This window comes from Gammaproteobacteria bacterium (assembly GCA_029882975.1).
Classification (GTDB): Bacteria; Pseudomonadota; Gammaproteobacteria; order SZUA-152; family SZUA-152; genus JAJDNG01.
This window is the reverse complement of the sequence record JAOUJW010000026.1, coordinates 1-57,671: the sequence shown is the minus strand read 5'-3', so window position 1 is coordinate 57,671 and position 57,671 is coordinate 1. Positions and strand designations below refer to the sequence as shown.

General features: G+C 44.6%; 43 protein-coding genes (1 of these 43 running past the window's edge). 30 read left to right on the top strand and 13 right to left on the bottom strand.

The features are described 5' to 3' along the window. Positions 1-625: the 5' portion of an L-histidine N(alpha)-methyltransferase gene (gene egtD / locus OEY58_16885; protein ID MDH5327135.1), read on the bottom strand. Its footprint begins 347 nt before the window's first position; only the first 625 of its 972 coding nucleotides appear in the window; the start codon lies at positions 623-625; its stop codon lies beyond the left edge, outside the window. Next, on the bottom strand, positions 625-1,923 hold the full coding sequence (gene egtB / locus OEY58_16880) for an ergothioneine biosynthesis protein EgtB (GenBank protein ID MDH5327134.1): 1,299 nt from the start codon (positions 1,921-1,923) through the stop codon (positions 625-627). The genes egtD and egtB overlap by 1 nt, the downstream gene beginning before the upstream one ends. A gap of 462 nt (positions 1,924-2,385) precedes the next feature. Between egtB and OEY58_16875 the strand changes: the two genes are divergently transcribed. From OEY58_16875 to OEY58_16835, 9 genes are all read left to right on the top strand, one after another. After that, positions 2,386-2,748: a hypothetical protein gene (locus OEY58_16875; protein ID MDH5327133.1), complete on the top strand. Its 363-nt coding sequence runs from the start codon at positions 2,386-2,388 to the stop codon at positions 2,746-2,748. 55 nt (positions 2,749-2,803) lie between these two features. Next, entirely contained in the window at positions 2,804-5,368 is a 2,565-nt protein-coding gene (locus tag OEY58_16870) for a PEGA domain-containing protein (protein MDH5327132.1), read from the top strand. A gap of 13 nt (positions 5,369-5,381) precedes the next feature. After that, a complete protein-coding gene (locus OEY58_16865) occupies positions 5,382-6,746 on the top strand; it encodes a hypothetical protein (GenBank protein MDH5327131.1) in 1,365 nt (454 codons plus the stop codon). A gap of 4 nt (positions 6,747-6,750) precedes the next feature. Continuing rightward, the gene (locus OEY58_16860) at positions 6,751-8,232 is read left to right on the top strand and encodes a hypothetical protein (protein MDH5327130.1); all 1,482 of its coding nucleotides are present in this window, start codon (positions 6,751-6,753) and stop codon (positions 8,230-8,232) included. A gap of 101 nt (positions 8,233-8,333) precedes the next feature. After that, positions 8,334-9,941, top strand: a complete 1,608-nt coding sequence (locus tag OEY58_16855) for an ABC transporter substrate-binding protein (protein ID MDH5327129.1) — start codon at positions 8,334-8,336, stop codon at positions 9,939-9,941. A 128-nt stretch (positions 9,942-10,069) separates the two neighbouring features. After that, the gene (locus OEY58_16850) at positions 10,070-11,026 is read left to right on the top strand and encodes an ABC transporter permease (GenBank protein MDH5327128.1); all 957 of its coding nucleotides are present in this window, start codon (positions 10,070-10,072) and stop codon (positions 11,024-11,026) included. After that, a complete protein-coding gene (locus OEY58_16845) occupies positions 11,023-11,916 on the top strand; it encodes an ABC transporter permease (GenBank protein ID MDH5327127.1) in 894 nt (297 codons plus the stop codon). The genes OEY58_16850 and OEY58_16845 overlap by 4 nt, the downstream gene beginning before the upstream one ends. Further along, the gene (locus OEY58_16840; protein ID MDH5327126.1) at positions 11,917-13,020 is read left to right on the top strand and encodes an ABC transporter ATP-binding protein; all 1,104 of its coding nucleotides are present in this window, start codon (positions 11,917-11,919) and stop codon (positions 13,018-13,020) included. 8 nt (positions 13,021-13,028) lie between these two features. Beyond that, a complete protein-coding gene (locus OEY58_16835; protein MDH5327125.1) occupies positions 13,029-14,027 on the top strand; it encodes an ATP-binding cassette domain-containing protein in 999 nt (332 codons plus the stop codon). A 73-nt stretch (positions 14,028-14,100) separates the two neighbouring features. Here OEY58_16835 and OEY58_16830 read toward each other — a convergent pair whose 3' ends face one another. Next, positions 14,101-15,522 carry a DegQ family serine endoprotease gene (locus tag OEY58_16830; protein ID MDH5327124.1) on the bottom strand — a complete coding sequence of 474 codons (1,422 nt, stop codon included), beginning with the start codon at positions 15,520-15,522 and terminating at the stop codon, positions 14,101-14,103. Positions 15,523-15,661: 139 nt separating this feature from the next. On the opposite strand from OEY58_16830, the gene OEY58_16825 reads away from it, so the two are divergent. After that, entirely contained in the window at positions 15,662-17,998 is a 2,337-nt protein-coding gene (locus tag OEY58_16825; protein ID MDH5327123.1) for a mechanosensitive ion channel, read from the top strand. A gap of 1 nt (position 17,999) precedes the next feature. Continuing rightward, complete coding sequence (locus tag OEY58_16820; protein ID MDH5327122.1) at positions 18,000-18,584, top strand: YjaG family protein; 585 nt, start codon at positions 18,000-18,002, stop codon at positions 18,582-18,584. A 79-nt stretch (positions 18,585-18,663) separates the two neighbouring features. Here OEY58_16820 and OEY58_16815 read toward each other — a convergent pair whose 3' ends face one another. Further along, on the bottom strand, positions 18,664-21,837 hold the full coding sequence (locus OEY58_16815; GenBank protein MDH5327121.1) for a response regulator: 3,174 nt from the start codon (positions 21,835-21,837) through the stop codon (positions 18,664-18,666). A 35-nt stretch (positions 21,838-21,872) separates the two neighbouring features. Then, positions 21,873-22,679, bottom strand: a complete 807-nt coding sequence (locus OEY58_16810; protein ID MDH5327120.1) for a phosphate/phosphite/phosphonate ABC transporter substrate-binding protein — start codon at positions 22,677-22,679, stop codon at positions 21,873-21,875. Positions 22,680-22,975: 296 nt separating this feature from the next. Between OEY58_16810 and OEY58_16805 the strand changes: the two genes are divergently transcribed. From OEY58_16805 to OEY58_16795, 3 genes are read left to right on the top strand one after another with little or no spacing between them, the layout of a single operon-like run. After that, a complete protein-coding gene (locus OEY58_16805; protein MDH5327119.1) occupies positions 22,976-23,476 on the top strand; it encodes a BCAM0308 family protein in 501 nt (166 codons plus the stop codon). A 41-nt stretch (positions 23,477-23,517) separates the two neighbouring features. After that, positions 23,518-23,796, top strand: a complete 279-nt coding sequence (locus tag OEY58_16800) for a DUF211 domain-containing protein (protein ID MDH5327118.1) — start codon at positions 23,518-23,520, stop codon at positions 23,794-23,796. An 8-nt stretch (positions 23,797-23,804) separates the two neighbouring features. Then, positions 23,805-24,386: a hypothetical protein gene (locus OEY58_16795; GenBank protein MDH5327117.1), complete on the top strand. Its 582-nt coding sequence runs from the start codon at positions 23,805-23,807 to the stop codon at positions 24,384-24,386. A 101-nt stretch (positions 24,387-24,487) separates the two neighbouring features. Here OEY58_16795 and OEY58_16790 read toward each other — a convergent pair whose 3' ends face one another. After that, positions 24,488-25,009, bottom strand: a complete 522-nt coding sequence (locus OEY58_16790; GenBank protein ID MDH5327116.1) for a hypothetical protein — start codon at positions 25,007-25,009, stop codon at positions 24,488-24,490. Between the two features lie 544 nt (positions 25,010-25,553). Here OEY58_16790 and OEY58_16785 point away from each other — a divergent pair. The 6 genes from OEY58_16785 (at position 25,554) to OEY58_16760 (ending at position 39,449) form a co-directional block, all read left to right on the top strand. After that, entirely contained in the window at positions 25,554-26,882 is a 1,329-nt protein-coding gene (locus OEY58_16785; GenBank protein MDH5327115.1) for a hypothetical protein, read from the top strand. A 360-nt stretch (positions 26,883-27,242) separates the two neighbouring features. Continuing rightward, complete coding sequence (locus tag OEY58_16780; protein ID MDH5327114.1) at positions 27,243-29,975, top strand: DUF5011 domain-containing protein; 2,733 nt, start codon at positions 27,243-27,245, stop codon at positions 29,973-29,975. Positions 29,976-30,021: 46 nt separating this feature from the next. Beyond that, on the top strand, positions 30,022-32,301 hold the full coding sequence (locus tag OEY58_16775) for a hypothetical protein (protein MDH5327113.1): 2,280 nt from the start codon (positions 30,022-30,024) through the stop codon (positions 32,299-32,301). Then, positions 32,298-32,744 carry a hypothetical protein gene (locus tag OEY58_16770; protein ID MDH5327112.1) on the top strand — a complete coding sequence of 149 codons (447 nt, stop codon included), beginning with the start codon at positions 32,298-32,300 and terminating at the stop codon, positions 32,742-32,744. The genes OEY58_16775 and OEY58_16770 overlap by 4 nt, the downstream gene beginning before the upstream one ends. Before the next feature lie 76 nt (positions 32,745-32,820). Then, positions 32,821-34,530, top strand: a complete 1,710-nt coding sequence (locus OEY58_16765; GenBank protein ID MDH5327111.1) for a sigma 54-interacting transcriptional regulator — start codon at positions 32,821-32,823, stop codon at positions 34,528-34,530. A gap of 323 nt (positions 34,531-34,853) precedes the next feature. Continuing rightward, entirely contained in the window at positions 34,854-39,449 is a 4,596-nt protein-coding gene (locus tag OEY58_16760; GenBank protein ID MDH5327110.1) for a choice-of-anchor J domain-containing protein, read from the top strand. Positions 39,450-39,650: 201 nt separating this feature from the next. Here the strand turns inward: OEY58_16760 and OEY58_16755 are convergent, their stop codons facing one another. Together OEY58_16755 and OEY58_16750 are read right to left on the bottom strand one after the other, a co-directional pair. Continuing rightward, on the bottom strand, positions 39,651-40,559 hold the full coding sequence (locus OEY58_16755; protein ID MDH5327109.1) for a nucleotidyltransferase domain-containing protein: 909 nt from the start codon (positions 40,557-40,559) through the stop codon (positions 39,651-39,653). A gap of 5 nt (positions 40,560-40,564) precedes the next feature. Beyond that, positions 40,565-41,332 (bottom strand): nucleotidyltransferase domain-containing protein, encoded by a 768-nt coding sequence (locus tag OEY58_16750; GenBank protein MDH5327108.1) that lies wholly within the window; start codon positions 41,330-41,332, stop codon positions 40,565-40,567. Positions 41,333-41,577: 245 nt separating this feature from the next. Between OEY58_16750 and phnD the strand changes: the two genes are divergently transcribed. The 3 genes from phnD (at position 41,578) to OEY58_16735 (ending at position 45,606) form a co-directional block, all read left to right on the top strand. Further along, positions 41,578-42,417: a phosphate/phosphite/phosphonate ABC transporter substrate-binding protein gene (phnD, locus tag OEY58_16745; GenBank protein ID MDH5327107.1), complete on the top strand. Its 840-nt coding sequence runs from the start codon at positions 41,578-41,580 to the stop codon at positions 42,415-42,417. A gap of 14 nt (positions 42,418-42,431) precedes the next feature. After that, complete coding sequence (locus tag OEY58_16740) at positions 42,432-44,264, top strand: ATP-binding protein (GenBank protein MDH5327106.1); 1,833 nt, start codon at positions 42,432-42,434, stop codon at positions 44,262-44,264. Between the two features lie 604 nt (positions 44,265-44,868). Continuing rightward, positions 44,869-45,606: a molybdopterin-dependent oxidoreductase gene (locus OEY58_16735; protein ID MDH5327105.1), complete on the top strand. Its 738-nt coding sequence runs from the start codon at positions 44,869-44,871 to the stop codon at positions 45,604-45,606. 211 nt (positions 45,607-45,817) lie between these two features. Here OEY58_16735 and OEY58_16730 read toward each other — a convergent pair whose 3' ends face one another. Continuing rightward, on the bottom strand, positions 45,818-46,531 hold the full coding sequence (locus OEY58_16730) for a hypothetical protein (protein MDH5327104.1): 714 nt from the start codon (positions 46,529-46,531) through the stop codon (positions 45,818-45,820). Positions 46,532-46,614: 83 nt separating this feature from the next. Next, the gene (locus OEY58_16725; protein MDH5327103.1) at positions 46,615-46,974 is read right to left on the bottom strand and encodes a hypothetical protein; all 360 of its coding nucleotides are present in this window, start codon (positions 46,972-46,974) and stop codon (positions 46,615-46,617) included. Positions 46,975-47,464: 490 nt separating this feature from the next. Between OEY58_16725 and OEY58_16720 the strand changes: the two genes are divergently transcribed. From OEY58_16720 to OEY58_16690, 7 genes are all read left to right on the top strand, one after another. After that, the gene (locus tag OEY58_16720) at positions 47,465-48,376 is read left to right on the top strand and encodes a hypothetical protein (GenBank protein ID MDH5327102.1); all 912 of its coding nucleotides are present in this window, start codon (positions 47,465-47,467) and stop codon (positions 48,374-48,376) included. Continuing rightward, positions 48,373-48,627 carry a hypothetical protein gene (locus OEY58_16715; GenBank protein MDH5327101.1) on the top strand — a complete coding sequence of 85 codons (255 nt, stop codon included), beginning with the start codon at positions 48,373-48,375 and terminating at the stop codon, positions 48,625-48,627. Before OEY58_16720 ends, OEY58_16715 begins: the two co-directional genes overlap by 4 nt. Further along, the gene (locus tag OEY58_16710; GenBank protein MDH5327100.1) at positions 48,617-50,353 is read left to right on the top strand and encodes a DUF2326 domain-containing protein; all 1,737 of its coding nucleotides are present in this window, start codon (positions 48,617-48,619) and stop codon (positions 50,351-50,353) included. Before OEY58_16715 ends, OEY58_16710 begins: the two co-directional genes overlap by 11 nt. Before the next feature lie 447 nt (positions 50,354-50,800). Next, complete coding sequence (locus OEY58_16705) at positions 50,801-51,430, top strand: ATP phosphoribosyltransferase regulatory subunit (protein ID MDH5327099.1); 630 nt, start codon at positions 50,801-50,803, stop codon at positions 51,428-51,430. Positions 51,431-51,439: 9 nt separating this feature from the next. After that, on the top strand, positions 51,440-51,889 hold the full coding sequence (locus OEY58_16700; GenBank protein ID MDH5327098.1) for an ATP-binding protein: 450 nt from the start codon (positions 51,440-51,442) through the stop codon (positions 51,887-51,889). 13 nt (positions 51,890-51,902) lie between these two features. Next, positions 51,903-52,628 (top strand): guanylyltransferase, encoded by a 726-nt coding sequence (locus tag OEY58_16695; GenBank protein MDH5327097.1) that lies wholly within the window; start codon positions 51,903-51,905, stop codon positions 52,626-52,628. 199 nt (positions 52,629-52,827) lie between these two features. Next, positions 52,828-53,733, top strand: coding sequence for a tetratricopeptide repeat protein (locus OEY58_16690; protein ID MDH5327096.1), 906 nt, complete (start codon positions 52,828-52,830; stop codon positions 53,731-53,733). A gap of 266 nt (positions 53,734-53,999) precedes the next feature. On the opposite strand, the gene OEY58_16685 is transcribed toward OEY58_16690, so the two are convergent. From OEY58_16685 to OEY58_16675, 3 genes are all read right to left on the bottom strand, one after another. Continuing rightward, the gene (locus OEY58_16685) at positions 54,000-55,271 is read right to left on the bottom strand and encodes a S1 family peptidase (GenBank protein ID MDH5327095.1); all 1,272 of its coding nucleotides are present in this window, start codon (positions 55,269-55,271) and stop codon (positions 54,000-54,002) included. A gap of 125 nt (positions 55,272-55,396) precedes the next feature. Next, entirely contained in the window at positions 55,397-55,759 is a 363-nt protein-coding gene (locus OEY58_16680) for a hypothetical protein (GenBank protein ID MDH5327094.1), read from the bottom strand. Between the two features lie 218 nt (positions 55,760-55,977). Further along, positions 55,978-57,072 (bottom strand): hybrid sensor histidine kinase/response regulator, encoded by a 1,095-nt coding sequence (locus OEY58_16675; GenBank protein ID MDH5327093.1) that lies wholly within the window; start codon positions 57,070-57,072, stop codon positions 55,978-55,980. Positions 57,073-57,671: the final 599 nt, after the last annotated feature.

Genomic DNA, 57,671 nt, shown 5'->3' with positions numbered 1-57,671 from the left:
AGGCGGCATTGAGTATGGCGGATTCTTTTTTTAAGTCCACACCAATCAGCAAACCTCCGCCTCGCTCCACCATGTCTGCCATGTTTCCCAGAAATTCAACAGCATCAGCAGGTTCAAAATTCCCTATACTGGAGCCGGGAAAAAAGGCCACTTTAGGCCCGGTTTCATCCACCGCAGGTAATGGAACAGGCTCGGTAAAATCGGCGCACACGGCATGCACCTCCAGCCAGGGAAATTCGCTTGCCAGTTTTCGTGCTTCTTGTTTCAAATAGGATTTTGATATATCAACCGGTAAATAGGCTCTGGGTTGAATGGCATCTAATAGTTGGCGGACTTTTTGGCTGTTGCCACTGCCGGGTTCCACCAGCACACAGCCTGTATCAATACAACCGGTGATTTTTTCCATGTTGTCCTTAATAATACTGTGCTCAGTACGGGTTGGGTAATAATCATTGGTTTTACATATGGCATCAAATAGGTGCGAACCCTTTTCATCATACAAATATTTGGGAGATATTCTTCTTTGCTCCGGGTTCGACAAACCCTGTAACACTTCCTGGCGGATGTTTACCGCCGGCGGGTGTAAATCATGAAAGACAATGTCCTGTAAAATAGGGGTGTGCATTATGCTATATCCTCGGCTAGTCGAAATCCGCAAAACTGCCAACGCTCGTGTGGGTAAAAAAAGTTTCGATATGTGGCACGCAGGTGATCTGCCGGGGTGGCGCAGGAGCCACCCCGCAGAACGATTTGGTTACTCATAAACTTACCGTTGTATTCGCCCAAGGGGCCAAATGCTTGTTTATAACCAGGGTAGGCGCAATAGGGGCTTTGAGTCCATTCCCATACATCGCCATACAATTTAGCCATAGTATGTGTTTCATAGAGCGCATTGGGTTGTAAATAGCCGGTGTCGCGAAAATTTCCTGCTATTGGGTATTGCCTGGCAACGTACTCCCATTCGGCTTCCGTCGGTAAGCGTTTCCCGGCCCAACGAGCATAAGCAAGCGCTTCATAGGCGCTGACGTGACACACAGGGGCATGCCAATCGATGGGCTTCATGCCGGCCAAGGTCATATACCACCATTCACCGTCACGCTGTTCCCAATATAATGGAGACTGCCAACTGTTATGATGTAGAGTTTTCCATGCATCAGAAAGCCAGTATTCGGCATTGTGATAAGCACCGTCTTCCATAAAGGCCAAATACTCTGCGTTTGTTACGGGTCTTGAAGCTAATTTAAAACTATTGAGGAATACGGTGTGTCTGGGGTATTCATTGTCGTAGGCAAACTCTTCGTATGCAGTCCCGGCCTTGGCTTTTGCTCCCATGTTTGTCAGACCGCCACTTACTTCCAGCCATTGAAACTTGGGGCTTTCAGCGCAAACACCGGGTAACTCGGTATATACCGGTCTTAGCGGGTTATAGGAAAAAGCATGTTTAATATCGGTGAGTAAAAGCTCCTGATGTTGCTGCTCATGGTGCAGGCCCACGATAATGCGCCGAGTAATTTCTGCCATGTCCGGATGCGATGGGTTAGTGAGCAAAGTCTCAACGTGTCTATCAACATATTCGCGATAGGTAAATATTTGTTTGACGGTTGGTCTGGATAATTGTCCTCGCTCCGCGCGCGGGTGATAGTGACCAATACTGTCATAGTAGGAGTTAAACAGATCTGAATAGAGCGGATGGTATTCTCGGTATGCTTGAAAAAATGGTTTCAAGATCAGGGTTTCGAAAAACCAGGCAGTATGCGCTAAATGCCATTTGGGTGGACTGACTTCAGGGCAGGTTTGTATTCCATAGTCTTCTATTTCCAGGGGCTCACATAATTGAACGGTCTGTGAGCGGATTTTGCAATATTGTTGCAATAATTCCTGAGCCGTTTCCCTGTTCCTGCTGCGAACTTCCATGACTGTCATGAGTTTATAGTTTTATTGAATGTAAGGGAACTTCCGCTTAACTCTGTGAATTATACCTGTCGCCATATCCACACCGAAATTAATCAAAGGTTCTGTAAAAAAATCAGCATTATCTTAACGTATTACCGTTAAGGTTTAAAGTGAGCGGAGATTTTCTTTGTTTCATGTAATGACATTGCTTGGCTTGTGAGCTGTTTTACTATTTGGTACAAAAATTGATGTTACTGGATGTGCCAAAAAGTGACACAGTTCCTTAATTTAAAAGAATTCTTGAACCGCTAAAGGCTGTAATCGGCACAGCCGATATAGCTCCATACAACAGCTTAGCAAGCACATTTAGCTTCAAGTTTCAGCAATTTAGTTACGCGAATTCTACGAGGATTATCCATGGGCTTTTCTACGCGAGTAATTACGATTTTTTGTGTTTTTCTTTTATCCGCATGTGGTACGGGAATTAGCGGAATGGTTCGTTTGGTGGATTACAACAACCAGGAAGTACCTAACGCGAACGCCGAAGGTATTGTCGTCAATATGATTAACACCTCGCTTCCCATTGAGGAAGCGTCATACTCGGTCAGAACCGGGAAAAGTGGGAAATTCGAGTCTGAAGATGGAAAAATAAAACCCGGCTTATACAAGATAGAAGCAGGAAAAACCGGTTACATCACTGAAACCATGACGGTTCAAGTGGATGGATCCAGTGAGGTGGTATTGGATCTGAAAAAAATTCCGTCAAAATCTCGTCGATCTCATCGTTCATCACGTAGCGATCATGACAAAATCGTCAATCCCGGGGAAGTCAATATCCAGCCACCGTCCATGTAAGGACGCAAAAACCAAGTCTCGATGATCGGGAGTATTTGTCTTAATGGAGGGGCAAATGGGCCAATTTAAATATATTTTTGCAACCGCATTTCTTTTGTTGTTGGTTGTCGGTTGTTCCGAATCACCTGTGGACATTCAGTTACAGGTCAATGCTGAATTCAATGGAGCCGCAGTCAGCGGTGCTATCGTTAATGTTGATGGTGTTGCCGTCGGTCAGACTGACGCGAACGGTTCTCTGAATACCGCTATCGCCAAACTGAATCAGCAGGTCGTAAAAGTATCGGTCGTTAAGGATGCAGACGGTATTAAAACCAACGTTTGGGACGGTGAATTCAAGGTTGAAAAGAAAGAGAATGAAGAAAAACTGAGCCAGGTGCTGGATGTCAGGTTACAGAATTATGTAACGGTGGTGGTGGCTGCTAAAGACATTCCCCTGAGTGAAGTCGTTGTAAAGAACGGCAACGAAACCATTGGAACCACGGATGCTAACGGAAGATTGGCTTATGCATTCGATTTCTGGCCGAAGAAAGGCCTTCGCTTACAAGTTGATAAAAAGGGTTATGCCGCAAAAACGGTAAGCTACAAGGGCAACTCCGGCGATGCAGTGGAAGTCAACCTGTATGAACGTGCCGTGATTCGCTTTAGTGCCAATGCCGATCAGAGCGGTACGGTAAAACCCATTGAAGGTGCATCGGTCTATCTTGGTAAACGTCTTCTGGGAAAAACCGGCGGGGATGGTTACTTTACCTATCGACATAAAGGTAAGCATGGAGGAAAAATCAAGTTTACCCTGGTCGCCAGAGGTTACATTCCCTCAAGTTGGAGTAAATCTGTTGTAATGGACGGGAAAAAAACCTATGAGCGCACGTTCTATTCAGAAACCCCAACACGAATCAAAACGGGTATTTACTCCGTAGTCAGCAATACCTCAGGGGAGGATATATCCACTGTAACGAATAGGGTGAAAAAGCAACTCCAGGAAAGATTTTTCAAGGAATCCAAGGCTTTTGAAGAAGTTCCGGAAACTCAGTTGGTGAAACTGGTTCGTAACTCAAAGTTGAGTATGGAAAAACTGAAAAGCAAAGGATGGGAAAAGAACCGATTGGCTCGAAATCTCGATCTGCTGGTGTTGGGTAGCGTCAGTCGAAGTCCGAACAATGATTACGTTATTGAAGTCAATTTCCACCGCAAAGACGGTCAATTGGTAATGAGTCATGTGGCAACGTCAGGTAGTGACAGTAATTGGAGGATCGGCCGGGCTGTAGGTGAAATTGTAGAAACAGTTCTGGAACGGTATCCGTTTGAGGGCATGGTGACTGCGGTGGACAAAGATAATTACCGTATAAATCTCGGTGATGACTTATTCCCCTTGTCCAGAAACGATATATTTGAAATTCGATCGGTAAAAAGCGACGCTGCGGGCCGCGTCGTCAAAACGGTGGCTATTGGCAGTACCGAAGTAGACAGTGCGCGTAGTAAGTATACAACCTTGGAAACCATCAAAAAGAAAGTAAAAGTTGGCGATAGGGTAGTTCGAATTGACTCGCCCAGTGGTAAGGAAGGCGAGTTTGTACAACTGAACATAAAAGGCGGCGTGGATGCAGATACCAGACCCTTGCCCGGTGTTAATGTTTATGCCGAAGAAAAATGGGTGGGAATTACTAACCGTAGTGGAACGATAAAAATCCCAGCCAGAGTAGGCCGGGACCTGGACCTGGTTCTCTACAAACACGGTTACAAGCAAATCATGAAATCAGTTGAACCGGAGTCCAATAACCAAAACTACGAATTCGTGATGCAATCCTACAGTTCTATGCTCACTGTGGCATCGCAACCTGCAGGGGCAAAAGTATTCCTCGACGATGAGCAAATTGGCGTTACTCCTATGAACAAACCGTACAATGTTACCTTAGGTTTTCATACGGTTCGCTTGCAGTTGGGTGGAGATTACCGAGACTGGGAAGAAGTGATCGAGTTTAACAAAAGTGAAGAAAATAGAACCGGTAGCAACAAAATTACACTGTACAAAGATTTTGTCACAATTGCAGAAAAGGCTCACGCCGGTGGAAAAATTGACGCCGCCGTAGAAGCGTACAAACAAACGAATTCAATGCACCCGGACTACGCCGAAGCACGACATCGACTGGCGCAAATATATTTGGACGATAAACAGGACTACGATGCCGCAATTCGTGAGTTTGAAAACGTACAGGAACTCCCGGAAGTCAAAGACCTGGTTTTGAAACAATACGCAGTGGTGTATACCAATTTGGGACACGCGTATTACGCCAAAGGCGATAGTATTTTGGACGTGGATAAAAAATCTGCGGCACAATACTTTGCAAAAGCCATTAAAGCGCTGAATACAGCCAAAGAGAATACGCGGTTTTTTCCTAACGAAAGCTATGATGAGGTGTTGCACGACACTTACTATTATTCAGCTATCGCTTTCCACAATCTGTACAAGTTGACGGGAAAATCGGCGCTTCAGGATAGTGCCGATTTAGCTTGGCAGCAATATTTTGACTTCTTTCCGGTAGGACTGGAGACAAATCAGGAATACATGAAAATCAAAGCAACCGCGCAACGCTTATGGAATGAGTTAAAGGTAGACGCTTAATTCCGGAGGTTTGGTGTTGTCACAAGTCGTTAAAGTATTCGGATTGGCGCTCTTTTTAGCGGGGTCAATTACATGGGCTAACTCGGATGTCAAGAATGGCACAGACCAAGGTGGTTGGACGGATTTGTCTGCGATACCGGATCCTGTACCGGGCCCAATAAAGTCTGCCGAAGAAGTTGCGGACAAGAAAAACGCCGCAAATGCCAGGACGACAGATTCGCCAATCACTCCTGATGCGAAGGTGAAGCCGGAGGAATTGATGCCGGACTCGGGCGAGGGCGGTGTGGTCGCAGAGACAAGTCAGGAACTGACGTTGAAACCGGACTATGTTCGTCCGTTGATGCCGGTAAATGAAATCGGAAAGAATGATTCCAACCCCCGTTGGGCACCCAACGGAGGAATTTTGAGCTTTGAACGCGCTTCCGACGGCAAACAGGAAATAGTTATTGCAACGATTCAAGGTCATGTTCTAAAGAATATTTATCACAAATCCAAAGTAGAGGACTCAGGGGATTTCGCTTTGGATATATTGCTACCGGAGCTCGAAGAAGCTGGAAACAGCTTCAATGCCAACCTTACATGGTCATCGAACAGTAAGGAATTTGTTTTTATGAGCAATGCCGGCGAAGGAAACTACGACATCTATCTTGATGGTTTGGAGTCCGTTGCTGCAGTACGGTTAACCAAGGAACGGCAAAAAGATGCACAACCGCATTGGTCTCCTTCTGGAAACAATGTGGTGTTTGTGTCGGGACGCTCCGGAGGGGCGTTGATATATTTGTTGGATTTGCAGACTAAGATGTTGAAAAGAGTCAGTCAGGGTAATGAATCTTTCTTGTACCCGCGTTGGTCACCGGATGGGAAAAAAATAGTAGTTATGTACGGTAGTAATGAAAACCACGACATTCTTGTTCTGGATAATCCGGGAGAGGGATTTACCATACGTGCTATAAGCCGATGGAACTATGATGATCTAAGCCCCACTTGGTCACCGGATGGAAAGAAGATTGCTTTTTATAGCAATTACAATGAAGAAGGGAATCCAAAAAAGTGGTCCATTGTTGTTGTTGATGCGGACTTAGCTGAAACGGAAGATCTAAAACAATTTGTGGTGGCAACCAATGTGATTCCTGATGTGGCCAGTGGTCCGGCATGGCTTCCGGACGGGAATCATATCGTGTACGTGAAAAACAACGAGCATGATTACAGTCCCATCTATATTGCTGATATTGGTTCGGGAATGAGTCGGAAATTGGATACCGGGACAAACATAAACCACGATGTGAGTTGTTCCAAAGACGGTGTAATAGCATTTCGAACTCAAGTTGATCAATGGGATCGAATTTATTTAACTAGAATTACCAACTTAAAGATATAGCCCAATGAACGGTAAAAAAATAGTATGGTTTTCTATAGCGGTTGCCAGTACAGTATGGGTGGCGGCTGTGTTCGCAAAACCTGATCCGGTCACCAGCGCCGGTAAACTGCTAAAAACTCACTATTACGACTCAGCCGCAAAGACTCTGCAACGGGAAATGCATGCTTTAGGCAATAACGCCAGTGCCAATTTCGCTCTGGGGTTGGCGTACCACAAAAACTCAATCTTGCATCAGGAATTGTACAATTCTTCCTTGGAAACCGAAAATCGTTACATGGAGAAATTGATTAAGCGATTTAAAAAAAACAAGTCCAAGTACGCGTATTTATACTATGGTGAAGCTTTGGCCTCCATGGGTGATCATTTAAAAGCTTTGAAATATTACAAACGTTTCAAATCCAGGCGGGGAGTGGAAAAAAAATATAAGGATATCAGCACAATTGCCTCCGGAACAAGTAACTATTATTTGGGGAACAAGAGTGCGGCAATTGATATCTGGAAAAATATCAAGACCTCCGATAAAGATGTCCTGGCAGAGCTGGCTGTTGCGCTTTACACAACAGGAAGCGATAAGAAGAAAGCAGGCAAAATAGTCGACGATCTCGTTAATAGTATTGGCAACAATAAAATTACACCGCGAATACTCAATGCTGTATTGCTGGTGTATGCAACGCCGGAAAAATTCGGTCAAGCTTTACAGCTATTGCAAAGGACGGACATATCCGTGCCGGACCATGTGGAAAACATTGGAAAGCAAAAAACCCTGCGATTTTACAAGATGACTCTCTCAAAAGCGATGTCTGAGGTTTTCAGGCAGGCTGCCCAATTTTATCTCAACCGAGCTAAATCTGAACAAAAATACCTGGGTGTTTCAGAATACTATCTTGCAGAATCCGCAATGTATTTTGCCACGGATAAAAGCAGCATCAGTGACATTGGGGCAATTCACACGGTACAGTTACCGGAAAAGTTGGCCACTAAAGGTAGAATCCAAACCTTGGTAGTGAAGTATTTGCAAAAGAAAGGCGCAGGAATATCTGAAGAACTGGAAGCGATTGCAGCAGAAAATAAGACCAATCCCGATGTTTTGGCCGACGTGGTTAATGCCTGTTCCAGAATTAGCCAAAAGTGCTATAAAGCTTTGGGATCCGCAAAAGCGGTTTCCAATAGAATGAGTGGAAAGACAGTTCGAACATTGAACATGGCGATTGGTAATTACTATCTACAACAGAATATTGTCGATGTGGCATTAGAATATCTGGAAACCGGGCGCGATAAGAATATGAAAAACCGAATAGATACCAATGATCCGGTGTTATTGGTGAACTTAGCCAAAGTGTATTTAGCTAACAAGAGTTTTTCTGAAAACCTGGAAATATATTTTGAGCTGAGTAAAGAATTTCCGGTGGTAAGAAACATCCAAAACGCCGTTCAAGGAATCTATTCCATGGAGTTCAAAAGTGCAGGGGATGTAAAGATCTTTTAGTAAAAAATAGAGGCTGCACTCACTGTATGTAATACGGTGGTGTAGGCAGGTTCCATGCTTATTAAGCTTATATTACGGCAATAAATGTAGAGGGTATCCAGATGAGAACACAGTTTAAGTTGACACTGATGTCGATATTGTTGATCGCCGTTGCCTCATCGGTAGAGGCGATTCCAAGAAAGGACGGTAAGCCGGACGGTGGTACTTTAAATTACGGCGAATACGGGCGACCGGCTACTCTAGACCCGGTAACCAGCAACGATATGATTGCGATGCGAATCACCGAGTTGCTGTTTAACGGCTTGGTTGGTATAAACCAAAAACAGCAAATAGTTCCTGAATTGGCCGAAAAGTGGAACATCAGTAATGATAACCGTGTTTATACGTTTACCTTACGCAAAGATGTTAAATGGCATCCGCGAGAGGGTGTTTCAAAACCTTTTACCGCAAAAGATGTCGTGTTTACACACGCAATTATGATGCACCCCAAGACTATAACACCGCTGAAAGTACGTTATGAATTTATCCAGTCGGTAAAACAATTGGACGATTACACAGTGGAGTTTACCCTGAAACGCCCCATTTTGAACGCGTTGGCTAAGTTTACTTTTAAGATCATTCCGGAGCATGGTCCGGCCAATGGGCAGTATTTGAAACGAGATGACCCATTTGTCCGCCAACCCATTGGTACGGGTCCGTATATTCTTAAAGAAGTAACCGGCAATGGAGATATTGTAATGGTTGCAAATGAGGAATACTTCAAAGGTAGACCTCATTTGGATCAATTTGTGGCTAAGCCATTCGCCGATCAAAATATTATGAACCAAGCGCTAATGTTTAATTCAATTAATATGACTGTATTGGTTAATCCGAGAAACATACCCGAGTTACAGGGTGACAAACGCTATGTGTTACAACCTTATAATGCTTTGTCCTATGCGTTTTTTGGTTATAACACACGACACCCCTTGTTGTCAGACAAGCGGGTGAGAAAAGCGTTCACCATGGCTATCAATCGCCACGAAATGTTGCGTTCCTTTTTTAATAATCGAGGAACTGTGATTTCCGGTCCCTTTGCTCCCGGTAGTTGGGCCTACAATTTGGACGTTAAGCCGATGGAATACAGCAGTCAAGAGGCGGTACGTTTACTCACAGAGGCAGGTTTTAGCAAAGGTAGTGACGGTGTGATGCAGAAGGATGGAAAAAAACTGAATTTGACTTTGCGGGTACCCATTGCAAAAGAAAGCGAAGCAACCAAACGAGTCGTGTTGTCGTTCCAAAATTACTTGAAGCAGATCGGTGCCGATATCAAGGTTGAGTTTATGGAATGGCAGGCGTGGAAAGAAGCAGTGTTTTTGAAACATGAGTTTGACATCATGTTTGCATCCTGGGTGTTTGACGATTCTGCGGATATATCCTCGTTATTTCATTCCGGAGAAATCGGGCCATGGAAGAACAACTTTGGCGGATATTCCAATCCGGAAGTGGACGGTTTGATTACAGAGGCCAAACTGAGCTTGGATCACGAGAAAAAACGCACTATCTACCGTAAACTTCACGCTGTCTTATCCGAGGAAAACCCCTACTCTTTCTTGTGGACGTTAACCAATTACGCCGGGTATAACAAAAATATTCGACACGTAAAGATCCATCCCTATAAGTTTTTCTCTTTCGCGGATGATTGGTATATGCCCAAAGGTAAGCAATAGAGTACCAAACTATACCAATGCCGGTTGATATCTCGGGAATGTCTGTTTAACTCCTGAATGAGCAGTGCTTCGTTCCTGGATATCAATCGGCTTCTTTGTAAGCGCCGTAGGAAGCCAAAGTTCTCCAGATGAGCCAACAAAAAGTTAAAAGATTAGTGGCAGTATCCGCCAAAGAGTTACTGTTAACCGCTTTGCTGCTATTGGGGGTCAGCTGGGTTGTGTTTTTAATTTTGTATTTAGCGCCCGGCGATCCTTTTGTCGCCATGCTGGGCGGACGTATGCTGCAAGGGGAAGAAAGAGAAGCGGCACTGCAGGCATTGGGTTTACCCAGTACCTGGTATGGCCAATATTTTTCCTGGCTGATTAATATGTTGCAAGGGGATTTTGGGGAGTCCTTACGCAACGGTCAGCCGGTGGCCGCAGAGCTTTGGAATAGCGGTTTAAAAACGCTGCTGCTGACGATGGGAGCTTTGTTGGTGACATTGCTTATTGCTGTACCTGTCTCTATATACAATGCGATCCACACAGGTACCAAGACAGCTTGGATCTTAAAAATGTTTGCTTATATCGTATCGGCATTACCCCTGTTTTGGTTGGCGTATGTAGCAATTTATTGGTTTACTCAAAAATTGGGGATGTTTCCGGTGCTGACAGGATCTCAGACTGATTGGAACTGGGTTTATATCGCCGTCCCGGTCGTGCTGCTGGGGGTGGGTAATGGCGCTATAAGTGAAATCGTACGTCATTTGCATGAAGAGCTGGGACGCGTTTTAAACGAAGAATATATTCGTACGGCCCGTGCCAAGGGGGCGTCTGTTTGGAGGCATGCGTTTAAAGAGGGTCTACTGTTACCCGTGAGCGAGATTATCGCTTCAAAAATCCCTTTTGTGATCGGTGGCGCGATTATTGTGGAACAGATTTTCAACTGGCCGGGGATGGGACGCCTGGCCTGGCAAGCAGCTTTAGATCGAGACTTCCCGGTGATTATGGGCATTGCGATCGTCACGGCTGTGTTTGTCCGTTTTGCCAGTCTTTGTAACAGATTTATTTACATCTCCGTTAACCCGCGAGCATCCAACGAGTGAAAACCCGATATATACAAACTACCGAAACCATAGATGAGTACTCACATCTACCGCTTTGGAAAACCTGTTCCAAAATCGATTTGATTTACATCGTCTATGGTTTGTTGGTGTTGGCCACGGTATTGGTATCCTATGGCTTGGGTGCGTTGAATTGGTTGCCTAGTGATCCGGACAGTATGGACTTGGAAAATATGATGGTTGCGCCTTTGACATCCGGCTATTTTCTGGGCACGGATTATATGGGTAGAGATCTGTTGTCCCGTTTAATAATTGGGATTCAAGCGTATTTTGTTCCTGGACTTCTGTCCATATTCATATCTCTCAGTCTTGGTTCAATTATGGGGATTTTGTCAGGGTATCAGGGTGGGCGTGTGGAATCGGTGGTTGAGTATTTCTCCAATCTTATCGATTCTTTTCCTCGACTGGTGTTAATTTTGCTGTTTATTGCCGCCTTTACTCCGAATATCTATATCATCATGATAGTGGTTGGTTTAACTACAGCGCCGGTTGTGGCTGGTCTGGTGCGTGGCAAAATATTATTTCTTAAGCAACGTAACTTTGTCGAATCGGCAATTGCTATGGGGTTACCAACCTATCAGATTATTCTAAAACACATCCTCTGGTACAACTGTCGTTCTATCTTGTTGATACAGGCAACTCTTGGCATGGCGGAAGCGATCTTAATCGAAACCAGTTTGAGCTACTTGGGGTTTGGTGTGCAGGAGCCGGTGCCCTCCTGGGGCAATATGGTTCAGTCGGGATCCAATTATCTCATGCAAGGTAACTTCTGGCCTTCTACAGCGCCGGCTTTAGCAATTTTAGCGACCGTACTTGGCTTTCACTTATTAGGTGATGGGCTAAACAACGTATTGGAACGCAAGGAGCGGTAGGTGGAACATATTCCCTTGTTACAAATAGAGGACCTTCGTACCTACTTCTATTCCAGTGCCAAACAGGCTTTCATCCGCTCTGTGGATGGAGTGGATTTAACCATAGAGCAAGGGAGTACTTTGGGAATTGTAGGTGAGAGTGGAAGTGGTAAAAGCATTACCATGTTATCCACCATGGGGCTGATCAGCGCCAATCCCGGTGTATTAACCGGTAAGGTGTTATTGAATCAGAAAGGAAATCCTGTCAATCTTTTGGAAGGCTTAGAGCAATACGTCGAATTGGAACACAATAGCGGCAAAATACTCAAGCTTAGTAAAGATAACCGGGCTTGGAAAAAGCAACAGGAAAAGAATATGGCTACGGTCAGGGGTAAGCAAATATCCATGATATTTCAAAATCCCAAAGCAGCCATGAACCCCTATGAAACCATTGGTAAGCAAATAAGTGAAATGATTAAGCTGCATACCGAGATCAAAGACAATAATTCAGCAAAAGAAAAAGCCATCAGTTGGCTGGAAAGAGTGAAAATCGACTCACCCGGTATGCGTTTCGAAAACTATCCTCACGGTTTATCCGGCGGGATGTGTCAACGAGCGATGATTGCCATGGCACTTTCCTCGGAACCTTCTTTACTCATTGCCGATGAACCAACCACGGGATTGGATGCCACCATACAAAGCAAAATAGTGGAGTTATTGCAGGAGTTACAAACAGATTTGGGGATTACCACGATACTGATCAGTCACGACATCAGTGTTATTACTAAGTTGGCGGATTCAGTAGCGGTGATGTATGGCGGCAAAGTACTGGAAAACGGTCCGGCGGAATTGGTGTTAAAAGCCAATGAAGATGCCAGCCATCCGTATACGCGGGCATTACTGGCGTCGATCCCCGATTTGAGTAATGTGGATGCAAACGGTCGATTACCGGCTATTCCCGGAGAGGTTCTGGATACGATTAATCTGACTCAGGGTTGCCGCTTTTATGCGCGCTGCGAAAAATTCACGACTCAATGTGAAAGCAAATGCAAAACTCAGGAACCGCCTTTGTTTAGAATGGACGGTAAACATCACATTCGGTGTTGGTTGTTTGAAAAAGGTTAAAGTGGCTCATGTCTAAGACTATTTTGGAAGTCAAGAATCTGAGCAAACACTATGCTCATCATGGCGGGTTCTTCGGCACTGCCCAATCTACCGTACCTGCGGTGGACGATGTCAGTTTTAACTTAAAGGAAAACGAGACTATGGGTCTGGTGGGGGAGTCCGGCTGCGGTAAGACCACAACCGGTAAGTCCATAGTTAAGCTGGTACAACCGACCTCGGGTAATATTATATACGACGGTACAGATATCACTCATATAACGAACCGGGAGTTTCGCCAGTACCGCAGTCAGATTCAAATGATTTTTCAGGATTTGGATGCCGCCTTGAACCCTAAAATGCGGATTGGGGATATTCTGGCCGAGGCCGTGAAGATTCATCAAAAAAGTCTGGATAAAGGTCAAGTACGGAATCGAGTCTATGAACTTCTGGAAATGGTTAACTTTAAGAAAAACAAACTTACCAGTTTTCCCAGCGAGTTGTCCGGTGGTGAGAAACGACGGGTCGGTTTAGCCAGAGTGCTGGCAGTAGAACCCAAACTGATCGTTGCTGATGAGCCCACCAGTGCTCTGGACGTATCTATTCAGGCACAGGTGGTAAACCTGATGCGTGATTTGCAAACTGACTTGGGGTTGAGTTATCTGTTTATTTCACATGATTTGCAGTTGGTGGAATTAATCAGTCACAAAATAGCCGTGATGTACTTGGGCCGTATCGTGGAACTGGGGGCCTCCGAGGCCATAATAAGAAACCCTCGCCACCCTTATACTAAAATTCTTTGGTCATCATTGGTTCATAAAGATAACGCGGAAGCCGAAAACGTCACTGATAGCGGGATATCCTGGGGAGTATTTGATTTTGCGCAAAACTCTCAGGGTTGTCGCTTTGCATCACGTTGTCCGGAGTACCTTAACCGTGGTAAACCCAGCGAGTGTTTACTCCGAGCACCGGAGCTATTGGAAACACAATCCGGCGAGGTCCATAAGGTCGCCTGCCATTTTCCCTTGTAATCAGGGAGACCTGCTGTCTCCCTGTACGTCACACTCTTCCCGTTGGAAAACCCACGCTCATACTGATTACCATCTATTCAACAACAAGGAATAGAGCGCCGTCACCGCGGCGAATGTTTAACAACACACTATGTTTGGAATTTAGGGCTTTGCGCAGTTGTTTAATGGATTTTAACGGTTTTCGGTTAACCGATACGATAATGTCATGACGACGCAGGCCGGCTTTTTCTGCAGGGCTGTTACGTCGTACTTTTTTAACTTCCAAACCATTGATTTCACCGTACAAGGGGTGGCCGGGACCTATTTCCACAACAAACGCTCCCGCCAGGCGCTTGGATTTGTCACTGTCCACCTCCTGATCACCTTCCATCACTTCGGTTTTGGCATGGTTTTCAGGCTCGGTAATACGTACATTGAAGACCTTTTCCTTGCCATGGCGTAACACTGTAATGCTGATTTGTTTACCTACCCTTTGTAGGCCGATGGCATTGCGTAACTGGGCCGGAGTAGTGATTTTCTCTTCATTTACAGCAATGACAACATCGCCTTGGCGGATACCGGTTCGGTGAGCGGGAGAGCCTTCCTGGACTTGGCTCACCAGAACACCTTTGCCAAAGGGAATATCAAAGGCCTTGGCCAAATCGGGTGTCAGTTGCTGTACCATCACCCCCAATTTTCCGCGCTTGACTTCACCGTGCTGGATCAATTGTTCAATGATGTCCTTAGCCATATTACTGGGTATGGCAAAGCCAATACCCACATTTCCACCGCTGGGGCCAATAATGGCGGTATTGATCCCCACCAGTTCTCCTTGAAAATTGACCAGTGCACCACCCGAATTGCCGGGATTAATGGATGCATCGGTTTGAATAAAGTCTTCGTAACCTTCTATGCCTAAACCGCTGCGCCCCATGGCACTGATAATCCCGGAAGTCACGGTTTGACCGAGGCCAAAGGGGTTACCAATAGCCACTACAAAATCACCCACACGGGCTTTGTCGGAGTCGGCAAATTTTAAGGAGGTGAGTTTATCGCCTTGAATTTTGAGAACGGCCAGGTCGGCTTCGGGGTCTTTTCCTATGACTTTTGCGTCAAAGCTACGACCATCGCGTAAGGTGACACTGATTTCGTCTGCCTTGTCGATTACATGATTATTGGTGGCGATGTAGCCGTTTTCGGCGTCGATGATGACGCCGGACCCCAGACTTTGAGACTTACGCTCGCGCGGTTCCTGTTGGGGTAAATCAAAAAAACGTCGAAAAAACGGATCGTTAAAAAGGGGATTTTCTTGCGCACGGATAGTGGTTTTTGTTGAAATATTAACCACTCCGGGCATGGTTTCTTCCAACATGGGAGCAATGGTGGGAGAACTCGAACCGAACCAGGAGGCCTGGGCAGAGGCTCCGGTTAATAGTAAAAGCCAGCACAGGGCAGTGATTATTTTGTGATTTGCCTTGTGATAGTGATCACGCAAGGCGGGTTGTTTTGAAATCATCCTCATTTATCTCCTGGATAAGTTCACTGTTTTTCGAAATGGTCTCATGCTCGTATAGATAATTTATTTCACGAATAGTTCGGCAAACCGAGATAATGCTTTTATACTACTAACTATTGGTAATAGCAGAATCAAAATAATGTCGAATCCAACTTTTTCAATAGTTCAACTATCAAGATTGACGCAACAATTGGCTGTGCTGGTTTTGTTGCTAACTGGGATGCTCTCCGGGGTTCACGCCGAAGAGAATGGAGATCCCAGCGATTTACAGACCATTAAAGCCATACAGTCTGACCTGAAAAATCAGCGTGCCTCGGAAGACGCGTTGACGCAATGGACCAAGTCGTTAAACGCGCTGTCCAGCGCTGCCAACCGTTGTATAGAAGAATCCCAAAAAAAAATAGAGTTCATTAGTAAGGATTTGGCAGCCATCAGTGAACCTTTGAAAGGTGAAGCCACTGAGGTAACCAAGCAAAGAGACTCATTGAGCCGCGAAAAGCAGGAAGTGGAAAAAACGCTGGCGAACTGTCAGGTTCGCAATCAACTCAGTCAGGAGTTGCTGGAAGTAGTCAGTACGGAGATAAAAAAGCGTCGCGCTAAACGTCTGTTTGCCCAAGGCCCTACGTTTTCGGAGTTATTGTTAAAAGACAGCGCTAAAAAACTGCAGGAGATGTTTGTTTCCACCCGACGTTTTTTTACCTCCCAGTCAGGCCTCAATGATATCGGTGGGGTGCATGCCTTAATTTTGTTGCTGGCGGTTTTGGCGTGCGTTCGAATGGGGGTAAGTTTGCGCTTATTTTGCCGCAGCTGGGCTGAGAAACGTTCCTGGACCGAAGATTTTTCATCCTGTTTCCATCGCTCGGTTAGTATTAGTTTCTCCCACTATGCACCTTACATATTGCCCAGCTTGTTTGTGGCTGCCTACATATATGTTTTGTTCCGTGGCAGAGAGGAAATCGCATTTGTAGAATGGGTGGTCTATGGCTTACCTCTGGTATTTTTAATAAATGCGGTGATTCGTTTATTACTGTGGCCACCGGCACCAGCCGTGCTGTGCTTTAGTTTACCGTCAAAAGCGGCGCAGTCACTGGCGCGGCGTTTGGAGTTATTTTTAATTCTGATTTTTGTTGGCTACTTGTTATTTTCTACTTTACTGCAACAGAGTCTACCGGAACACACAGTGTTGCTGACGCGAGGAGTGTACGCGGGTTTTCTTATCCTGAATCTGATTTGGATTACTCGATTGTTGGGCGAGTTTCCGACTTTTGCAGGCACTTCTTTCGTGCGTCTACTCATTCAGTTTATTCTGGTTGCAGTTTTAGTTTCCGAGTGGAGCGGTTACCGAAATTTTTCCTTTACCGTCCTGGTTTTGATGTACGGAAGTCTCGTAATCCTCGGCGTTGGCCTGTTGGTCGGCCAGCTGTTACAGGATTTTTTCGATGGGCTGGAGCAGGGCCGGCGCCGCTATCATAGAAGCATCAGACGTATTTTGGGTTTAAAACAAGGCGAAGAATTACCCGGACAATTATGGTTTCGGTTTGTATCTCATTCTCTCTTATGGATTACCCTGGCTTGGGTAGTTCTGGTTTTCTGGGGGTTTTCGCAAACACTGCTACCGCAAATACTACTGTTGGTGAGGGAAGGATTTACTATCGGATCGTTGAAAATAGTGCCGTCCCGTATTTTGTTGGCTGTACTCACGTTCTCCATTTTAATACTGATAAACAGTTGGTTTAAATCTCAGCTGGAAAACAAGTGGGTTACTAAAACCCGATTGGGGCTTGGCGCGCGGGAAACCGTCGTGACCATGGGGGGCTACATCGGGGTGGCTTTGGCCATATTGGTAACTTTGGGTGTGGCGGGAATTACTTTTACGAATGTAGCCATTATTGCCGGGGCATTGTCTGTAGGTATTGGTTTCGGCTTGCAAAATGTGGTTAACAATTTTGTGTCCGGTTTGATTTTGTTGTTCGAACGGCCGGTGAAAACAGGTGATTGGATTGTGGTAGGAAACACAGAAGGCTATGTTAAGCGGATTCGCATTCGCTCCACGCAGATACAAACTTTCGATCGTGCCGATGTTATTGTCCCGAACTCGGAACTCATTTCCGGCCAGGTCACCAATTGGATGTTGTACGATACCCGGGGACGAATTCGAGTTCCCATTGGGGTGGCCTATGGCACGGATACGGAAAAAGTGCAAAAAATCTTATTGGAGATAGCCCAGGCCCACCCCTCCGTTGCGGTTGGACAAAATGTGTCTGATCCAAAAGTATTATTCCTGGGTTTTGGGGAAAGTTCACTGGATTTCGAATTACGTTGCTTTATATTTAATATTGACGAACGGACCAATGTGGTTAGTGATATTAATTTCGCCATCGATAAAGCCTTTCGGGAAAATAGTATTGAAATTCCTTTTCCGCAACGCGATATTCATATTGTAAAAGATACTCATATAGTTAATGAACCGGAATAATATGCCTTCTGACTTTAGTAGCCACGATTTGGGAGTTAAACTGGAACAATTGGACCATAAAGGTCGGGTTTTTTTTGCGTTATTGTGTGCGGAGAGGCACTTGCCGTGTTTAAAAGATTTTATGGACAGAAACGGTGATTCTCTGGATCATAGGGTGACATCATCCTTGGATATGGCATTTGACCGGCTTTGCGGCGTTGATGTAGACGACGGTGTTTTTGAACAACACATTGGCGAGCACCTATTACATACCCCTCAAATAGAAGAAGACGCTACAGGGGCTGAGTTGCAAGCGGTACATGCTGTCAACTGCATTGTCTATGCTTTGGAGCTGCTGCTCCATGATGAGGTGTTTAATGCAGTGTCTATATCGCAAGCCAGTTTGGAATCGGTGTATTTGAAAATTTTGTCGTTGACGGGCGATGCAAATATGGAATCGGTTCAAAAGCACGATTTATACAAAAAGGAGTTTCTGAAGCAAAGTGTTGATATTGAAACTTTGAAACTAAACCAGGAATATACGGCGGGTTTCATACAGGAATTAAGAGAAAAAAACAGAACCTGTATGATTCAACTCGCATCTTAGATAGCCTGACAGTAGCACAGGATTGTCATCCATCAGGATGGTTCGTACGGTTCTGTTTTAGTCGGTCTAACTCGACTGATCAAGCGATTTTTTTCTTGGCGTCCAACTGGGTGTCTATAAGTTCCAATGTTTTCGCAAATTCCACGTGAATTCTGGTCACGAGCTGTGTTGCCGATTCACTGTCATTATCCCTGGTACATTGTTCCAGTTGCTTGCACAGTTCCCCTAACAAATTGGCCCCTATTGTCAAGCTACTGCCTTTTAAGGTGTGGGCATTAGCATGAACTTTATCCAAGTCACCCGACCCCAGATGATCATCAATCTGTGTCAGTAAAGACGCAGAGTTAGTTTTGTATTTATCTAATATTGACAGGAGCCGGTCTCCCACCTTGGAATACAGGTCATCTATACATTCCGTATTCAGCCTTGGTATATTGTCATATTCCGAACTAGCATTGGGTTTCGTCATTGAATTTGTCTCCTTGTTTGAGTGAGGCAGCCATTTATTCAGCATTTCAATTAAGTGCTGTTCGGATAAAGGCTTGGGTATATGGTCATCCATGCCGGATTGTGTACAACGTTCAATATCATCAGCCATCACATTGGCAGTTAAAGCAATAATGGGAACTCGATTCAGGCCCCGTTCTTCTTCCAAGCGGCGTATTTCGCTTGTTGCCGTATATCCATCCATTATTGGCATTTGGCAATCCATAAAAATGAAGTCAACCGGGGACTCAAATCGGAGATTGACCGCGTCTTGGCCGTTTTCCGCCAAAATAGGTTTCAACCCCAAAAATTCCAACATCGCCATAGCGACTTCCTGGTTGACAATATTGTCTTCCGCCAGAACCACCGCAGCGGAAGTGGCAAACGTAGCAGCCGGAATGTCGGAGTTATCAACAGGTGTGGCATCGTCGGTTGCAGCTGCAGCATCATCAGCCAACAGGGAAAATACGTTTTCAATAAACTGTTCGTACCGTATGGGCTTGTTCATAAATAGCCGAATTCCGGTTTTGGAGTCGATCTTGTCGGGTGGGCACAGGGAACTTACCATCATGATAGGTGTAGATCGAAATTGTTCGATGGCGTGCAGTAAAATTGCGGTTTGCATGCCATCCAACTCAGGCATTTGCATATCCATGATAACCAGATCTATATCTACTTTTTTTCGGTTAAGCTCCTCGGCTAGAGTAATCGCATGTTTTCCGTCCAGACATTCCAGTACCTCAAATCCCACCCCCCTCAAATAGGTGGACATCACCGCCACATTGGTGCGGTTGTCATCCACTAGAAGTACCGTTTTGCCGCTAACGGTGGCGGGTGAATAAGATGTTTCCCGTAAATCTTTTTTAAAGTCTATTTCAAACCAAAAAGTAGTCCCTTTCCCGAATTCGCTATCTACACCAATCTTACCCCCCATCATATCCACCAGTTGCCGGCATATACTCAGCCCCAAGCCGGTTCCCCCGTATTTTCGGCTGGTGGAACCATCGGCTTGTTCAAAGGGCAAAAACAATTTATCGCTGACATTTTTTTCTATACCTATGCCCGTGTCCGTAACTTCAAAGCGTATCAAACAGGAATCAAACCCACTTGTTTTCGAGGTCGCGGAAATGCTGATGCAGCCTTTTTCGGTGAACTTAGCCGCGTTGCTGCACAAATTCATCAGGATCTGACCGATGCGCGTAGGGTCACCGAAAATATGGTCTGGAATATTAAAGTCGTAAAAGCATACGGTTTCAATCTTATTGGATTGCACCAACTGACTTAAAAGGTCGGCGGTGTCTTCAACGATTTTGCGTAGATTAAAAGTGATATTTTCCAGGTTGAGCTTGCCGGCTTCGATTTTGGAGAAATCCAATATGTCATTAATTATGTTTAATAAAATGTCAGCAGAACCGATTGCAGTATGAATGTATTTTTCTCTAAGGCTATCATCCTTGGTTTTTCCGGCCAAATGAAGCATACCGATAACACCATTCATGGGCGTGCGAATTTCGTGCGACATGTTGGCAAGAAATTCGCTTTTGGCTTTGCTGGCTGCAATCGCTTCTTTGTTAGCTTGAATCAATTTGTGTTCCGCTTCTTTGTAGGTGGTTGTATCCTGGATCAAGCCAACAAATATCAATTCGTCAATGAGCTGGACCGGTTTAACAGCCAACGAGATAGGAAATTGACTATTGTCTTTTCGCTTGGCGGTAAATTCACGGCGCGAATTCAGAACGGTGGATTGCCTATTCGTTTTTGCGAGAAAATTGGATAGATAGGTTTGATGTTTCTCTTCAGTTAGATCCGCCATCAATACGCTGACGTTTTTTCCAATGATTTCAACTTCAGAATAGCCAAACATGTTACAAAATGCCGGGTTAACTCGTTCGATCAGCCCGTTGGTATCGGTGCAAATAATTGCGTCGGCCACACTGTGGATAATCGTATTGGTATAATGTTCGCTTTCCTGTAAATCAATCGCTAGATCTTGAGACTTTTTCAAGGTTTGGTTCAGGTTTGCATACATGGTTTCCAGTTTGCTCGACATACTGTTGAAATCACGTGCAGTCTCGGCTAATTCGTCTGATCCTTTGACATCTATTTGTACCCCTAACTGGCCCTCGCGTATTGCTACGGACGCTTTGCGTAGAAGGCTCAGTTGTTTGGTTAAATAGGTGCCCAGTGCGAACGAAAACAGGGCAGACAACAGAATGCCGCTTAAGGCGATCAAAGGGACTTTTTGGGCGGCATCCTTTATTAAATCACTAATATGCTCGTTGGAAAACCCTAATGAAATTTCTCCATATACGCTGCCGCCCTCAGCAATTTCTACCGTAACAATGTGTACGCCCTTGTATATGAGATGTTTTTCTATATGTTTATCATTTGCTTCGTGCTTGTGATTGTGTTCATGGACAATAGGAATATTTGGGCTATGAGTTAGTTTAGGATTGTCTATTGATTCCTGTAACAATTCAATATTGCCTACCTCTGACAGTACACCGAATTTTCCCGAAACACGGGCAAATACAACACCGTTTTTTTCATGCAGGTTGTTTAGAAATTCGTCCAGAGTGGCAACATCGTAGGAAATGACTGCATCCTTGGCGGTCGTAGCCAATAAATGGGAAATATTATCCGCTTGTGTGTGTAAGGAGGATTCGTTGGATTCCTTCAGCCAGGTTAAACCAAATGAAATGATCATGGTGACCAAAAGAATTTCGATCACGGCAATGCCAAGTATGGTTTTAAGTCGGAATGACACTTTGGTTTTCTTTCGTTATCATGGTTTCACGTTAGTTATTGAAGTTTCAGTTTTCTAACGTCATCCCAATCGCTGTTTTTGGCCGGGATCAGACCTTTTAACTTCAGAGAGGCTAATAGTTGTTTTCCTTCTGTCGTGGTGTGCATTTTTTGTAGGGCTTGGGATATTCGGGTAATGTGCTCTTTAGGAATCCTGGAATGATGCGCAAACGCATGTGGAGTATAGCCATTGGTTTTGTAGAGCACTCGCAGATGTTTCCTTAGTTCAGGATTGAAGCTCTTAAAAGTACGCATTACACCACCGCCCGCTGCAAAGGTTTTATGCGCCACATTCATATAAACTGAATCATGTGAAGAAACGTATTCCGGATTGAATGGAATCTGTTGGTTTTCCAGTTCGCCTCTAGGCAGTATGCTGGCGGCAAAAGCGTTAGGGGAGGGGAAGGCTAAGTGTTGATTTTTTAAGTCGGACAGTTTTTTGTAGGGGCTATCTTTGTGCACCACTACAATCCCTCGAATTTTCTTGTCTTGCGCTTTTACCAGGGCCTGATAACCGGCGCGTTCATTAAAGTATACAAAGTGGTAGGGATTCATGTACGAAAAATCATATTCGCTTTTGGCTAATCGATTTTCAAAAGTCGGGATGTCTTTCGCTGTGGCAAATTGAAAGGAAAGGCCCGTTTCTCTGCTCAGGTAGTCCAAAAAAGGACTCCACAAACGTGCTAATTTTCCGGCTGCCTGTTGCGGTACGATGCCAAAAGTGTATGTCGCTTTGGCGTGGACTTGGTGCGCAAAGCTTAAAATGACTATCGCGGAAATTACGATCAGTTTCAAATTTTTCATATGTCACCTCCCGCGGATTCCTGCAAATACAGCCAATGGTCCCGGAATTAGAAAGTAGTTGATTATTCGTGTTATTTATCGGGATAGGATGTGGTCCGCTTGAACGCAACATTGCAAAATATCTGTAATACCATGAACCCGGAACAATGTGACATTGGGTCAACAGTTACAACGAATCATTTCACTTTGTGAAATTATTAAAAGAAATAGAAACAGGTGGATTGATCGAAAACAGGTCAAAAATTCCACTCTGTGCCATACTTATAACAAGGTCAACAAGTAACGGAGACACCGTTATGCATGTGATTGATAAACCTGGAAAAAATACTGTACGCCGGGACCGATTTATAAAGGAACTGCAACATGATCCCTACCATTCCAAACTGAAATTAAAAAGCGCCACCCAATGCCCGCAATGCTACGCGGTTTATTCGCGAGGACACTGGACCTGGGAAAGATTTCAGAAAATACAATACCACCACTACTGCCCGGCCTGCTCCCGTATACGAGATAAAGTACCGGCTGCCTATTTGAATCTGTCGGGCGGTTACGTTGAGACACACAAACGAGACATAATCAATTTAATACACAATTATGAGGTCCGAGAGAAATTGAACCATCCCTTAAAACGGGTGATGGCAATGCGGGAAGTGGACTCTGAGTTGCAGGTGCAGTTCACCGATGCCCATTTGGCTCGGGGAGTAGGAACAGCACTTAAAAAAGCCCATGGCGGAGAAATTCAATATCATTACGGCAAGGAAGATGTTTTGTTACGCATCGCTTGGAGTCGGAATTGATCCAATAGTGTCAGTAGGCAGGCAAAAAAGGAGGTAGGAATATGGTTCGGGTTACTCGGTTGGTGTTGGATGTTTTAAAACCACATCAACCGGACAGTCTGGAATTTGCCCGGACAATAGCAGCACATATCAACGAGGCGCATGTTGCACTGAAAGTCGTTGAAATGGACGAAAAGACGGAGACATTGGAAATCACTATTCAAGCACCGGTGCTTGAAATGAATGAAATTGTCGCTGTTATCAGCCAAATGGGTGGGTCATTACACAGTGTGGATGGTGTGGATGTGGTCAATGTTCCTGATAGTAGTAACGAAATTTAATTGCGTTCATGACCAGTCTTAAAACCATCCGGCGCTTGTTTGCCATAACCCGGGTTGAAGATATTTCCCGACGCTACTTTGTGGTTAACGGATTTGACGGCGCACTGACCATGTTGGGGCTATTGTTGGGTTTCTATGTGGGCAAGGGTGTAAATCTCAATATTGTAATTCCCGCCTGTGTTGGGGCTGCCATCGCGTTGGCGATGAGTGGAATTACCAGCGCGTATTTGAGTGAAAAAGCTGAGCGTCAAAAAGATCTCAAATCCTTGCAAGACGCAATGGTTGCAAACGATCTTAGCGGATCCGATCACATTAAGGCAACTCGCTGGGTACCGGTGTGGGTGGGTCTGATAAACGGTTTGTCCCCATTATTGATTTCCTTGTTCATTATTTCACCTTTGTGGATGGCTCAGCGCGGTGTAGCTTTACCCGCAGACCCGGTTACCAGCGCAATTGGTTTATCGTTTACTTGCATATTTTTTCTCGGCGTTTTTCTGGGTCGGGTAAGCGGTAGCCATTGGTTTATGTCCGGGCTACAAGCCTTGCTTATCGCATTGTGTACTGCTCTAATGATTTTTTTAATTACTTGATAGAGGGAATCCGGCAAAGGGTTATAGTGACTGGCACCTGCCATGACTGGTTGGAAAAGCGGATAGAGGAACCTATCCGCCTGATGTTGTAAAGGCACAGATCAGTCATCATCCCTGTGCTTTTTGCCACCGGGAAATTTCTGCAAAGAACCTGTGCAGCCAAAAGATCGCCCCTCAGGATTTTGCGATCCACCGCCACAAACAAATTTTTCATCAATCATATTACCATCAATCATACCTTTGATGATGAAGCCATAGGCTCCGGCCCGCGTAGCCATAAAATCAATGTCAAAATTATTGGGTGTAGACCGATTACGCCTCAATTCACCGGTAAGTAATGCAGAGGCTTTGACTTTCGAATCCATCGCATCTGTTTCCAGATACAACACCGTAATATCCAAATCAATGTCTTGAACATCCGCAGCGCTGCCGTCCGGATTGCGTATAGTGAGGTCCATGCCATTAGCCACACCGGCATATACCGGCTCTGCACTGTAGCCAACAACGATGTTGTAGGCACCGTCGGCCACATTATCTCTGGGTTCATGGGCAAAACCGGTGGTAAGAAAACACAAACCAATAGCAAAGGCCCCCAATTTCATAGGTATTTTTATGGTTGTCACAAAAAGCTCCTCCACAGAAGATACAGCTGATTATTAGTTAAGGAACCTCTGATTAACTCCGTGAATGGCATATATGAGGCCTAAATTGTCAATTGCTTCGTTGAAAAACTTGAGAATATTCCCGATATTCCCTGCGTTTTTCGCCTCGCCATTCAGGAATTAATCAGAGGTTCCATAAGTAAAAAACGACTACGACAACAACTACAGAAGGGATTGCAAAAAATATTAATACTTCGAGTTGACCGGCAAAACTAAAGTAAACTATCTAAAGCGTTATTAAGTTCATGGAAAAAAGGAAGTTGGCATTCTACTTTGAGTGCCGATGGAGATCACGACTATTTTTCGGTAATTGATGTACTGATATGACCTACAAAGATACTTAAGTAGTGATAAGTAGAGTTAAGTAGTGCCGGAAAAATTAAACAAAGGCGATCACTTTGTGTAAAATTCCAACTCTGTGTTAGCATTTCTATATAACTACTACTATCAGTATCCAGGTTTCTTCTGACGCCCCAGATCGAATTCCTTGGAGGAGGAATCAACTATGTCCATTACCAAACTTTTGATAGTGCCAGTAATTTTGTACGGTGCGGTAAAGGGTTATATTTTGTACAATTTTCAGTCGAGCCTTGATAAGGCCATCGCGCCAATCCGGTCGGTTGTGGACATCCAATATGACTCCGTATTCAGTACGATAGACGGTGACATTGGTATTCAGGACATCGTTATAAAACCACGTTTGGCTCCCGGTGAAATCACAATTTCAGAATTCCGGCTTAGCACTGATAATTTTCTTGAGTTGTTACAATTGACTCGTAAATCCATGGAGCGCCCACCCGAGAGATTTGTTTGGGAAGTGAGTAATCTGCAGACCAATCTTAAGTATGATATGTTCAGGCTGCTCAGTGAAGCCCAATATCAGCAGGCGGCGGCACGGGAATCAAAAATGGATTTCAAAAATATGGATGCCATCGGTTGTACGGGTTCCGAAATGTTCACTTTCGATGATTATCTCGTTATGGGGTACACCAAAGTTCAAGCCGATTTTCGCTTCGAGGTTAACCATAGCGAATTTACCAATAAGTTCAAAATGGTCGGCCAGATCAATACCAAGGATATGGGCAATGCTGAACTGGAACTGCATTTTAAAATTGACCCGGATCGCAATTTGCTCACCAAGATAGCCGATAAAGAACCGACCATCTCCCGGCTGAAACTAAAAATGGCGGATTCCAGCTACTATAAACGCCGTAATAATTATTGCGCGGCCAACAACAACGGCTCATTAGATGAATATGTTCAGGCCAACTTAAACGGTATGTCGCGCAAGTTCGGGGCCGTCTTTCCGGAAAATCTGGCTCAGGCATACAGTCGTTACTTAAAAGAAGGTGGCGTTTTGCAATTGAGCTTGAAACCCACTGACGACATTTCACTCACTAGCTTGAAGTTTTACAAGGCGTCTGATGCGATGCGTATGTTGGGAATGGATTTGAGCATCAATGGTGCAGATATCGATATGGAAACCATTCGTTGGACTAACGAAGAGGTGGTTGCCGATGCGTCTGAAAGCTTAAACAAAGCCGACAAAGAAGATAAAGTGCCGGCTAAGGTTGAAAGTCAATTGCCGGAACCGATTACGGCTGCCAGTCTCCAGCCTATTGTTAAGCAGGCGAGCTTGTTGCCGGTTAGAAAATCCCAGTTGATGAAATATCTTGGTAAGGGCATCAAAGTACAAACCGCCTATGGTGAACGCAAAGGATTTCTGCGCAGCGTGGACGATAAGACCATTCGCATCCAAACCTATGTTGGAGGGGGCGAGTATACTTACCCGATCAAGCTGGAGGATATCATGGCGGCGAATGTGTATTACTAATTAGAATCCTGAAAAATTCACGATTATAACAAAACTGCCGTCTATCCGTTTTTCTTACAGACCCGTACCGACAGATTATCATCACATACCTCGCGTAGGGCAAACCTCTATAATCTCAGTAATACATGGCAATGTATTACTGAGAGTTATTGGTTGAGTGTTATGCGATCACACGGACCAGTGATTTCCATTAAATCAACCATTTACAGTGGCCGACCCCATGAAGTAAGCTGGCCTTGCTTTTGCGTTACAGGAATATTGAATGAAAAAAATAACGCAATTTAGTCGTTGAGTTTGGCAACGACAAAACCAACGACAAAACCAACGACAAAACCAACAACGCAAGGGAAGGAGGGGTGAATGAAAATTATCCAGTTGTCTTGCGCTATCTATTTAATCCTCAGCATGCAGGTTACGCAGGCCGATACTTTGTTGTTTCACGAAAGTTTTGACAGCCTCGATCAAATGCAAGTTAATGGTGCTTCTGCGGGATCTGCTTGGCCGAATATTGTTCCCGGAGTGGTGGGAAATGCAGCCGATTTCTCTAATTCCACCAGAGTTTGTTATCCCCTACAAGGTAACCTGGACCTGAGCCAGGGAACGCTGGAATTCTGGGTCAAGACACCTAACGCCAATCGTTTGGGTTTTTTTGATATTGGCGGATTGGGTTCTGCGAACAGCAGAGGGATATTTAAGAATGCTGATCATATCATCATGGAAGTGAAGAATGTCAGTAACAGTTTCGATCAAGCCTGGGGACCGGCACCCATTGCCCATGACGATCGTTGGCACCTGGTAACTGCAGTTTGGCAAATCCAAGGGACACAAACCAATTTTAAAGTATGTTGGGATGGTGCTTGTAAATCCAATTATGATGGTATCGTATCCGGTTCCAACCCTAACCCGGCCGGTAACTTTTGCGTCGGATGGGTTGGATGGTACGGTTTTTCACGCAGTCAAATCGACGAACTGAAAGTATATGATTATGTAAAAACCGATCTGGCAATTTTGGAGTATTTCAATGGAAATACACCGTATGATGAAACCGTGCCTGTAATCGATTTGAATGGGATAAATACTCAAATATTGCAAATAGGGCAACCTTATGTGCTTCAGCCGGTTTGTGCAACGGATAATCGAGATGGTGATATTAGCGCCAGGGTGGTGACCCGGGGTTTGGTTGATAGCAGCGTTCCAGGTTCTTACCGTTTGTCTTTCAACGTTAGTGACACAGCCGGAAATCATGCTACCGAGCGGGTACGTATGGTTTATGTTTTGGATCTGAGTGCCGATTCGACCAGTCGCGCTTTCGACTATCTCACATCCACTATGGACCAGTACCATACCAGTTTTCACATCTATACCGATTTCAATAGCGGCGCTAACCATGCCAGTCCTTCCGGGTGGATGGGATACACGGACATCCTGCAAGTGGACCCACAATGGCAAGTGAATTGTTATAGCGGCTTAACCTGTTTTAAGAACATATGGGAAACCGCCCTACCGTCCTGGGTGGGGATTCGCTGGCTGCAACCCGATAGTAACTGGGCCAATCTCGCAGCTGCCGGGTTCGATCTTAGTGGTGCCACAAAAGTCAGCTTCTACGCCAGGGGTGAACTGGGTAATGAGCCGGTCGAGTTCGTTGCAGGAGGGGTGGTCGGAACCTACCCGGATTCCCTGCAACCGGAGGCATCGACCGGGACTTTATCGCTCAGCACGGATTGGACACGATATGAAATTCCGCTGGAAGGTCTGGATTTGACCCATATTGTCAGTCCATTTGGTTGGTTGGTACGCAACGACCCTATATTCTATATCGATGAAGTTAAATACGATGTAGACCGCAGGGACAGGCTACGTTTCCTGCAAAGCTTCACCATATTGGATAACAAAACAGAATTTCCATTACTCAATACCGCTTACGTCTATGACAATGCTTTGGCTATGTTGGCCTATATTGCACGCGGCAGTGAAGATGACTTGAGTCGAGCTCGATTGCTGGCCGATGCGTTAGTGTATGCCCAGGAAAATGATCGCCATTACAATGACGGCCGGTTACGAAATGCTTATATGTCCGGCGATTTGTACGATCCCGCACCCAGTACGGCAAAACTTCCGGGTTGGTGGGACATCCAGGCCCAGCAATGGTATGAGGACGAATTCAATGTCAGCACTCACACCGGAAATGTCGCATGGGCTATGCTCGCGTTGATCACCTATTACGAAGTCTCCGGTGAAACTCGCTACCTGGAATCCGCCAAGCGCATGGGAGATTGGGTTGAGCAATTCACTCGCGATGATCGGGGGGCCGGTGGGTATATGGGGGGCTATGAAGGCTGGGAACAGACAGCCACCAATACCACACCACCCAAAAAATTGCTTTACAAGGCGACAGAACATAACATCGATTTGTACCCGGCGTTTCAACGCTTGTTCCTCATCACCGGGGATGATGTTTGGCGGCAGCGCGCCGAGCATGCAAAAACATTGGTGGATTCCATGTGGAACAATACAGAAGGATTTTTCTGGACGGGTACAGGTGATGATGGTGTGACTGTCAACAGAGACAATATACCCGTCGATATTCAAGCCTGGGCCGTGATGGCGATTCCGGACGATTTACGTATTCGCCGAGGTTTGGTGTGGGCCAAAAACAATTGTGCCTTGAGTCGTGATGGTTTCAGCGGATTCGACTTTAACTGTAGTGAGCTGGATGGGGTTTGGTTTGAGGGAAGTGCCCAAATGGCTCTGGCTTTGCGAATGAACGGCGATAACTCCAGCAGGTTCTACCGTTCGGAAATACAAAAAGCTCAGACCCAGGCCGTAAATACCGATGGTCGCGGGATTGTTGCCGCATCGCATGATGGTGTCACTACCGGGTTTAACTGGGAATATTTCAGTCGATTGCATGTAGGGGCGACATCCTGGTATCTGTTTGCTGAATTGGGCTATAACCCCTATTGGCATCAGTATGTACCGGACCCGGTAGCCACAACCTCCAATGATGGTGGACGCACTGCAATGGAGCCGTTCCTGCTTTTGCTGCTGTTGTCTGTGTTTGTCTATCGTCGTCGTATCAGCGGCAGTAGATAAAGCGTACGAGGGCGAAGCTCAGTGGGCATACGTAGTTAAACATCGAATGAGACGGTTTTCTGTTAAGCGGCAATTATTAATATTGGTCCTGATGCTTCCGGTTCACGCCGTCGCCAGTGAGCTGGTGGTTTGGTTGATACCGCTGGTTCGTGACGATTCTGTTGCTCATACAGTCTCACAACAGGAACTGGATCGTTTCAATCAGGAATTCGGCGTGGGTAACTCAATAACCGTGCTCAATACGACAGTTCCCGTGTTACGAGATCAATTGTTCATTCGCAATCCGGAATCTGCCGAACCCAACTGGTCTACGATTATTTCTCAGAGGCACACATTATCGGCACTTAAACGCTTTGCCCAAACTCAGGGAGTGGTTCTGAAGCTGAGATTTATTAAATGGGGCAGAATGTTTGCCTCACTTAACGAGGCATTGCTGGGCCATGGAATCGTAGAGAAATTTCAAATGCCGGACGTAGTGCAAATCGGCTCTACATGGAAAGCGTATTTTGAACAATACGAAAGAACCCATCAGATTGAGCAAAAAAGCATTGAGAGGTTTTCCGTCCCATATACCTACGATCTGCGGTTGCTGTACTACTGGCGACAAACACCAAACACAACCTCAGCGCGTCCGATTTACATCAATGGCAGCACCTGGGACCACTTGTTGGATCAATTTTATCGGTATCAGCTTCAAGATCCGGGTGAAACTCGAGCGTTTCTAGTGATGCCAATCGGTTTGACGCTGAACTTGATTCACGATTACGCTCCATTGGTATGGGGCGGCGGAGGAAATCTCTTTGACGATAACATGTTCCATTTCAATACCGAAACGGCTCTGGAGGTGCCTCGTCTGATTGCAAAGAGAGCCTCCGTTCCGGCAGCCAACCCGTACGAACCTGTCCGTGTGATTGGGTTTCCGGAGGTAGGGCATGTGGAGGCCATTGAATCTTTCATAGAAGGAAAGTATCGCGCCATCATAGAGCCCGTGGGGTTTTTGAAACATTGGGAAAAAATGTTTCAAAGGATGTACCCTAAAAGCAGTGGCCAAATTGCGTTTGAAGATCATTTGGGCATAGCCGCCTTACCGGTGACGTTTCAAGGCGGGTCGGAACTTATGGTCACCAAAAACAGCCGAGAGCGGCTTTTGGCATCAGAGTTAGTTCGGTTCCTGGTGAGCGATACGGCTCACCTTAACCATTTGGCTCAAAATGGCTATCTACCGGCAAATCTTCCCGATTTTGGCGTTTCCGAACTATTACATACTTTAGATATGTCAGATCAGACACGGCAACAAATTCTCAATACAATTGACCAGGCCATGTTAAACCGGAAAAGCTATCCTCAATTGGCGGATTGGCCCAATCAGGTGGAGACCTTGGAGAATCTGGAAGCAATGCAATTTTTATGGAGGCGTATCGCCCAAGGTAACGACGATGGATTGGCCGACATTCGAATAAAAAATGCGGCTGAACTAGCACAATACACTATAAACAAAAAAATTCACCCCATGACACGCTTAATCGATAGCAGCGTTGCGATGTGGCCGGTATTGGCCGTGTTTATTGTTCTGCTGTTTTTGATCGTGATGGCCTTTTTGTATAAGGCGTCTCTACGCCAACGGCGACAAATATTGGCCCTATTGCTGTTTCGAGGTAAATATCATTCAACGTTAAGTGCCTATGGAGCAGCCGTGATAGACTTTATAGAGGTTCCTCCGGAGGAATTGGAGGAAAAGCTGATGAGCTACGGTTCGCATATTGCGCAAAAATACAACCATCATATTGCCAACATGGTGAAAAACGTTTGCCTGGATCTCAGCGGACGCTCAGTGAGTCTGGACTTGCTGGAGATTACAGAAATGGCCGTCGATGGTGCAAGAAAGGAATTCTATGCTGCAATGGCAAAACAAACCAAGTTGTCGCAGGTTCAGATGCACTCCGATTTGCACCAGTGGGAAGTACCCTACTTGGGTCACATTCTGGTGTTAGTCTTACAAGAATGGATATTTAATACTTATAAAAGTACAACCGAGGATAATGAAGCCAGATTGAATTTCTATGTTGATACTGTTCGGGGAAAGGTACATTTGTGTATCAAGTCGAACATTCTCATTGCTCGGGACCATAGGGCTCGATTGGAGTCAATGCCCAGCCCCATCAAGGATTTGGAAAACTGGGCACGTGCCGGGAAAGCCAGTGGCCAGGGTTTATCGCTGATTCGCGATTTACTTTGGTACAGTTTTAAGTCTCGTGTCTCTATCGTTAGCAATGGACAAACCGAATTACGAATTCCTATTCCGGTCAAGCCTAGGAGTGTTGCGTGAACTTCCGTGTTTGGATTATCGATGATTACCAGACCCAGTTGGATCGGGCGCTTAGTGTAGTAAGGTCAGCGGAACAGGAATCCGGGTTTACGTTGGATACCAAGACGTCAAGAGATTTTACCTGGCCGCTGGATATCCAGCAGCGACCGGATCTGGTAATTTTGGATTTGTTTGATGATGATCAGGACTTGGCGGGTAGAGAAGTCTATGAGAAAATCAGAGCAGAGGAAAAAGAAAACACATACGAACATAAGAATAATATTAAAGCGGATAGTTACATTATTTTGTGGTCCGCGTTTCTTGGTTCTCAGGAAGCTATTGACTACTTTGAACCTTGCAGCGAAAAAGACAGGCGTTTGGTACTTTGCTCGGTTAAAAGTAAGGTGCTGTTGAAGAACGCTGTTTTGGGTTGTTTAGCCCGGATGAAGGAAGAAGATCTGTAAAGTGGAAGGTTTGAAGGTACAGTAAGAGGCAGTGTTTTGAAAAATACGTTTTTCAACTGCCGGGGGAGTATGGCTCATGGAGAGTGTCAGTCCGAACAATCATTCGCTGATTGTTTATTATTTGGAAGACAATTGTCATTCTTCCGTACTGTGGTTATCCTCTTTGAAAGACGCGTTAAAATCCGTATGCGCTGGTATAGAATTCATCCATCTTGATAAACACCATTTAGATCAGGCCTTTTGGCAAGGCCGGCCTTTCATCATTGTCGGCAGACAAATATTGTTAACCCGCTACCTGTTGCAACAGTACGAGGAAATACCTGAAATGCTGTCCGATCATGCATATTTCTGGTGTTTAAGCGATATTGCGCAGGAGGACCTGAGCGATCAAACGATAGACATATGCAATTGGCGTGAAGTAGTTCTACATTGGGATCAGCAGAATCAGAATGTCATTGTTGCGTTTCTCAGAGATTTGTATATGCATCACCCAATGGTGGGCTTGAGTACGGCAGGTTACCGGCTTCGCTCTGAGATTAGTCGTCTGTCCAAGGGGCATCATGGTCCGTGGACGCCTACCCTAATATTGGGAGAGTCCGGGGTTGGTAAAGAAATGGCAGCCAATGCCATATTTCAAGCAAGCTCCAGAGAGAAAAAAAATAAATTCACGGCCGTAGCATGCGCCTGGTTAACCGAGAATTTACTGCAGGATCAGTTGTTTGGCCATAAGAAAGGAGCTTATGCTGACGCCTATGAGGATCGTCCCGGTTTGTTGGAAACCTACAGTGATGGCGCTGTGCTATTTGACGATTTCGACACTGCACCTCCAGGTGTACAGGGCGCACTGCTGCGAATCATGTCCACGGCAAGGGGGCAGGCAGCCCGTTTTAGTCGTTTGGGGGAAACAAGTGAACGCAAGACAACGGTGTGGCTTATGTTTGCGACCAACGCGGATATCGCTTCTTTGATGCAAGAAAAAAAGTGGCGCGAGGACTTTATTTATCGTTTCGAGGACAGAGTATTGCATGTGGCTCCACTGCGGGAGCGCATCGCTGATATACCCGCATTAGCGCAAACCATCTGGCATGAGTGTAATGAAGGTTCGGATAAACACAGAGAGTTATCCTATAAAGTTGTTCGATGGCTGTGCGGACTCAAGTTACCGTTTAACGGGAATGTTCGGTCACTGAGGGCGCTGTTATCGCTGGTTGCATCCATGGCAAAACAACCGGTTCATAACAGCCAAACGATCAGGACTTTGATGCAGCAAGTACTGGATCGCGGTCCCGAGTATCATCATTGGGTGGGTATTATTACATCGCCGGTTTTTACCACTGCTATTGAACCCAAAAACTCTCGTGTCTGTAGAATTTTGGAATTGGACAACGGTTTCATGTGCAACGGTAGTGGGAAAGACGGGCAGTCGCCTGTTTGGGCCAGCCAAGAATCTCCTCCATCTGAGTTGGAAGCAAAAGAAATTTTGCTAAAAATGGAATCACAACGTCCCGGCATAGTAGAAACGTTTGCAAAAAGTGTAACCCGTCTTAAGGCACGAGGCGACAAGATTCGTCCGGCGGTTCGCCTGTCGCGCATTTTGGTGTATTTGGAACAGTATCAACAAATCGATAAGAAAACGTGTACCCAGTTAACGGGTACCAAAGACGCCACGGTTGCAGAAGACCTAAAGATTTTGGAGCAAATGCGCTTGGTTCAGCGAGACAAGGAAGCCCGCAAGGATGTCTGGCGTATTAGCGTACAAAAAACGCCTACCGTCCAACCCTGCTGAGCATCAGTAAAGTCTCAATGAGAATTGATTTTTTATTACTTAACTCTCAATGAGTGATAACACTGAATGTAAATCGTCGGACCAGATCACATCGATTCTAGATAAATAACCCAACTCATTGGTATTTATATAATAATAGATGGCTCAACAGAAACGGTTGATGCAATCCCAGCTTGGTATCTTAGTTGCTACTGTGTTGTTAAAACGTGACTGTAACCATCTGTAATGCTTTCGCGAATTGACGGTCAGTCCACAAATAAACCAGGCAGTTGTGTTGTTTAATTTTTATAAATGCCAATCCAAAACCAAGGGGGGACCACAACGTGATTTCCAGTCAAATCCTCAGCAGTGTGACCAAGGTTGCACTGGTGTTGCTAGTCACCGGTATGCTTAATGCGTGCTTTCATGATGATGAACAAAAGAACAAAGAGGAGGGGGATAAACCCATACCGGATACCACCATCGTTAGTGCGCCGGATCCTTTGACGAATTCAGCGGGTGCCGGCTTTGAGTTTGTATCTTCGAGAGATAATTCGACATTTGAATGTATGCTGGACACGGGTGAGTTTATCGCTTGTAGCAGCCCCATGAGTTATGACAATTTATCAGAAGGATCGCACCAGTTTGTCGTCAGGGCAGTAAACGGGAATAAAGTGGATGCTTCGCCGGCAAGCTTCAGCTGGGAAATTGATGTAACACCGCCGGATACGAACATCGACAGCGGGCCCGGCAATATGACCACGTCATCCAGCGCGATGATCACATTTTCGGCTAATGACGCCAATGTAACATTTCAATGTTCCTTGGATGGTGCAGCCTATACGGAATGTAGCAGCCCCTTGGAGATGACAAATCTGTCGATTGCTGCGCACACATTCCGTGTTCAAGCCACGGACGCGGCAGGAAATACAGATCCCAGTCCGGCCACTCATACTTGGTCTGTAATAGTGGCACAGGTGCCGGATACCTTTATAACCAACAGTCCCGGTTCATTGAGTAATACCAGCAACGCTGTCTTCGAATTCTCTTCTGATGATACAACGGCCACATTTCAATGTTCATTGGATAGTGGAGTTTACAGTGCTTGCACCAGTTCCAAATCCTACAGCGGATTAACGCAAGGCGCACACACATTCAGTGTGCGGGCGGTTAACGCGTCGGGGATTATGGATGCGTCACCAGCCGGCTTTTCCTGGGTAGTCGATTTGACATCGCCTGATACCGCCATTACCGGCACTCCAGCCAATCCTACGAATGCAGTGACCGCAAGCTTTGAGTTCACAGCCACTGAGGCCGGTTCCAGCTTTGAGTGTTCCCTGGATGGTGCTGCGTTTAGTGCCTGTACCAGTCCGGCCCAATACAACGGCATTAACGCAGGCAATCACGAGTTTAGTGTCCGAGCGACAGACCCTGCCGGTAACACAGATGGAACACCCGCCGCTTACAGTTGGGTCGTTGACCTGAGCGCCCCGAACACCCGTATTTCCAGTGCGCCGGCCGATCCCACCAACTTGTCTACGGCTGCCTTTGCGTTTACGTCTACCGAGATCGGTGCCCGCTTTGAATGTTCACTGGATGGTGCGGCATTCAGCACCTGTTCCAGTCCAATGCAATTCATTAGTTTAAGCGAAGGCAATCATGTATTGAGCGTCAGAGCCATAGATCTTGCTGGGAATACGGATGGAACACCCGCCAGTCACAGTTGGCAAATCGACCAAACGGTTCCGGACACCGGTATCACGATGGCACCGGATAGTCCTACGAATGCAGTGACCGCAAGCTTTGAGTTCACAGCCACTGAGGCCGGTTCCAGCTTTGAATGTTCCCTGGATAGTGCTGCGTTTAGTGTCTGTACCAGTCCGGCCCAATACAACGGCATTAACGAAGGCAATCACGAGTTTAGTGTCCGAGCGACGGACCCTGCCGGCAATACAGATGGAACACCGGCCAGTTATAATTGGGAAGTTGACCTGAGTGCGCCGGATACCGGCATTTCCGTTGCACCCGACAGTCCAAGCAATGCCGTATCGGCAAGTTTTGAGTTTACGTCCACTGAAGCCGGTTCCCGTTTTGAATGTTCGCTAGACAATATCGCTTACAGTGCCTGCATCAGCCCGGTGCAATACGACAGTTTGGCAGAGGGTACTCATGTTTTCAGTGTGCGAGCGACGGACCTGGCAGGAAACACCGATGCCACTGCGGCCACATACGACTTGGAAATCGATTTAAGCGCTCCGGATACCACCATCACCGGTGGACCCGCATTATCAACACCGGAAACCACCGCAGAGTTTATTTTTAACTCAACTGAAGCGGGGTCAACGTTTGAATGTGCCTTGGATGACTCGGTATTTTCCAGTTGTTTATCCCCATTGACATTGAACGGCCTGTCAACCGGTGTGCATAATTTTCAGGTCAGAGCGACAGACTTGGCAGGTAACGCAGATCCAACACCGGCCAGTCACTCGTGGGAAGTCACGGCCGATACCTTGCCACCGGATTCGGCAAGCGTTGTGATAAACCGAAATTCAGAATATGCCATTGTGCTTGATGAATTCAGTGTCAGGTTGACGGCAATGGATAATGTGGGCATTACCAGTTACCTGATTACCGAGCATAACGCGACCGACCCCGGCAATGTCACACCACCATACCTTGATCCACTGCCATCGGATGGACGTTGGGTAAACATCGCAGAGACGGCAAATCTGTCCATTACCTTTCAATATCCCTTGCAACAACAGTACAACACGGGGGATAGCGTGGAAGTCTGTGCCTGGTTCATGGATCTACAGGGTAATGTCAGCACCAGAGTGTGCGATACCATTGTTTTCAAAGTCACATGGACAAACAGCTGGGGCAGTTGGTCTGCAACCGGCAGCTGGGAAGTGGGCGGACCCCCGACGGTTGGTCCGGCAGCCTGCTATGGTGGATCAACCCAATGTGCCGGTACGGTTCTGAACGGGAACTACACGGATACCAATGCGAATTTAACTTCGCCATCAATGGTGCTGCCAAACATTGGGACAGGGGAGGAGTTACAGTTACGCTTCTGGCATTGGTTTTCTTTTGCAGGTAGAACGCAGTCCTGTGCCGGATGTGATCACGATTACGGTCGGGTTTATATCGAAGAAGAAACCTCGCCGGGTGTGTGGAGCGGAGCCTCCGAGTTAACCCGTTATGTAGGGTACAGTGCCGGTGTGTGGACTCGACCCGCAGTTGACCTATCCGCTTATGCGGGTCGGAAAGTCCGACTAATATTTGCCTTAACCAATGGATACTCCGCCGGCGTGAGCACCGGTTGGTACCTGGATGATATCAGTGTGGAAAAAATTCAAACTAAGACATTTCCGTTCTCAGAATCCTTCGTTGATGGAATGGGTGATTGGTGGATCTCCAACGGGGCTTGGCAGATCGGCGGTGCGCCTGGCGCAGGGCCTATGGAGTGTTACAATGCATCCGTACAATGTGCCGCTACGGTGTTGGATGGTAACTACTCCGATACCAACAGCAATTTGGTCTCGCCGAGTCTGACCTTACCCAATATAGCGGCCAATGAACAAATCCAATTACGCTTCTGGCACTGGTTTTCCTTTGCGGGAAGAACTCAGTCCTGTGCCGGTTGTAATCACGATTTTGGTCGAATCTACATACAACAGGAGACTTCTCCCGGAATTTGGAGTGGCGCTACCGAAGTCAGTAACTATGTAGGATATTCGGCGGGAGTGTGGACTCGAACTATGGTGGACTTGTCGGCGTACGCCGGATCAAAAGTCCGAATATTGTTTAATCTTAGTAACGGGTATTCTGCCGCTATTGCAGCGGGATGGTATGTCGACCATGTCACCATCGATACTGTCAACAAGAGCAACAGCCTTCCATACAGTGAAGATTTTAGCAGTGGCTTGGGCGATTGGTGGAGTTCCAATGGCACATGGCAGGTGGGGGGGCCACCCAGTGTCGGTCCGATGGAATGCTATAACGGCACAGGCCAGTGTGCCGGTAGCGTCATGGATGATAACTATTCCAATACCAACAGCAATCTGGTCTCACCACCAATCGACTTACCCAATATTGGCACGGGTGAGGAAATTCAGTTGCGATTTTGGCATTGGTTTTCCTTTGCGGGTAGAACGCAAGCCTGCGCCGGGTGCGATCACGATTATGGTCGAGTGTATATCCAAACGGAAAATTCCCCCGGTGTGTGGTCCGCGGCAACTCTGTTACACAGCTATGTGGGGTATACCGCGGGTGTTTGGACCCGTCCTATGGTGGATCTGTCGGCTTACGCCGGACTGCGGGTTCGCATACTGTTTAGTTTAAGCAATGGGTACTCAGCGGGAATTGCTGCGGGTTGGTATATTGACGACATCAGCATAGAGACAGTATTCAATGTTGTTAATTTGCCATTTACAGAAAATTTTGAAAATGGAATGGGTGCTTGGTGGAGTAACAACGGTACCTGGCAGGTGGGCGGCTCCCCGATTGCGGGCCCTGCCGAGTGTTACAACGGTTCCAGTCAGTGTGCTGCCACCGTGTTGGACGGAGATTATTCGAACACAAATAGCAGTTTGATATCGCCTGCGATCAACTTACCTGTGTTAGTGGCGGGGCAGGAACTGCAACTTCGGTTTTGGCACTGGTTTTCTATGGCTGGTAGAACACAAGCTTGCGCAGGATGCGACCACGATTGGGCTATAGTCTATATTCAACAGGAAACTGCTCCGGGGATTTGGTCTGCCGTAACGGAATTGACACGATACACGGGTACTTCAGGTGGTGTCTGGGCGAGGCCTTTGGTCGATTTATCCGCATACAACGGACAAACCATTCGGTTATATTTTGCTTTATCCAACGGATATTCTGCCGGTGTGTCCAGTGGCTGGTATGTGGATGATATCAGTATATCGATTTTTTAGATGTAACGGGAAAGGATCAATATATCTTTGACATGAACCACAGGCTGAAACCAGCCTGTGGGCAGGGGGTAGAGGCTGCTGCGTTGACTATCCCGGTTCAAAGCTGTCGCTTTTGATCTCATCCATAAACCGAAAATCCACCATTGAATCTTGGCGGGTTTTCGGTTTAGCTTTTATACAGTCTTTTTATATTTTTTGTTCCTATAATCGATTTCTAATCTTTTCCAAAATCTTGTCGATATCGCGCATGGCAATAACCATTTCGTCTTGATCGACCACACAGCCCTCCAGGCTGCCATAATGGGTTTCCAGGCATTCGAGCAGAAGGCTCTGAAGTGTTTCAATATCCGGTGTGTGAGGGAGCTCGCTTTTGGTGTATACGGACTCCAGTTCATTCTCTTTTTGCTCGAAATATTCGCGTACTTTCTCCTGAGACCAATCACCGCGGCGTATGGCTTTTAGTTGCTCTCGGTTGCGTTCCAGGTCCAGGTCTCCCTCGGTGAGGATCTGTTCCACCTCGTTTAACAGTCTCACCACATGGTACGCGAATTTGACATCATATCCGTATTCCTGAATGGTTTTCTTACGTTTACCTACAGGGTTTTTCGTATTCATCTTATGAACTTGGGAATAGGCATAACCTTTAAATTTATGCCATGCCCCTTTATGTAAAAAGGCCTTGCGATTTTCCCGTACCAGCTCTCCCACCGGCGTGGTGTACAAAATACAACGACGCGGGACGAACAGGCTGTCGATCATATTGGGGTTGTTTTCCATACAGAGGCGAAAAAACTTTATGATGGAATAGATGCTCAAATCGTACTCGCGACCTTTTCCGCTTTCTGCATCTTTATCCAATATATGGTGTTCCTGGTATTGATCGAATTGCGGTCCCGGTTCACTAAATCCGGGAATTTCTCCACGCAAATGGGGAAACACATAATCTCGGGGAGGAATACAGAAGCCGTAGATATCCATGTCCGAAGTGTCATTGGAAACGCCATATGCCACAGAGCCCATGATAACCTCATACTGCGTATTCGCAGGGACAAACTTGGGTAGTTTGGTGATAATTCTTTTCTTATATAAACTCTGAACTACACTAGCCATATGGATTATTCTCCCCACGTTGTACGTAAAGCAGTACGAAAAGCGCGATCCAGTACGGCGGTTTCCAGTTTATTTTGTTTGTCCGGAATATGTTGCTCGATAAACACCAATGATTGCTCCAGAAACGAATCCAGCCATGGCTCCCGCTGTGTTCTGTGGGACTCCACGCTCGCCATTTTTTGGCTCAATAGTTCTTCATAACGGGGTAACAAATCCGATGATATATACGTGTCTTTGAGCTTGGAGATTTCCATAGGAGGAGGGGATTGATTGTCGATAATGTACAAAGCACACAATACGGCACGTAGCGCATAAAAATAGCTTTTTAGTTTTACGGTCTCGTCGCTCACAATGTCGCTGAATTTTCGTTGAGCCATAGACAGATAGTGGTGACAGGCGCTGATTGTCAAAAACGAAGGTGAGACAGCATCTTTTAAGGGCGCTATCGCTGTGTCGTTTTCCCTATAAACGATTGGGGATGACAGCCATTCCATTAGGGCGCAATTGGACTTTTTGAGCAGTCCAAAGCTCTTGCGTAGGTCCCAGCCTCCCAAGTCGCTGTCACCGGAAATGGGAATGTCGATGGTGTCTTTTCCGGGAAAAACTGACAAATACCAGTCCACCGGATGGGCGTAGATAAAACGGACATCGTAATCGCTGTCCGGGGAAGGAAAGCCCCAGGCGCGACTACCGGATTCGCAGGCATACAGGATTTTGATGTTGTGTTGTTGTTCGAGCGCATTAAGTGCGTCTGATATTTGCTCGTTTGTCATTGTCTTCGATCCAGGTGTTTGATTTTAAGCGATTAACCGTAGGCATGGTACAAGAACCATATCGCAGAGCTCCGATGCCTGAAAAGCTTGAGCCCCGCATTGGCTTGTGGGAGGACAAAGGCCCTTTAGCGATTACTTATCTCATTATCTACCAATTCAGCAAGATATTACAATTATGACACTTTATCGGTGATTATTTGAGTATATTTAATTAGAAATTCAGTTAAAGGTAACAGGTTGTGAAAATGCATTATTGTCTCTTAGTAAGTTTGGTTCTTATCGTGTCCTGCACCCCATCTGAGGACATCAAAGTATTGCGGGTGGGTGTTTTGCCGGATCAATCCAGTGAAAAAATTGAAAAAAAATATGGCCCGTTATTTGAATATCTTGCAGGAAGTGTAAATGCAAAATATGAAATCGTAATTCCAAGCTCTTATGATGAATTGTTAATTGAATTTCACAAAGGGAATATTGATATTGCCTATTTTGGTGCCGTTACATTTATTATGGCAAACATAAAGGATCAGGCTGTTCCTTTAGCCATGCGGGATGTGGATATGCGCTTCACCAGCATTTTTATAGCGCCGACCAAGTATTCTGAAAATAAGATAAAAGAATTTAAGGGAAAAAAGTTGAGCTTTGGTTCGAAATTGTCTACTTCCGGTCATTTGATGCCGCGGTATTTTCTCGCCAATCAAAATATATCTCCTGAGACTTACTTTTCGGAGGTTCTTTACTCGGGGGCACATGATAAAACGGCTCTTATGGTGCAAGACGGTGTTGCAGATATAGGTGTTGCCAATGCAAACGTGATAAGACAAATGTTTGCTGATGGTGATCTCGACAAGAGTAAGGTAAAAGAAATATGGGAAACCCCGCCGTATCCGGATTACGTCTGGGCGGCGTCAAACAAGGTACCAAAACATCTGCTTAGAAAACTGATAGACGCTTTCACAAAATTGGATGTGGATAACGAAACTCACAAACACATACTCCAGTCAAGCGGTGCCAGAAACTATTATCCGGCATCAATGACAGATTTTAAATCCCTGGTTGGAATCATGAAAAGTCTTGGATTTATTTAAAGGGCCCGGCTGCAATGAAAAAAATATCATTAGGAATAAAAGCCTATGTATATATAATTTTAGCGTTAATGTTTTTACTGCTGGTATTTATATACTTTACCAATATTTATTACACCTCGAAGGAAAACCAGTTAAATCACCACGCCAATGAATATCACCTTAAGGCTTCATTGTATTTGGCGGAGATATCCAGAGAAATTCACAGAATCGAAAAAAACACTCTGAAACGTACCATGGGTAAACCGGATGAAGAGGTATCCAATAGTGGTTCACTCTTTGTTTTACAAAAAACGCTGGAAAAGCTCAACGAATTACGAAATATTAATCACGATCATGGTCTGCAAAATGTTTATAATCGGATCAATAATAACATTGAACATCTGCGTACCGAAGATGTGGCGTTATCGAATGAACTGTTCCGTAGTGTGTTTTCAGACATAGAAAAGCTGTCTAAGATTCATTCTTATGAATACAACCTGATTGTCGAGGAGATTTACGCGTTGCTGGAAAAGCGCAATGGGGTATTCGGAATCGGTTCCATTATATTATTCAGTATATTAGTGCTGATCATTTATCGCATTATTTTGTCGATAGATACCATCGTTAACTCACAACGCCGCGCAGAGAGTTTGTTAAAGGAAAACAATCAGGACCTGGAAATTATTGTAGAGCATCGAACCAAAGAACTGAGCGAAGCACTGGACAAGGCCAACCAGGCGGGTAGAGCCAAGTCTGAATTTCTCGCAAATATGAGTCATGAGATCAGAACCCCCATGAATGGGGTAATTGGTATGCTGGATTTGCTGGAAACGGAAGACCTTAATGAAACCCAGATGGACTATCTGAATACGGCAAGATATTCGGCCGCTACCTTAATGGATATTTTGAACGAAATACTGGACTACTCCAAAATTGAAGCCGGAAAGTTGGTTCTGGAGCAAGTATGCGTCAATCTTCTGGATGTGTGCGAAGGACTGGTTTCATTATTTTCCAGTGACGCAGAAAAAAAGGATATCGAATTAGTATTGAACTTTGATTCCGAACTGCCGGATGAACTGATTACAGACCCAACACGTCTCTCGCAAATATTGAGCAATTTAATCAGTAACGCCATAAAATTTACCAGTAAAGGATCGGTTGTTGTATCGGTGAGAAAGAGTTCCAACTCCGAAGTCATTATTTTAAATGTTAAAGATAACGGAATTGGCATTCGAATAGAACAAATGGAGAGGATATTCGATAGTTTTGAGCAGGCGGATACCAGTACCACACGAAAATATGGAGGTACAGGATTGGGATTGGCGATCACCCAAAAGTTAATCCATTTATTTAAAGGTGAAATGTTAGTAAACTCCAGATTTGGTCACGGAAGTCAATTCAGCTTTACCATCCCGCTGGTTCCCACAGAGAACTCGCAAGCCATAAAATCCAAATATCAAGACCTCAAGGGGTTGCAGGTGCTGGTAGTGGATGACAATACAAACACACTTCAGGCGATTGAAACCATACTGGATTCCTGGGGTGTGCGCTATGTATCTTTTGATAGTGGAATTAAAGCTGCGGAGTTTCTATCGACAAGTCAGCAAACGTTTGAGTTTGCGCTTATCGATATGGATATGCCGGAATTGGATGGAATACAGTTTCTGGATTTAGTGATGAAGCAATTCCACCGCTACGAAACGTTGCCTATCGTGTTAACGGCGACAACAAAACCCAAAGACATGCCTGACCCAAAGGAACACGGTGCTGTGGCAGTTATTCCCAAACCCATCAAGCATGCGGCTTTATATAATAATATGAATCTTTTACGAAACCAAAAACCAGGGGCCAAGGCAAATGCTTCCTAGGGTATTGATCATCGGCACTGAAGCCCAACCCGAAGTTTTAATAACAGTCCGTCGGACTATAAGGGCTTGTATTTAGAGCGGTTGCCTTCAAAACGATTTTTACGCCGGTTCAATGTTTCCGCCAAATGACCACGACATACCCTGACCTGTGCGGTGGTGCGCAAGTTTGCATGACCTTACGCCCAAACTCCCCAGGAAGGTAGGGGCAGTTTGGCTTTTAACCGTTCGATATAGGCCTCCTGCTCGGCCAGACAACAGGTAGTTGCACCAGACCCAGTCCTTCCCCTAATCGAGGCATACCTGGATTCCATTTTCTCCATAGAAGCACATTCACGGACAATCCATGATGGATTACGTACTGTCAGCTTTTGACTGAATGGAAAAACTGAACAAAATCCATTCAGGAGAACTTTCCAGCTTGTAAAATGTTATCAATTCGTGATACTAAGAAATGCCAAGTATGCGAATGTAAGGGCTACTGAAATCTCCGTAATGGCTGTACGTGAAAGCCGTATGCATTACTCTCTAGTACAATTACAACCCGGTTACACCATAAACCAAGTCAACCTGGGCTTTTATCAAGTTTAAATGGGGCGGCAACAATATGGATGAGATTGAAAAGAAACCAGAAGAAAATGTGGACCTGACCCGGCGCAGTTTACTCAGCTGGTTGGGAAGTGCCACCGTCTTTGCTCTGACCGCAGATTTTCTATCAGCCTGTGCAGACTCACAACCCAACGAACCCAACACAAATAAAGCCAGCGATTTTCCCTTTAGTCCCTCTCCCGTCGAAGGGGCACTCTACGATCGGTGGTGGGGTAATACCGTCGACCCCCAGAACCTCCAACAAATACTTAGCTCGTGGCAGCTGTCGGTCAGAGGCCTGGTGGAAGAACCCGTTACCTTGTCATTCTACGATGTAGTAAACTTAACAAGACAAAACCAAGTGACCGATTTCCACTGCGTAGAAGGCTGGTCCGTGCTGGATGTGCCCTGGAATGGTTTACATATTGATACCCTTATAAACCTTGTCCGCCCCACCAGCGAGGCTACCCACATTACCTTGCGTAGCTTTAGAGATATTTATACTGAATCGATACCATTGGCCGTAGCCAGAGAACCACGCACGATGTTCGCCTATGGTATCGGCGGTTCGACCATTCCGCTTACCCACGGTTTTCCTCTGCGTCTGGTTATCCCGAGAATGTATGGTTACAAGGGCTCCAAATGGGTTAGAGAAATCGAATTCACCAACACATCAATAGACGGATACTGGGTACAACGCGGTTATCCCACAGATGCACCGGTGCACCCATCGCGCCTGCGTGAGGGTAAATATTAGTTCCTGGGTTGAGGCCGGCGCAAATCAGAAGGCGACCTTTCCCAGGCAAAAAGGAATACACCGTTAGCGTGTAGGAAGCACCGTCTGTCACCGTTTGTGTCCATGTGATCATGTCCATAGCACCATGTCCGTAGCACCATGTCCATAGCACTATGAATTTGGCGCTATGTCTATAGCAATATGTTTTTAGCTAACGGCCCTTAGTAAAAAGCTACAAGGAATTGAATCCAAAAGAGTTGAGCAAATGAGCCAGAAAAGAAAGCAGGGTCGGAAAAATAGGAATGAGTACAGTCACTACGAAAGATTGCATTGATTTAAAATCAAAGGGCCAAACCGGAATACGACTTTTTTGTTTTTCATAAAAGTCACTCAATTTGGACATATTGTCCATTTTTTCACCGGTAATGCGAGTGCTGTTTTTGGTCCAGGAAGTCAATGTCTTGGCTATTGACTTTAAGTGCAAGACTTTGGCAATGCTCATTCGTTTGTGTGCCGATGACAGCGGTAGAAAAAACATCAGCGGAGCGAGAAATATATAGGCAATGATAAATATAGGGTTGCCAATATCATCCAGCAAGAAACCTTCCTGAATAAATATTCGGTCAATGTATTTCAAAGATATGTAAATACCTAAAAGAAGTAAGATGATATTGTACTTCAAACACAAATCGGTAATGGGTTTTAAACCACAACACCCATCAGGGTGTAAGGGCTGGATGTCGATTTCAAATAGATACTCGGTGGACTCGTCAAATGTTTCGGTTTGTGCATGAGGGTCGGTGACTTGTTGTGATTTTGTCAAATTAAAGAAAATGTGTAACACCCGCGCGAGCACCAGATTGTTCCAAACAGACAAAGCGACCCAATAGCATAGAAAAACCTGCACCACTACGGAATACAGACCTGCATAAGTAAACCCTGACAACACCCCATCATAATTTATCCAAGTGTGTTTACCCGACTGAAACAAGGTGCTGTAATAGGCATAATTTAAAGCCGCAACAATAGCTAAAATGACTGCACGTATGACCGGGTGGTTGAAGAGTCTCCGACGATGGTTCCAAAGCTATGAAATTCCGTGCTGTCTTTCTGGGACGCCGCTAAACGGGAAAACACTAAAGGGATTTGTTGATAAAAACTCTGGGTTAGAGCAATAACGACAGGAAACAGCAGCACAATGGATAGTGGCCAACTGATATTTTCAGAAAAGCTGATGTAGTCCAAGGGAGGATCGTCGGGGGCGGTAAAAATAGCCAACCCGTACAATCCGACTGCCACCACCAAAAAGGCCAGGCCCAGCGAAATCGGTGTACGGGACGTGGTGATCCCTTTAATCGGATCAATCAACTTAACAGGTCGACTGCCCATGGGTCGTCTCCCAGAGTTTACAGGAAGAAAACACCTCTCACACCCTATAGTATAGCGCAGGACAATTACCAATCGCTTACACAACCGCTGGCTAGGGAACGCAGTGCGATAACAGCAACATAAGAAGCTCAAATTGGGAAACCGTATCCACAACTGAATTCACAGGTTAAACAATATCTGCTTGTAAAGATAGAAAATAAAACATTACAGAAATGTGTCATAATCCTATACTATAATCCTTCGTAGCCAAATTCATTAATGCAATACAACAACTAAAATAGTTGCGATTTACTCTACACGTTTTCTAGGAAATCGCCGAGACTGACTAATTATTAATCGCTGCGATACGATTTGAGAGTGATCTCGGTTAGACGGTTTTGGGGATGATTGGTCTTATGGGGCTGGTTAGTGCCCAATGGAGACACTCATGGTGGTGTTTGAGCTCTCCAAAGCGGACACTGATACTATCTTGAAAAGGTATTGAGGTTTTATGGATTCTGTGACACGTGCGTGGTATGGGCTGCATATCGAAAATGCCTTACTCAGCAAGAATGAGCAGGAGTATGAAGACTTCTTCTGTGATGTCATGGAAGCGTTGTATTCAGATGACTTCCAATTAGTTAAAGCTTCGGGTAGAGCTGGTGATGGGAAGTCAGATGGCTTCTTGGTCTCCGAAAAATGCGTTTTTCAATCTTACGCACCTAGCTCAGGTTTTAATAAATCCAAATTACTTCGTAAGATTGAAGGCGATTTCTATGGAGCAAAGGAAAAATGGGGAACAAAAATGGAAAAATGGACGTTCGTCCATAATGATCCCGAAGGTATTCCAAAATATGCAATAGATTTAATGCAGCAGCTGCGGAAAGATAATCCAGAAATAGAAATAACGTCATGGCGTCCTACGTTAATTAAGGACAAAGCACTTTCCCTACCCGTTAACAAGCTCACGGATATGTTTGGCCCCGCACCTACTCAAAATGACATTGTTAGCCTTACCCATGAGCCTATAAAAACATTGCTTAAGGCTATTTCTGCTCGAGTACATACTTACGAAGCAGGAATCCTACCGGTATCAGTAGATAAGTTAGAATTTAATCTGCTTTCTAGTGACGTAGAGGTCTTACTTACTGCAGGGCGTCGTAAGGAAAATCTTGTAGAAGACTTGCTCGCTCACTGGCCGGACCCTGAATACGGTGAAGATCTAGCCGAATCATTTAGATTCAAATATCAAGAATTGAAAACCGCTGGCTATAGACCTGATGATATTTTTTTGGAAATGAAAGGGTTTGCTGGCGGGAATATAGAAAATATATCGAACCAGGTTTCGGCACTTGCCGTCATCAGCTACTTTTTTGAACGTTGCGATATATTTGACAATCCACCGGTTGGGTATAAAAAGTGATTTTACCGACAAAACATATTTTACCTGAGAGAGCTCTTATCTCTGTAGCATCTGAAGTGTTCAGTTTGATTGAGAAGCGCGCTACAGTCAGTTCAATATGGAATGAATTAAAGGACAAGCATCGCGAAATGATGCGTTACGGTGAGGTACCGTTTGATTGGTTTATCTTATCATTAGATTTACTATTCGTTATCGGCGCTATTGAAGAAAAAAACGGAATAATAAAAAAGGTCAAGTCAAATGCTAAGTAAGATATATAGCGACTTACCAAGTTTTAAGACAGTTGAGTTTCACTCTGGTCTGAATTTAGTTTTAGCCGAAAAGGGGGCAAATTCTTCTGAGGGAAAAACACGAAATGGGGCGGGTAAAAGCAGCCTTGTGGAGTTGATTAATGCACTACTGGGCAGCGACCTACGTAAGGGAAATGTTTTAAAAAGTGAGGAATTATTAGAGAACAGGTTTGGCCTAGAGATTAGTCTGTCCGGAAAGGAATTGACTGTCGAAAGAAGTGGCGAAACTCCGGGAAGAATCTATGTGAAGGCTATGTCAAAAGGCTTATTGCCAGTTTCAGAAGCTGAGGGAGAGATATTTGTTAGCAATGATGAGTGGCTATCATTCCTTGGTTCGGTGATGTTTAACCTTTCTGATTCAGCTCGGCTAGTAAAAAATGGGCCGTCTTTTCGATCTATGTTTTCATATCTTGCACGTTCCACAAAAGGATTTGATGCGCCAGAAAAAACTTTTTCACAACAGGCTACATGTTCGATTCAGGTTGCACTAACTTATTTGCTAAAGCTAAATTGGAAAATCGCTAGAGAATTCGAAGATATACGCCAAAAAGATAAGTTGATAAAAGCATTAAAGAAAGCATCCAATGAGGGTGCTCTTGGCGATGTTTTAGGTTCCGCGCCAGACCTTCGTACAGACATCCTTCTTAAGAAAGCCCGGCTTGATAAACAAAATGACGCATTGGAGGAGTTTCGGGTGCTTCCAGAATATCAAGAGAAAGAGGCTAGATCTGCAGAAATAAGTAAGCAACTAGCAAATCTTTCTGCTGAGGATACTACTGACAAAGAGTGGTTATCGCAGCTTGTGCGAGCGTTAGAAAACGAGTCAGAGCCAGATCACAGAAAAGTAGAAAAGCTATTTGCCGAGGCTAATTTTAGTCTTCCAGAATTGGTGGTAAAACGCTTTGATGAGGTTAAAGAGTTTCATGATTCGGTGATTCGAAATAGAAAAGAACACCTAAAGCAAGAAATGACGGAAATCACAGTGCGAATCAATCAACGACTTGAGTTGAAGCGAAAGTTAGATGATGAGCGTTCAGAAATATTATCTTTGTTGCAGTCTCATGGTGCTTTAGATCAGTACTTGAAACTGCAGAATGCAAGCTCGAAATTAGAGGCGGATATAGAGTTATTGAGTAAAAAGCTAGAATCAATAGACAATTTGGATGAAAAGAAATCCGAATTGAAGATCAGCAGACACAATCTTCAGAAAAAAATGCGAATTGATTATACAGAGCGAGATGATGCTATTAAGGATGCAATTATTTCATTCGCAGAAATATCTGGCGAACTATACGACGAACCAGGAAAATTTAAAATTGATCCTAGTGAAGATGGGCCAAAATTTGAATTTGATATCCCTGGTAAAAAGAGTACCGGTAAGAACAAAATGCAAATATTTTGTTTCGACATGACTCTTATGAAAATATGGGCAAATGAGGAAAAAAGGCCGGATATCCTTGTGCATGACAGTGTTATTTTTGATGGTGTCGACGAGCGTCAAATTGCAAAAGCTTTAGTGATCGGTGCAGAGATGGCAGAAAAATACGGCTTCCAATATATTGTCACTATGAACTCCGACGATATGCCTGACATGTCAAATCACCCAGAATTTGATATTAATAATTACCGTGTCGACTTAGATATAGACGATACACCTTCGGGCGGATTATTCGGTATACGTTTCTAACTGTCTTTATACTTCAAAAAACAACCAAGGTAAGGCGTTGAATTAGCCTATATAGCGAATGTCCGCTTTCGGGAAATCTAAGTTTCCGCTATTGGCCGGAATCTGACACTAGTATAATAGCTAAGGATTAGAACATGAGATAGGACTAGAAACGTTAAGAATTTGTAACGTTTCCTGCTGACTGGATAGTCCCCAGGTGAGAGTCGTTGGTCTTCAAAAATAGTTCGAAAATTATCAATTTGACGGTTGACACTTAAGCTTTTTATTCATATCCTATTTGAATGAGAAAGAATCAATCACACATGATCCATCAATACCACCAAGCCAATCATATTTGGCTGGGAGCGCTATTGCTTGTGTGAAATCTAAGCCCATTCAACAAGAAAGCCCTCCCAGTGCAACTGCGAGGGCTTTTTTATTGTCAATTGAAAAATTTTGGGTGCAGATATGGAACTAAAAATTGCCGATCAAGCTAGAGGGACGAGAATTATTTCAGGTGCCGTAGCAAAAAGTAGGCGTAATTTATTGAATAGACTGGTAGATATTGCGGAGTCAGAAGGGTTTGAAGAAATTCTCTTGCCAAGTGTAGAGCCTTCGAAAGTGTATGTTAATAAAGCCGGTGCTGATGTTCTTGAGCAAATGTATGTATTTCCGGACAAAAAGCACAGACAGCTATGCCTGCGCCCGGAATGTACCGCGACTATACAACTCATTGCAGACAAGCACTTTAGAAGACAGCGCGACTTGAAGCTGTGGTATTTTGAGCGTTGTTGGCGCTATGAAAAACCCCAAAAAGGGCGCTACCGTGAATTCTTTCAATTCGGAGTAGAGGTACTAAATCCCTCGTCGCAAGATTGGTACTCTAAACTTATCAAAATCGCTGAATCTATGGTTTCCGTTAAAACAAATGACTATGTCATTGCGGATTCTGTCAGGAGAGGACTGGACTACTACACTGCTGATGGGTTTGAAATATCCGTAGAAAGACTTGGACCACAAAGACAGGTGGTTGGTGGAGGCGCTTATCGCCAGGGAATGGGTTTTGCGATTGGGTTCGATAGATTGATGCTTTGTTAGGGTAGTGTGATGGAAGGAATAGTATTTGTTGGTATTCAAGCAAGTGGGAAAACCACGTTCTATAAACGCAATTACTTCGATACTCACGTGCGTATAGGATTGGATATGCTAAAAACCCGTAACAAGGAAACGATACTGTTGAATGCGTGTGTTTCTGCCAAACAGCCCTTTGTTATCGACAACACGAACCCAAGTGTTGTCGAGCGAAAGAAGTACATTATCGCGGCTCGTGATAATGGATTCACCACAAAGTGCTATTATTTTCAGTCAAATCTCAAAGACTGTTTGGGTAGAAACCAACAACGCAGTGGAAAGAAAAATATTCCGGAAATCGGAGTAAAGGGTACTTACAACAAGCTTGAAATACCTTCATATGGTGAAGGTTTTGATGAAATGTTTTATGTGTACATAAAGAACAACGAACTGTTTGTAAAAGAGTGGAAAAATGAAATTCGATGACTAAGACAAAAAGATGCGGGTCTATGAGACAGCCAGTGATATTAAGATCATTCCCAATGTCTATATGGTAGCCCGAGTGGACGGGCGATCATTTACTCGATTGACGAAAGAAGTACACAGGTTTCAGGCGCCCTATGATATTTGGTTTAGAGATATGATGGTCGAGACGGTAAAGCATCTAATGGATAACGGGTTCAAAATGGTGTATGGATACACTCAAAGCGATGAGATTTCACTGCTTTTTGATCTGGACGATAGTACTTTTCAGCGCAAAGAAAGGAAATTGAACTCGATTTTAGCAGGCGAAGCCAGTGCGAAATTCAGTTTGCTTCTGGGAGATCTGGGGGCATTTGACTCCAGGATAAGCTGCCTTCCAACAAAGGATTTGGTGGTAGATTATTTTAGATGGCGCAACGAAGATGCACACAGAAACGCGCTGAACTCGCACTGTTACTGGAATTTAAGAAACGCAGGGTTTAGCCCTAAAGAGGCATCAAATCAATTACTCGGAATGTCGGTTGCCAATAAGAATGAATTATTATTTAAAAACGGAACCAATTTTAATTCATTACCTTCATGGCAAAAAAGAGGGATTGGTGTGTATTGGGAAACGTACCAAAAAGAGGCTACAAACCCAAGTACGGGACAAACTGTAACCGCATTGAGGAGGCGGCTCGGGGTCGAGTATGAACTGCCGATGAAAGACGAGTACAATAACTTTATTCGCAGCTTATTGTAATAGGCCACAGGAACCCCGGTCTCTGTTTGGTGAGCTCGGTAGCCCAGGTAGAATGGGCTACCGAACTATTGCGCCAACATTCTTAAAAGTCGACATTCGTGAACAATATAGAGGTAGAAAGTGACCAGTTCCTGAAAATATGGGTTAAACTGTTGGAATAAATCAAATCGGACTGCGGTTCCAATCGAGTAAGGTGGATATGATTTTCCGAATAAAAAAAATTGCTGTTATCATCCCAAGCTTATTTCTGGTGGTGGTTGCTCCATCCAGCGCAACAGATTTTCTTTACAACGGATTCATTATCGATGCTTACTACTCATTAGGTGAAGCTTGCTATAATGATAAGAATTTAGATTGCGCAATCGAAAATTACAGCAAGGCAATAGATCGCCAACCGGGCGATAGCAGAATTTACAATAGTCGCGGGTTGGCTTATCACTTTAAGAAAGAATACAAGAAGTCTGTTAGAGATTTCGATAGAGCTATTCAGCTGAATCCAAACAATTATCGAGCATACAATAATAGGGGTAACGCAAAAAGGCGTCTTGGCCAATACGAACTGGCTCTTGCAGACATAACGAAATCGATCAGTATCAACCCGCGCAATATAAAGGCATATCATAACCGAGCTTCTGTGTATATTAAGACGAAACGCTATCATGAAGCAGAATCTGACTTAAATATAGCATTGGACCTTGGATCACGTCACCACTCCACTTATAGCAATATCGGCTATGTTGCGTATAAGCTAAAAAAGTACGATCAGGCATTAGTGGACCTGAATAAAGGAGTCCAGCTTTTACCGACGGATGCGCAAACTCACAACGCGCTGGCATGGATTTACGCAACCTTGGACAACGATAAATACCTCAATGCGGAAAAAGCGATATTTCATGCTACAAAAAGTTGTGAGTTAACGGAATGGAAAAATTATGGGTATATAGACACACTAGCCGCCGCCTATGCAAGGGCAGGGAATTACCAAAAAGCCATATACTGGCAAGAGAAGGTAGTAGCTGCTAGAAAATTCCAACCGGAAAAAGTAGAATCCTCGAGAATGAGACTGAACCTGTATCGATCAGGAAAAGCATATGTGGATAAGTAGAAATACAGGTTGATGAAGTGGCCGTATGGGGACTGTCAATGGCGGGTGTATAAGGCACCATCGAAATAGTAATGATAACCGGGGTCAAATGATAACCGGGGTCAGAGCAGGGTCAGAGCAAAGTTCTAGAGCAGGCAAAGCGGAAAAAGTATGAAGTTGATATAAAGAAGGCCGCCGAAGCGGCCTTTAAAAGGGTTTTGTTTGTCCAGCAGGAAAATACCCTTCAATGATTGGACTCCCGATAACAAACTCCGGTAATCCCATTATTAATGTAAAACGTTTACATTCATTTTAGATTCTGCCCCTAATATACCCTGATAGAAACTGACACAAGGTGATACACCTAATATACCTCCGGAAATCAATCCGTAAGCTGTATGACTCGCATACAGAGGACCGCCACTATCGCCTTTTACCGCGCAATAATTTGCTTGTCCCAGGTTTTTAACAATTACGCCTTCAGTTACATAATTAACGGTTACCCCCAGTTTTGTTACTTCACCACAATTGCTATTTCCGTAAACAGCACCAGTTGTACATATTCGCATACCAATAAAACTGGAACCTTCACTATTAATCTCATATTCCTCATTCACGGTTGTATCGGGTCCCGCTGTAACATGAACCCAATTCTCTGGATTCCAACCAGGTACATTATTTATACGCAGGATAGCCATGTCACCCTCCGGTCCGAATATGTAGTTGTGTCTTGGTCCAATGTAATGCTTGCTAAGGTCCGAAAATTTGGTATACCAAGATTCAGTGGTGTTAACCACGCAATGTCCGGCGGTAAACTGATACAGTTTGTTATCGACTTTACTTCGTGCGACAAATGCGTTGGTACAACCTTTACCGCTGTCCGTTCTAATTTTATTTCCTCCTCGTAAAGAGGGGTCGCAATAGGGATAAAAACAGCCTACGGTTTCTGGTACTCCGCCAAAATAGCTTATGCTCAATTTATCTCCCAACAGCGCCTTCGCTCGTTCTACCAACTCGTTTTCCGGTTCACTCATTTGTCGATGACTCGGTAAAGTAAGCTCTACTGTATTAGTGTCCGTTCTTAGACCAACACTCAATGCGACATCCTTCCCAAATCCTACTATTTCGTTAGAAATCCAGTCGTTCGCTTCCTTTAATTCTTGTATAGAAAATCGTACTGGTACCATATCAAACGAATCTGGGAATTTTTGCTTATCCGCGCTACTACTTGCTTTTCGTAGCGCATCGCCACGATTAACAACCCCTATTTTTATTCTGTCTCCATCACTAGTATCTACCCAAACACCAGCGTAATCCGCGCCCAGCTCCTTACTATACCAGTCGTTCAGTGTCGTTAGCTCACTTTGCCAATTTAAACGAGTTAATGCCTCACTTTGTGAAATACCCCGATCACTTGCTAATTCGATTATTTCCAATTTAGAAGGCAATTTAGAATCTACTGCCGGATTAACCGTTGCAGAATTTGCTTGTATAGGCATGAAACATATCACACTGATTAAAGCAGCGCCATATAGTCCATGTTTGTTAACGAGTTTCATGTTTTTCTCCTTAATATTCCCATAAGTTTTATGCAATGCAACTATCACAAATATCTAGTGTGTTTTAAAAAAATGCGTTCGAGAAAAATCCCGAACGCAAACGAGAAAGTAAACATGCCATAGCACTATTTGCAGGGCCCTGGATAACACGTTTTGGTTTCTTCATCCCAACAACCCACTGCGACTAAAACACCGCCATTCCAAAGCTCAACACGGGTGTCTTTTTGTACTTCACTATCTGTAATAAGTTGGCTAGTCGAACCTACCGGAATATTTACTCGAAGATTCCGGAATACAATTTTACTGAGTTCGTCAACCCTCGTCGTTGCCTCTTCTTTGAGGCGAACTAAACGCGACTGATCATCATCAGATATGGAAGTACCAACGCTAGAGCTGAGCGAATAGAGGCCTTCGCTAAAAGAGACACCCGGAATTGAACATATAAATATGGAAACCAATAACATACTAATATTTTTAAAATTTTGCATTGTATTACTCCTTTTCCATTAGTCCATTAATGTTACTTTCTACAAGAAAACTACCAGGTATTGTTTTTGGGATTACGCGTTAGTAGCTGATAAACATCGTTACGCAAAACCTCACAACAATAGATAGCTACATATGCAATAGTAGCTATTTACTGAAACTCCGCTATTGGATAGTTGTTCTAGGATAAACGTCTTAAACGTATGATGAGTAAGTCTGCTTAATTCGAAGCATTTGTGGTATTAATCAGATAAGAGTTCAATTTTACAATATCTACGGGTTTAGCTATGTAGGCTATGTTGTTTTCTTTTGCTCTGGATTCTACTACATTGGATGTGTCACCCGTAACCAACATGGCAGGTAAATTTACGTTATATTGACGACGCAATTGCATTATCGAATCTATACCGTCGCATAATCCCAATCGGTAATCTGCGATTACAGCATCAGGGATAAGATTGCGTGACAATAGTATTTGTTGACAGCTTTCCAGACTATCACCGGATACGACACTGCACCCCCATTTCAACAAGAGAGCCTCCATGCCGAATAAAATATCCTTTTCGTCATCTATGGCCACTACAACCAACCCTTTTAGGCGATCATTTTTTCTGTTAAAAAATTCAGAGTATGCTTTCTTACTGGTTATCGGTAATCCATCTATGATAAAACAACTACCCTTATTTACTTCCGATATTAATACTAAGTCCAAACCCAACTGTTTAACCAACCGATCAACGATTGCTAAACCCAATCCTAAACCTTTGCTTCTATCTCTTTGTGGATTTTGTAACTGGAAAAATTCTGTAAATATATGTGACTGGTACTCTTTCGCAATACCAATGCCAGTGTCTTTGATTACTATTCTTAGTTTTCCGTGATGTAACTCTGCAGAAAGTCCAATTTTCCCTGTTTTGGTATATTTTAACGCATTAGCTAGTAGATTTCTTAATACAATTCCTAAGAGAATCTCGTCTGAATACACGTAATAATTACTGTTTACCAATTCAAAACGGAGGTTTTTAGCAGTTGCTTGAACGGAAAATTCATTGTTCAATTGTGTAAAAAGCTTATTGATGGCAATAGTTTTATTTTTAGGTTTAATGGTACCTGAATCATATTTAGAAATATCCAGCAAGGCGTTAAAAAGCCCTTCAAGAACACCGATAGATTCCACTATTTTTGAGATTGTTGGGACCAATTTCGGATTGTCACATTCTGATTCCAAAACAGCTGTATATAGGGCAACTGCATGTATTGGCTGTCTAATGTCATGAGATGCTGCAGCAAGAAATTTAGACTTAGACTCTGCCAATTTTTCGGCCTCTTCCCTTTTTTTCGAAAGATCCGCTATCAGTCTTATGTTCTCCGACCGAAGATATAGTAAATCTATATATGTCGAATTTATTTTCCGTGCATAAACGTATACAAAAATAAACATAATAGCTATTACACCCAGACCGAGCAATGAACGTGTATCGGAGATTGATATTAAACTGTAAAATACCGGGATAGTTAATCCAATAGTAAACGCGGAAAATGAAGTTATATAATAAAATAGATAAGGTACTGTACTGATATTTATTGCAATAATGAACACAACCAATAGCATTTGTTCGCTACTGACCAATTGTCCATAGTGAAAATAGAACAACGAACCCCAAACAAACCCAAAGATTACAGAAGAATATAGCTCCAACCATGCCCATAAATACGTATGATCAACAGTGTTCTGCTTTCGGTATAACAACACTGAAAAGTACCGTATGCTAATTATCGATAAAATCGGAGTTATAGTCAAATCTGGTGTACGCGACCATGATCAGGCAGCGCTCCTTTGACGTTTAACTGTTTGTTTCTTTACTCCATCTACAAATCTTACATCGTTAATCACTTCGGCTAAAAGTGAAAACC

Coding starts and splice junctions, on each gene's coding strand:
- OEY58_16850 (MDH5327128.1), top strand. CDS start 10,070: ATGAGCCAACAAAAAGTTAAAAGATTAGTGGCAGTATCCGCCAAAGAG.
- OEY58_16735 (MDH5327105.1), top strand. CDS start 44,869: ATGGATGAGATTGAAAAGAAACCAGAAGAAAATGTGGACCTGACCCGG.
- OEY58_16780 (MDH5327114.1), top strand. CDS start 27,243: ATGAAAATTATCCAGTTGTCTTGCGCTATCTATTTAATCCTCAGCATG.
- OEY58_16680 (MDH5327094.1), bottom strand. CDS start 55,759: ATGCAAAATTTTAAAAATATTAGTATGTTATTGGTTTCCATATTTATA.
- OEY58_16875 (MDH5327133.1), top strand. CDS start 2,386: ATGGTTCGTTTGGTGGATTACAACAACCAGGAAGTACCTAACGCGAAC.
- OEY58_16870 (MDH5327132.1), top strand. CDS start 2,804: ATGGGCCAATTTAAATATATTTTTGCAACCGCATTTCTTTTGTTGTTG.
- OEY58_16750 (MDH5327108.1), bottom strand. CDS start 41,332: ATGACAAACGAGCAAATATCAGACGCACTTAATGCGCTCGAACAACAA.
- OEY58_16855 (MDH5327129.1), top strand. CDS start 8,334: ATGAGAACACAGTTTAAGTTGACACTGATGTCGATATTGTTGATCGCC.
- OEY58_16810 (MDH5327120.1), bottom strand. CDS start 22,679: ATGAAAAATTTGAAACTGATCGTAATTTCCGCGATAGTCATTTTAAGC.
- OEY58_16785 (MDH5327115.1), top strand. CDS start 25,554: ATGTCCATTACCAAACTTTTGATAGTGCCAGTAATTTTGTACGGTGCG.
- OEY58_16860 (MDH5327130.1), top strand. CDS start 6,751: ATGAACGGTAAAAAAATAGTATGGTTTTCTATAGCGGTTGCCAGTACA.
- OEY58_16830 (MDH5327124.1), bottom strand. CDS start 15,522: ATGATTTCAAAACAACCCGCCTTGCGTGATCACTATCACAAGGCAAAT.
- OEY58_16690 (MDH5327096.1), top strand. CDS start 52,828: ATGATTTTCCGAATAAAAAAAATTGCTGTTATCATCCCAAGCTTATTT.
- OEY58_16820 (MDH5327122.1), top strand. CDS start 18,000: ATGCCTTCTGACTTTAGTAGCCACGATTTGGGAGTTAAACTGGAACAA.
- OEY58_16700 (MDH5327098.1), top strand. CDS start 51,440: ATGGAAGGAATAGTATTTGTTGGTATTCAAGCAAGTGGGAAAACCACG.
- OEY58_16795 (MDH5327117.1), top strand. CDS start 23,805: ATGACCAGTCTTAAAACCATCCGGCGCTTGTTTGCCATAACCCGGGTT.
- OEY58_16725 (MDH5327103.1), bottom strand. CDS start 46,974: ATGGGCAGTCGACCTGTTAAGTTGATTGATCCGATTAAAGGGATCACC.
- OEY58_16755 (MDH5327109.1), bottom strand. CDS start 40,559: ATGGCTAGTGTAGTTCAGAGTTTATATAAGAAAAGAATTATCACCAAA.
- OEY58_16825 (MDH5327123.1), top strand. CDS start 15,662: ATGTCGAATCCAACTTTTTCAATAGTTCAACTATCAAGATTGACGCAA.
- OEY58_16710 (MDH5327100.1), top strand. CDS start 48,617: ATGCTAAGTAAGATATATAGCGACTTACCAAGTTTTAAGACAGTTGAG.
- OEY58_16740 (MDH5327106.1), top strand. CDS start 42,432: ATGAAAAAAATATCATTAGGAATAAAAGCCTATGTATATATAATTTTA.
- OEY58_16695 (MDH5327097.1), top strand. CDS start 51,903: ATGCGGGTCTATGAGACAGCCAGTGATATTAAGATCATTCCCAATGTC.
- phnD (MDH5327107.1), top strand. CDS start 41,578: ATGCATTATTGTCTCTTAGTAAGTTTGGTTCTTATCGTGTCCTGCACC.
- OEY58_16720 (MDH5327102.1), top strand. CDS start 47,465: ATGGATTCTGTGACACGTGCGTGGTATGGGCTGCATATCGAAAATGCC.
- egtB (MDH5327134.1), bottom strand. CDS start 1,923: ATGACAGTCATGGAAGTTCGCAGCAGGAACAGGGAAACGGCTCAGGAA.
- OEY58_16705 (MDH5327099.1), top strand. CDS start 50,801: ATGGAACTAAAAATTGCCGATCAAGCTAGAGGGACGAGAATTATTTCA.
- OEY58_16835 (MDH5327125.1), top strand. CDS start 13,029: ATGTCTAAGACTATTTTGGAAGTCAAGAATCTGAGCAAACACTATGCT.
- OEY58_16805 (MDH5327119.1), top strand. CDS start 22,976: ATGCATGTGATTGATAAACCTGGAAAAAATACTGTACGCCGGGACCGA.
- OEY58_16685 (MDH5327095.1), bottom strand. CDS start 55,271: ATGAAACTCGTTAACAAACATGGACTATATGGCGCTGCTTTAATCAGT.
- OEY58_16800 (MDH5327118.1), top strand. CDS start 23,518: ATGGTTCGGGTTACTCGGTTGGTGTTGGATGTTTTAAAACCACATCAA.
- OEY58_16765 (MDH5327111.1), top strand. CDS start 32,821: ATGGAGAGTGTCAGTCCGAACAATCATTCGCTGATTGTTTATTATTTG.
- OEY58_16775 (MDH5327113.1), top strand. CDS start 30,022: ATGAGACGGTTTTCTGTTAAGCGGCAATTATTAATATTGGTCCTGATG.